The sequence below is a fragment of the Natronorubrum tibetense GA33 genome (genome assembly GCF_000383975.1).
GTDB lineage: Archaea > Halobacteriota > Halobacteria > Halobacteriales > Natrialbaceae > Natronorubrum > Natronorubrum tibetense.
Map to the genome: position 1 here is coordinate 2,710,907 of NZ_KB913017.1, position 52,969 is coordinate 2,763,875.

Here is a 52,969-nt window from a genome sequence, read left to right on the forward strand (position 1 = left end):
GATCGCTCCCAGCCGAGTTCGTCCTCGACCGTCCAGATCACTTCGCGCCAGTAGCGATCGAAGAAGTCGGCGTGTTTGGCCTCCTCGTAGAGTTGGGTCGTCAGGAACAGCTGGTCGTCGATGTCCTCGAGCACTGTCGCCAGCGGCGCGAGATCCTCGGTGACGGCGTCTTCGCCCGCACCGAACTTGGCGATGCCGTTCAGCGTTCGGTCCCACGCCCGGGCGTCGTAGTCCTCGGTGCCCTCGATGTACTCGAGGAGGTTCTCGATGTCCTGCTCGAGGTCGATTTCGCCGGGATCCCAGTGCCGTTCGACCGCATTCCGGTAGTATCGGTTCGATCGTGACTCCCGGTCCATCATCGCCGATGGTGTGTACTCTGTTGTCATACCCCAACTAACTCGTCAGTGCTATTAACGTTATCCCGTCACCTCCGCCCGCAGTGGCGAGGTCACGTCGCCCCCTTCGGACCGTCACTCCCTCGTATCGTCGACCCGCTCGTGTGCGTCGAGCGTCGTCATGGTCCGGTAGACGGTGAGCCGGTCGGCCTTTCCGAGCCGATACCGGTAGTAGCCGTAGGCGACGATAAACCAGCCGATGAGCACGACGCCGACAACGGGCTGCTGGAGGAGCGTAACGAGCCAGAACGCGCCGGTCACGACCCCGCCGCCGAGCACCGCGAGCAAGAGTCCGCGGTACCGACGGAGGCGGAACGGCGCGTTCTCGTAGTGCTCGGGGAACTCCCGCGGGAGGTTCCAGAGCCCGATCGCACAAAAGAAGTACGCGGTGAGGCTGGCGAGCCCGATGAACGTCGACAGCCCGACGATCTCGCCCGCGAGCGGGACGAGCGCGAACGGCGGCACCCCGAGGAGGGCCACCGCGTAGTGAGGCGTGTCGAACCGCGGGTGGACTCGAGCGAGGAGCGCGGGGAAGACGCCGTCCCGACTCGCTCGCATGAGCGTTCGCGAAAAGACCAGCAGCGTCGTGTTCACCGTCGTCACGACCGCAAAGATCGCGCCGCTGGCGATGACGTACTCACCCCACCAGGGGAGAAACGCCGACGCGGCGAGCGCGAGGTCGGCCTCGCTGCCGAGGTCAGTGTAGGGGACGACGCCGACCAGGACCGCGATCAGCGCCACGTAGAACAGGGCGACGATGCCGATTCCGAAGCCGAGGACGAGCGGAATCGTCCGTCCGGGGTCCTCGATTTCTTCCCCGAGTTCGATCAGCAACCCAAAGCCAAGAAACGGGTAGAATAGCGCGACGACCGCGAGCGCGAACGCGCCGTAGTCGGGGAAAAACGGCGTGTAGTTGGCCGCCTCGACCGCGCCGGCTCCGGGAACGATGAAGACGAGCAGGGTCGCGACGAGGCCGACGAAGAAGAGTATCTGCACCTGAGCGACCATCCTGAGTCCGATCAGATTGATCAGAAGCACGAACGCGAGCAGCGCGTAGATCAGCAGCAACGACGGCACGTCGAAGAAGATTCGCGTGTACTCGGCGAACCCCGTCGCCGTGATCAGCAGCGACGCCCACGCGACGAGTGGAATGGTAAACGGGACGAGAAACCCCCAGTAGGGCGCGGTCAGTCGCGAAATGTAGACGTACAGTCCGCCGGCGACGGGCATCGCGGAGCCGAGCAGCGCGTTGTACAGTACGACGAAACTCGCCGGGATCGCCGCCAGGAGGATGGCCAACACGAGCGACGGTCCCGATGCACCGGCCAGCGGACCCGGTAACACGAAGATCGGGACGGCGATCGCGTTCCCAACTAGAAGCGCGAGAACGCCCAGGAGACCGATGCTCGAGGAGAGCGTCGTCGGTTCGGCGTCACCGGGGCTGCTCATCTCTGGCGTGGCCGTCGGCCCGACGGCAACGTATCTTGTAGTCTCGAAGCCGACGTCCGAGCGCGAACCCGAGCACGCCGCCGAGAAGCGGGATCACCAACAGGAGTATCTCGGCGAGGAGCAACGGGAGTAAGATACCGACACCGAGACCGACGACCAGTCCGCCTTCCGGGTACTGCGCTGCGGCGACCTCGCGCTCGATCTCTTCCATCTCGTCTGGAACATCGCGGTACTGTCCGATTGCCATATGTTGGCCCACCACACACCGGCTCAAATATCTTTGGGAAGAGTTGACACGAACAGATCGCTTTCCGTTCGCGTCAAATGGATCGATGAGGGGAAGCAACCGGATTCGAGGTCACCGCGTTCGGTAATTCCGCCGGAGTCAGGCTTGCTGCGGTGCCGATCCGATCTCGAAAATCTCCGTGTAGAGGCTCTCGGCGAGCGCGTCGATATTTTCCTCCGCCTCGCTGGCGGCCATCGTGTCACCGACGCCCTGCCACTTGACGGAAAGCTGGGCCACCGGAACCAGTGCAATCCCGCCGGCGGTGATCTCGCCGTCCGGCGTGTGAACCGTCCACTCCGTTCGCATGCCGTCCGACGAACGGGTGACGTCGTCGATCTGGCCGCCCGCGGCGACCCACCGCTCGACGAGCCCGTCGGTGATCCGCCGCAGCTTTCGCTCGCCGAGGATGTGGACGGCGATGCCGCCAGCCACGAGCGCGACGAACGCGGCGATCGCTACCGGCAGCCCGCCGTAGGGAACGTTCACCGACGCCGCGAGTCCCGCAGTGACGACGACGAGTCCGAGGACCCGCGCGTCGACCGCGCTGGGGATCGTGCCGCTCCAGCCGGCTGTCTGTGATTGTCTCTGAGTCGGCTGCTCGAGTTGCATCTCGTCTACGTCTGTCGAGGACGCCCGGGAAGTCGTTGGGCTGTCCCAGTGCTCGCTTTATACGAGAACTGTCAAACTCATTCGTAATCGAGTAATTCTTCGTCGCCGTGACGTTCGCGCAGCGCCTCGAGGTCGTCCCGTTGTTCCTCGAGTCGCGGCGTCGGCTCCGCGTACGCGTACTCGAACATCTCTCGGGGATCGACGTCGCTATCGGCGTCTTCGGCGCGATCGATCAGGGTCTCGAGGGTCGCGTCGATTTCGGACTCGATCGACTCGATCCGCTCGTCGTCGAGCAGGTCGCGGCTGCGCAGGTAGGCGTCAAATCGGTCGATCGGGTCCCGGTCGCGCCAGCGCTCGACTTCCTCGTCGTCCCGGTAGACCGACGGATCGTCGGCCGTCGTGTGCGCGCCGTAGCGGTACTGGACGGCCTCGATCAGCGTCGGCCGTACTCGGTCGCCGTCGCCCTCGAGCGCCTTCTCTCGCGCGGCTTTCGTGACCACGTAGCTCGCCAGCGGGTCCATTCCATCGACCTGCACTCCCTCGAAGCCGTAGGCGTCGGCCTTCTGTGCCAGGGTGGCGCTGGCCGTCTGGCGCTCTCGCGGGACCGAAATCGCCCACTGGTTGTTGTTACAGAAGAAGACCGTCGGCGTATCGAAGACGCCGGCGAAGTTCATCGCCTCGTGGAAGTCGCCTTCCGACGTCGACCCGTCGCCGAAGTGGACGAGGCTCACGCGCTCGTCGTCGTTCAGTTTCGCGGCCCACGACCAGCCGACCGCCTGGGGGAGGTGGGCGCCGATCGAGATGTTCAGCGGAAAAACGTTGATCTCGTCGATCGCTGCGTTACCGTCCTCGTGGCCCATCCAGTACAGCAGGTATTCCCAGGGCAACTCCCGGGAGACGAGCGCGCCGTGTTCCCGATACTGGTAGGAAATCATGTCGTCGTCCGCGAGCGCGTACGTCGACCCGATCTGTGACCCTTCCTGGCCGGCCAGCGAAGAGTACGTTCCCATCCGCCCCTGTCGCTGGAGGCTGATCATTCGCTCGTCGAACCGCCGGGAAAAGCGCATATCGCGGTACATCCCGAGCAGCGTCTCGTCCTCGAGATCCGGCTCGAGGTCCGGTGCGACGACGGCCCCGTCGCTATCGAGCACCCGAATCCGATCGTCCGGCGCTCGCTCGAGAACGGCGTGCTCGAGGGTGTCTTCTGACATGCCTGGACCGTGGGCTGCGGACTACATAACCGTACTCGTGCCGGAACTGCAGTCGGAAACCGACGGGAACGGTCCACCGTCGAGACCGTGGCGAAAAACGCTATGTGCTGGCCCCAGTATGCCAGCGTATGACCTGGACGGTGATGCCGACGTTCGAGGATTACACGCAGGCGCGAGCGGCGTTCGAGTGGGACCTCCCCGACGCGTTCAACCCCGCCGTCGATTTCCTCCGGAAACACGACGACACGAGTCGGACGGCGCTCCGATACGAGGACCCCGACAGCGGCCTCGAGACCTACTCCTTCGACGACCTCGACGACCGATCGGACCGGCTCGCGGCCGCACTCGCCGACCTCGGCGTCGAAGCGGGCGACCGCATCGGTGTCGTCGTTCCACAGAAACCCCAGAATCCGATCACCCATCTGGCGAACTGGAAGCTCGGTGCCGTCTCCGTCCCGCTCACGGTGCTCTTCGGACGCGACGCGCTGCAGTATCGACTCGCCGACAGCGAGGCTACCGCCGTCGTCGTCGATCCGAGCGTCCGCGAGACCGTCGACGAGATTCGCGGGGAGTGTCCCGACCTCGAGCACGTGATCGAACTCGGCACCGGGGGATCGGTTTCGGGGAACGCCCACCCGTTCGACGACCTGCTTGAGGCTCACGAGCCCGGGGTCGAGGTTTACGACGCGACGCCGGAAACACCGACGGCGATCATGTACACGAGCGGCTCGACGGGGCCGCCGAAGGGCGTCCGCCACAGCCACGCCCTCTGGCTCGGCCGGGCCGCGGCGGCGTACAACTACTTCGATCAGGGGCTCGAGCCGGGTGAGACCACGCTCTGGACGCCCGCCGACTGGGCCTGGGGGGCCGCGCTTGGCGGCACGCTCTTCGCGGCGTGGCACCACGGCTGTACGATCGTGGGCTGGCCGCGCGACGGGTTCGATCCCGAAGCGGCCTACGACCTCATGGCGCGCCACGACGTGGACAAGGCGTTCATGCCACCGACTGCGCTCCGGATGCTGATGTCGGTTGACGACCCCGAGGACCGGTTCGATCTCTCCCTCGAGACGTTCGCTTCGGCGGGCGAACCCCTCACGTCCGAGGTCGTCGACTGGGTCAACGAGACGTTTGCGAACGTCGCGATCAACGACTTCTACGGGCAGACCGAACTCAACCTCGTCGTCGGCAACTCGGACGACTGGTTCGACACCCGGCCCGGGAGTATGGGGAAGCCGTTCCCCGGCTACGAGGTGTGCGTGCTCGACCCCGACGGAAACGAGGAGTGCGAGACCGGCGAGGTGGGCGAACTCGCGGTGAAGCCGGGGGATCGACGCGTCTTCTTCGACGAGTACTGGAAGCTACCGGAGAAGACGGCCGAAAAACGAACGGAGGAGGGATGGTTCCGCACCGGCGACCTGGTGAAACGCGACGACGAGGACTATCTCTGGTTCGTCTCCCGGACCGACGACGTGATCCTCACGAGCGGCTACCGCGTCGGCCCGATGGAAGTCGAGGAGGCGATTCTCCACCATTCCGACGCCGAACAGGCGGGCGTCGTCGGCGTCCCGGACGACACTCGCGGCGAGGCGATCAAAGCGTACGTCCAGCCCGCGACGACCGACTACGACCCGGCCCAACTGCGCGAGGAGATTCGCGACCTCGTCCGAGAGCGCCTTGCCGAGTACGAGTACCCACAGCACATCGAGTTCGTCGACGAACTCCCGACGACGACGACCGGCAAGATCCAGCGTCGCTCGCTCCGAGATCACGAGGAACCATCGAACGCGACCGACGACTGAACCGTTCGGAGGTCATCACCACTCGGTCTCACCGACTCGAGTCTCCCCCGGAACGCCCCGACGAGCGCCGATTCCAACGAATCGACAGTCAAAGTCGGTTTTATGAGTCCACTGTGTGAACATCCACCTATGCACCGCGTGCTACTTCCCGTCGACACGAACGAGAGTCGAGCGATCAAACAGGCGACGTACGTCGCCTCGCTGCCGGACGCAGCGCAATCGGTCGAAGCGTACATCCTGTTCATCTTCAACGAGGAGAGTGCGGACCTGCCAAAGGAGTTCGAACAGTTCAAGTCGGCCGCGAGAATCGGGTCCGTTCGCCGCGCGAAGGAGCGACTCGAGGAGTCGTCGGTCGACGTCACCGTCCTCGACAAAAGCGGCGAGGCCGAGGGTGGGAACATCCTCGAGACGGCCGACGAGTACGATGTCGACTCGATTGTACTCGGCGGTCGGAAGCGCTCGCCGGTCGGCAAGGCGGTGTTCGGCAGCGTCACGCAGTCGGTCATCCTCGAGACCGATCGGCCGGTCGTCGTGACGGGCGGCGGAGAGGACTGAGTCCGGTTTTTCGACCGTTTCGGCCGTTTTCGTGAATTTCCGACCGTTCTCCCCGATCGATCGCCTCGAGTTCGGGCGCGGATTCGACTCGTGTTCAGCCGCTGCCGTCGTCACATTCTTCGCGTACTTATAAACCTACAAATGAAACTAGGAAATTCACGAGCTAGTGACTCCAAATCCAACGCGAAAATCGGATTTGACGGAATTGACAACTATAAATAATCAGAAATATATCACTTGTCCGAAAATCCGCAAAAAACGACAGAGCAGCCGCTACCAACCTGGTGGACCCAGAGTGAGAAATTCGTTACCCGAACTCACGCAGGTAGTCGCCCAACGCTCGCACGAACGTCTTCGCCGTGATCACTGGCGGTGACCGGATCGGCTCGTCGAGCGCGACCTTGATCAGGTAGTCCGTTAGCCGCCACAGATTGTAGATCAGCGTCGACAGCGCGAAGTTGCACAGTCGAAGCCGGTAGCCCGTCGACGACGTCTTTGGCATGAAATCCTTGAGCGACTTGTACTGGTTCTCGATGTCCCACCGTCGACTGCATCCGTTCACGACACTCGAGATTTCTTCGGGTTCAACGCGGTCCTCGTTCGTCACGAACACCGCGTACTTGCCGTCGGCATCGTTGCTCGTACTCGGCGCGTAGAGGAACTCCGCCTCGTGATGGACCTCACCATCGATTCCGAACGGGACATCGTTTTTAACAGCTTCATCCGCCGTTGAATGCTCCTGAATATCCTGGATCGCCGCTAAATCATCCTCGTACGTCGGAACCGGTGAGAGATACGTGAGCCCGCGATCGTCAACGTCTGCGTACATTCGGTTGACGTAGAATCCGCGATCGAACATCACCAGATCCAGATCGACGAACTACTCAGCACGGTCAAACAATCGACTCACTAAATCGGCTTTCGAGTACGATGGAGAACAGTCGGGCTCCCACGCGGAATTCTCTTTGACCGGCTCAATACCGAGAACGATCGGTGCGTGGTCGCCAACCAGCGTGATAGTAGCGTACTTATACCCGCGCTTGTACTCGCCGTCTTTCTTGTACCCGCTCACCATTTTCGGGCAGTCTGGCTTCGCGATCCCCGCCTCCTTGTCCTCCCACGGCCAGACGTGAAACTGCTCGTGGGTTATGTCGATTGCCGAAACGGTCTGACGAGAGTCGAAGGAATCGTCACCACGGATCGAGTTGATGATGTTTTCCGTGGCAGCGTTGAATGCCGTCATAATCGCGTCCCGAACCTGGTCGATCTCGGCCATCGAATCATCGTCCTCGAAATCCTCGAATGTGAGCTGGCCATCCGAACCCTTGGACGTGGCGATCTTCTTGATTGCACGAATGAACGTCGAATCGTCACAGATGAGGTTATCGTCGGTGGGCCAGCCGTACTCGGCTTCTGAGTGGGCACTGCTGGAGATCTGCAAGATGGTGATCGACGTAGACCCACTAGAGAACGTGAACGTAGAGCCGCCTGAGAGTACATCTGTCGTACAGAGAGAACCATCAGAGGAAGCGCTTCGTAAGCTCATTTCGAACGGATGGAAGAATCCCTTGAGCCAATCACAGACGACCAATCCGAAGAGAATTGTGAGTGAAGAGACTCTGTCGGAACCGTATTTTTTAGATATGAAATCGTATGAAATAGCCGGTTGCTGAAGACTGCTTATTGAGCAAAAGCACTTACCTTCATTTGGCATAACAAAATGCATGGGTAAGGCAAAGCAGCTATATTATTGGGTGGATGACTTGGCACGGAATCTATATTGTGCAAAAATGCTGCTCTGGCTGGTCTCGTATCCGCTCTGTCTGTATTCGTGGTTCGTCACTTGCTGTCTGAACCAATGATTTTACAGCCAGTCATAATGGGGGCTACAACGGCTGTAGTATTCTACGCGATGAACCCGAACCAGCAGAAGTAAAAATGCTGTACTATCCTCTCATCTCTTCCACTGTGAGACCAATCTCCATTATAATTGCATGCGCTCGCTGTAGCAAAGAGACACTACACCGACCGATGTGTTAGTTCCCCGTATAGACCGGACTCGGATCAGATTTTATCACCTGATGAGGATTTCAACAGAACCATTCAAATCCTCTTCACGTATGGGTATTTGCCGTGACCACTCTTTGAACGAGTCAGCCAAAAACCGATAGAATCCCTGTCAGAGTAACATCTGCTCACCAATAGCAATATCACCACACATTCAAGAGTGTTAATGTATCTTGGAAAATTACCACTTTTTGAAAGTTTGTTCTTCAATTAAGCATATATGTCTGAGAAAAATATCTGAAGATAGAAAGTCAGGGAATATAGAACATCACTGGATACCGATCAGTGGAATAGAATGACAACAACAAGCAAATCAAGCAGATAACATGGACCAGAAGAAACCGCGATCAACGAAAGGAGCCTCAAGAAGAACCGTTATGAAGACTCTTGGAGTCGCCACTCTCACAGGAATTGGTGCATCAGGTGTTGCTGGTGCCGCCACTGATGGTGAAGTTGCTTCTGACGACCTCCACAGCGATGACAAGCATGTCTTTGACGCCGAGAAGCTGGAATCTGACGATGCCATGTCGGAGGTCTATAGGGAATCTCCACTGTACCTCATAGAGGAGGTGAGTAATGGGTTCCTAGTGTACTACGATGTTGAAGAAGTCGAAGAGGAGTTCGAGACCGTCTCATACGAAAAGGACGGCCCCTCGATTACAGAACAATTGCAGTCGGACCCCAAAACAAAGAAAGCCAAGGAAGAAAGCAGTAATACTATTGACGAGATCAAAGAAGAGGGACGATCGAGCATTCGACCTCAGTCAAGCCACAACTTCACAGTCTACCTTGGTAGTGATCGATCCCGGTCGTTTGTCGACGATGGTGACGCAGATACCTACACAATCTGGGGGAACAAAAACGCGGAATACTCTGTTTCTGACAGAGAAACCCGAACCGATATCAGCGTTTCTCCCACAGCGTTATCTGACCCAGGTGCATACGCTGAACTCAGTTCGGTCTTCCAGGTTTCGGGTAGCGGCACAGAGTCCGCCACTATAACGGTCGAAACGGAACACCAAGGTACTCTGTGGGCAGCAGCAGGTGCGACCTCGGAGATCGACATTGAGTTCTCTGTTGAGAATCTGAGTGGGACCGGATCGTGGAGCAGTTCGATTCTCAACGAGGAAGTGTCTGGCATTGTCAACGACGAGGATTTCCAAGGCACTGAGGAAACCTCAGTCACGGTCAACCTTCAGGGAGGAAACAGCTACCGTCTAGCTATCGAACAAACGTCGACATGCTATGTTGGCGGTTACAATGGTGCCACTAACCGCTTCGGCGGTTACTTGTCGGGCGGTAATTTCGACGACGAGTATCTCCAACACCAGAATTGGAGCATCGAATTCTAACTTCTCTAAAATATAATTTCACTTCCTGGATCTCCTGCGAACCCGACAAATATTTAGATTAATTAACTAACGGTTCTATTCCGATTCGACTATGGAGCAATAGAGGGTATACACAGCAGCGAATGCGATAAAGACGACAATCATACCGATCGCTACACCGACCCATCCTCCATATGGGAATCCATAGGCAAGGAGAAGTAATCCGAGCTGTTCACCCACGTATGCCATCATTAGGATTACACCCAACCCTACAAAAAATCGGACAATGAAATTTCGCTCAATGATATTCTGCTCCATATGTACCCCGTCCCCACCGATCCACATAAATTTTATCTCTGTGATCTCCGGAAATCGGTGGGGGACCCACCTTCTGATGAATGATTCGAGTGATGAACAGAAGGTATTAGTGGTGAATGCCATTTCGTGGTGACAAGTGGCGGCCACTGGTTGTCACTCGCCGACTCAAGAGACTAGCAGAATGTGAGCAGTCGAATTGCGTCTCACAGAGGGTTCATTTCAAGTGGGTCGCGATGCTTCTAAACGGTAGCATCGCAGCGAGCCTCTTACCATAGATGATCACCCGGAATGTTCAATATTTACCGTTCACGTACTTACATTTATTATGGTTAGTCAAACAACGTGTAATATGGCTAACGAGGATAGCGCAGAACTTCGGTCAACGCTCCACAAACGACACAACGTACTCGCCGCCCTCGCAACCGAACCCCGGACGAAACCAGATCTCGTCGACGCCATCGCCCCGTCCCGCTCGACAATTGATCGCGCCATTAGCGCCCTCAAAGACGCAGGCTGTATTGAGCGACGTGACAGCACCTACTACCTTACCCAACTCGGCCGTGTATCTCTCGCTGAACATAACCGACACACGAAGACTATTGACGGTATCGCTCGCGCCAGTGATGTCCTTGACTCCGTCTCCACAGATGTCCACATCGATCCCGTCTTCTTCAGCGGAGTATCCGTCCAGATCGCCGATCCGCATGCCCCAGAATCTGCCCTCAAAGATAGTATCGAGGCGCTCAAGGCAACCGACCGACTAGTTGGTCTCGTTCCCGTCATCCTCTCGGTGTATATTGAAGCACTTACCGACCTCGTCCGAGAACACGACGTCAAAGCCGAACTCCTCCTCCACGAAAACGCATTTGATTCCCTCCTTGAATCCTATCAGGATCGATTCGGCAACATTGACACCACTGCTCATGTTGACTTCTACGTGACCGACCAAGACCTTCCTTATGCTCTCTGGATCACGGAACATGACGAGCGCTCGCGAGTTGATATCACCGCCCATGAGAACGGTGGCGTGCGTGGCGTCCTAATGAATGATTCCCCGACTGCTCTGCAGTGGGCTCGCAACGAGTTCGCTGAGTATCTCGAAACTGCAGATCCGGTTACAGTTGATCTGATATGATGACCTCGCACGCCAATCCTGGATGAATCTGAGGACCCGTTGGCGGTATGTCCGCCGCCTAGTCCAGTCGGCTCACTTATCGGTGAGAATATTATCCAAAGCGGCGGCCAAGTTCTTTGATGACTACAACCCCAGTCATCAATATGCCAAGAAACAATAGTGGTAACCATGAACCATCTGGTGGTGCCTGCCCAACAATACACAATTGGATAGTAATAGCATTAGTGTACCGCCTTTTCTAAAGTGCTAATTAGCTCGACACCGACGATAAGTGTTGTTGAGTTGGTGGTTTGTAGGAATCCAAACGCAGAATCTGTGGTCGTACAGGCTACCGATTTGCTATCGCGCTCACTAGTTTATCAACCGGTCGCCGTTCACCGTTCGACGAGACGGCGATGGTGTCCCGACGGCGTCTCGGTTCGGTTTGCGCCGAATCGTCGTCCCTCCTGCCCGTTTGCTGACTCTTATCTGTCCGACGCTCAATGTGCACGCATGGCACTCGAGAAACCGGATCTCTCCGGCCAGACGGCGTTCATCACGGGGACGACCCGCGGCATCGGCAAGTCGATCGCACTCGCCCTCGCGGAGCAGGGCTGCAACATCGTCTCGACGGGCAAGACGAGCGAGGACGACGACGATTACGAGGACCGCGACCTCGAAGGATCAATCGAACAGACGGCCCGCGAAGCGGAAGAACACGGAGTCGAGGCGCTTGCGATCAAACTCGACGTCCGCGACGAGGCGGCCGTCGAGGCGGCGGCCGACCGCGCGATCGACGAGTTCGGCGAGGTCAACATCGTCATCAACAACGCGAGCGCGATCCAGCTCGCGGCCGTCGAGGATCTGCCGCCCAAGCGGTTCGACCTCATGACCGATGTCAACGTTCGGGGAACGTACCTGACCTCGAGGGTCTTCGCGGACCATCTCCGCGAGGTGGATAACGCGTGGCTACTCACGAATTCGCCACCGGTCGGCATCGACCGCTCCCCCGGGTCGGGTCCGTACGCGTGGTCGAAACTCGGGATGAGCTTCATCACGCTCTCGCTTGCGAGCGAACTCGGCGGCGACGATGTCGGCTGTAACACCTTCTGGCCCGTTACGGCGATCGACACGCGCGCGACGCGATACTTCGGGATGGGCACCGAAGAGGACTGGCGAACCCCCGAGATCGTCAGCGACACCGTTCTCGAGATACTCACTCGCGACCCTGCGGAGTTCACCGGGAATGCGGTCTACGACGAGGATGTGCTTCGAGAAGCCGGCGTGGACGATTTCTCGCGGTACAACCTGACGGAAGGCGATCCGGCGCCCGGATCGGCGCAGCTGTTCGATCCCGAGTATTCTCGGCCCGAGTGAGTTTCGGCTATCGCTCGTACGACGAGGACGACCGACCGTTCGACCCGGTTGCCAGGGGCGTAGAACCGTCGGAACGACTATTTTTGGCCACGTTGAAGTGCTAGATGAGATCATGTACGATCACATACTCGTGCCCACCGACGGGAGTAACCCGGCAACGGCCGCAGTCGAAGAGGGAATCGAACTTGCCCGGCAAAACGACGCCGCGATCCACGCGCTGTACGTAGTCGAACCGATTCCGCTCGGTCAATTCTCCGCCGGTCCCGGCCCGGCCTCCTCGGAGTGGGGCGATGTCGTAGAGGAACAGCGAAACGAAGGTGATGCGGCCACGTCCGACGTTGCCGACCGTGCGAGCGAGTACGACCTCGAGGTCGTCGAGGCGATCGAGCACGGCAAGCCACACGTCCAGATCATCGAGTACGCCAACGAACACGATATCGATGCGATCGTCATGGGCACCCACGGTCGTTCCGGGGCGAATCGACTCGTTCTCGGAAGCGTCACCGAAAACGTCGTGCGAAAGAGCGAGGTTCCAGTCCTTACCGTCCGAGAGTGACGCGGCGATCCAGCACTAGTAGTCACTGAAAATCGCTGCACACCCGATCGCACGAGGGCGTTTCGATCGGTGTCTCAATCGTTTCAGTTGTTACTATACTCGTGTGACCGTCACGCTACCGGCGCGAGTGCGGCCGGCGGCTCACTCGAGGGACTCCCGCCCGTCTCCTCGATCACGTATCGCTGTCCGAGCATCGGATCGAGTAAGCTGTCGACCTCGCCGCGGTCGTCCCGGAGGACCGGTGCGTCGGGGTCCGGATCGCCCAGGTGGTTGTCGATCTGGTCCGCGAGGTCGACGCTCAGTTCGCGGTCCTCGTTGCGCTCTTGGAGGTCGGCCTCGGCGAACCCGTTCTCCTCGTTCGTCGCCACGATCTGGATGTTCTGGATGGCACTCGAGTCGGAGGTCCGGAAGGCGTACGTGTCGGGGAAGACCTCGTCCATCGTCCCCTGCTGGGCGTGATAGAACTCCGCGGCCGGCCCGTTCGGCGCGGCGATAACGTTAGCGTGGAAGATGCCGTCGTCGGTCAGCCGCTCGCTCACGAGGTCCATGAACTCCACGGTGGTCAGGTGGAAGGGGACCTGATCCTGTTTGTAGGCGTCGAGGACGATCAGGTCGTAGGTTTCGTCGGTGTTCTGGAGGAACTGCCGACCGTCGTAGACGTGTGAGGTCATGTTCTCGTCGTGCTCGAGGCCGAAGTAGTCCTCGGCGGCGTCGGTGACCTCGGGATCGATTTCGACCACGTCGATGTCGACGTCGTACTGTTCCTCGAAGTCCTGCGGGCCGGTGTAGCCACCGCCGCCGATGAACAGGACGTTATCGACGTCTTCGACGTCGTCGGTCATGAGCATCGGCAGGTGAAAATAGGTCGTGTACTCGAAGACGTGTCGGTCGGGGTCCTCGAGGTCCACCGCGCTATGTCGCGCGCCGTCTAAGTACATCGTCCGCTCGTTGCCGTCGTCGACGATCTCGAGTTCCTGATGGGCCGTCTGGGTCTGGTAGACGACGTCGCCGCGGTGGTCGATGGCGACCGGCCCGGCACCGGTCGCGGCGACCAGCAGGAGGAGGACGACGACGCTCGTGAGGACGGGTTTCCGCGGGAGCGTGGGGAGGTTGAGTACGACCGCCGTGCCGACGAGGATGAGTCCGAACAGGAGCCCGATCCCGTCGATACTCAGCCCCGGAATAAGGACGAACGTGGTCGCTCCCGAGCCGAGGATGCTGCCGATCGTCCCCAGCGCGTAGACGTGTCCCGACGCCTCGCCGGTTCCGCGCTTCTGTGAGAGTTCCGCGGCGTAGGGGCTGATGAAGCCGAGCAGGTACGTCGGCGGCCCGAAGAGGATGATCGCTGCCGGGAGCGCGGCGTACCGCGGGGGCAACGCGAGCGTCGCCGTATACCGCAGGAGAAAGTCGCTCGCGTAGATCACAACCGCGACGTACACCGCCGTTCCGAGCAACAGCCACGACATCTCCCGGTTCGTCGCGGTGCTGGCTCGCTTCCCGCCCTGCCAGTAGCCGAGGCTCAACGCGGCGAGGACGACCGTCAGAATCCCGCCGACGGTGTAGATGTGGCTGCCGAACTGCGGGGCGATGAGTCGGACGGCCAGAATCTCGAGACCCATGCTGGTGACCCCCGAGACGAAGACGGCGAGTTCGGGTTTCGTGGGTCGATAGTTCGCGGCGGTCCGCACGTCCATTACCCGATCGGAATGGGTCCCGCCGTGAGTACTTGTCGTCTCGGTAGCGGTCCGGGACGCTTTGCGGGGTCCATTACGGCCGCGTGATAACGTGCGTGAGCACGAACACCGCAATCGCGACGACGGCGACGGTCACGACGCCGAACTCGAGGGCCCCGACGAGATCCGCACCCCAGACGAACATGGCGGCGAACAGCGCCGACAGCACCGCGTTCAGCAGGACCAGTACACGCGGGTCACCCTCCGAAGACTCGAGTCCCTCTTTCAACCCGTCCGGGTCGGCGTCAGGGTCTGCCATGGCTGAATACGCGAACGTCGCCCACTTATCCGTTTCCCTGTCGGAGTCGGCCATCGCACACTCGGCGACACGGGCATTTATATCGGTTCCCACGAAGGTGGCCGATATGCGCGAGGTGACGGTCTCTCGAGTCCTCGATGCCTCACCGGTCGTGGTGGCCCGGTGGCTCGATCCGCCGACCATCGTCGAAGCCGAGGGAAGTTTCACCGTCGAGACGATCGACGAGCAAGGGAACGCGACGGTCGTCGTCGCCAGCGGTCCCGGCATGCAACTGCCGCTGCGGTTCGAGGAGCGCGACGAATCGATCTATTACACCCAGGAGGGCGAACAGGGACCGTTCTCCCACATGGAGACGTGGATCGACCTCGAGGACGTGCCCTCGGGCACGCGGGTCACGATTCGGTCGTCGGTCTCGCTCGCCGCACCGATTCCTTTCGGGGATCGATTGGCCGCCTGGAAACGGAAGGGCGAACTGAAACGAGCGCTCGACGCGCTCGTCGAGGAGTTCGGCGACGTCGAATAAATCGCGGCCGCGAAATCGATTCGGGGCTCTTGTAGCACCACCGAAACCGGTCAGGGTTCTCGGAGGACGACACCGTCGCCGTCGTCCGCCTCGCTCGGGAACGGGTTCTCGAGAACGTTTTCCTCGCCCCACTCTTCGTCCGTGACGAGACAGTCTTCGAGCGACGCCTCGAGACGATCCTCGTCGGTGTCGGTGCCGATGAAGACCAGTTCCGTCCGTCGGTCGCCGTGCTCGTCGTGCCACTCGAGGGTCGGTCGGTTGGAGCGGTAGAGATCCTGTTGCACCTCCGGGAGGGCGGCGATCCACGGACCGCTGGTGGTCGCGCGGACGGACGGTCCCGCGTGGGAAACGTCTATTTTGACGTCTCGCCCGGCGATCCAGACGACTCCCTTCGAGCGGACGATCCCGTCGGAAAGCTCCCGGAGGAACGACGCGAACCGTTCGGGGTGGAACGGCCGTCGGGCGCGGAAGACGACGGAGTCGACGCCGTAGACCTCGTCGGGGTGGCGGTGACCGTGGTCGTGGCCGTGGCCGTGTTCCTCGTGCGTATGGTCGTGGCCGTCTGCTCCGTGGTCGTGGGCGCTGTCTCCATCCTCACTCTCGTCCGCCAGCGCGCGCTGCCAGCCGGCAATCTCCCCCATTCGATCCGGATCGAAGAGGTCGACGCCGAGCACCCGGTCGGGATCGACGGCGCTGAACTCCGTGCGGACGATCTCGGCGTCCGGCTGGAGCGCTCGGACCAGCGCTTCGGCCTCCTCGAGTTCCGCGGCCGAACAGAGGTCGGTCTTGTTGCACAAGACGAGGTTCGCGACCTCGAGTTGCTCGATCATGAGGTCCGAGAGCGGTCGCGTCGCCTCGTCGTCTTCGTCGCCCGCGACCGACCCCTGCCGTTCGGGCACCTCGTCGCCGGCGAAGCAGTCGAGAAAGCGCCGAGTGTCGAGGACGGTCACGAGCGCGTCGATATCGTAGCTGGCGGCCACTCGCGAGGTGGTCGTAAACAGCCGCGCGACCGGTTCGGGCTCCGAGATTCCCGAGGACTCGACGAGCAGGTGATTGAAGTCGCGCTCGCGGGCGAGTCGAACCACCGCGGTCTCGAGGTCGTCCTGCAGTTCACAGCAGATACAGCCGTTCGAGAGTTCGGCGACGCCGTCCTCGAGATCGAGGTCGGAGCCCTCGGCGACCAGTTCGGCGTCGACGTTGACCTCGCCCATATCGTTGACCAGGACGGCGAGGTCGCGTTCGCCCGCGTTCTTCAGCAGGTGGTTGAGGAGCGTCGTTTTCCCCGCGCCGAGGTTCCCCGAGAGTACGGTGACGGGAATGCCGCCGGATTCGGATGACATACCCGAGAGGTTGTGACTCGAGGGTCAAGAAGCGTCGTGTTGTGGCCGATACGCCTCGCAGAGGAGGGGACCGACGCGACAGCTTTTTGCCTTCGGGCCCGAGCATGACCGACGATGACACTCGCCGATCGGATCGCGTCGTTCCGGGAGACACTCGAGGAGTGGCTTCGCGGACTCTTCCACGGGATGTTCACGCACCCGGCCTACGAGAAGATCGAGGCCGAAGCCGAAGACACGGAGGACGCGTTCATGTTGGCGTGTTTCCCCGACGCCTTCGGCATTCCGAGTCCCGTCTCCTACTACACGGCCGAACTGCTGCCCTACCTCGAGGACGAGTATCAGGCCTGGGAACGGCGCATGTGGGACCGCCAATCCGTAATCGAGCGCAAGGGCCACCAGTACCACTTCTGATCGATGGCAACGTTCACCTTCTTCGGCGGCAAGGGCGGCGTCGGCAAGACGACCGTCTCGAGTGCCTACGCACTCGAGTGCGTCGAGGCCGGACTCGAGACGCTCGTCGTCTCGACGGACCCGGCCCACAGCACGGCCGACGTCTTCGATCAGGAGTTCAGCGACGAGCCACAGCCCGTCGAGGGTTACGACGGGCTCTCGGCGATGGAGATCGATCCGGAACAGGAGGTCCAGGACCACCTGATGGACCTGCGCCGACAGTTGAACTCGCAACTGTCGGCGGCGATGGTCAACGAGGTCGACATCCAACTCGAGATGGCTCACCAGACGCCGGGGGCCTACGAGGCTGCCCTCTTCGACCGGTTCGTCGAGGTCATGCGGAACGCCGATCCCTACGACCGGGTGGTGTTCGACACCTCGCCGACCGGGTCGACGCTCCGCCTGCTCGCCCTGCCGGAGCTCCTCGAGCGCTGGATCGACCGGCTGATGGACAAACGCCGGCGCAGCATCGATCTCTTCGAGAAGGCCGCGATCGGCAATCAGGAGCCCCGGCGCGTGATGGAGGGCGACCCGATCCTCGCGCGCCTGCAGGGGCGCAAAGAACGCTTCGAGTTCGCCGGCGAGGTGCTGCGCGAGGACGCCTCCTTTTACCTCGTCCTCAATCCTGACGAGCTCTCGATCCGGGAAACCGCCCGGTCGCTCGAAACGCTCGGCGAGGCCGAGTTGCCCGTGCGCGGGCTCGTCGTCAACCGATTGACGCCCGAACCGGAGCCCCACGAGGAGGGCCGCGGTGCGACCTACCTCCGCGATCGGGTCGAGACCGAACGCGAGCGTCTGGAGTACATCGAACGGGAGTTCGACACGCCAGTGGTTGCGACCATCGAGACGCGCGTCGCGGAAGTTCGAGGGAGTATCCTCGAGGACGTCGCCGGCGAACTCGAGATTTCGGTCGGTGATGACCAACCGCGGACGACCTGATCGGGCTGTTCGAACGCACGATCGTCCGGCTCTTTCGAACGAGAGTGTCCAGTCGTTTTACAGAAATCGGCGTTTTCGGCGGTAACTGGTCATATGATCAGGGCTAGAGCAAACCACAATAAATTATATTTATAATGCTCCCGTTCAACAGACGGTTAGGGAGACAATACCATGGCAGGTGTAATCTGGATCGTGGCACTGGTGCTGACGACGTTTACCGTCGCGTACATCGGGTACGGTCGGTACCTCTCGCAGTTCGTGGGGTTAGACGACAGTCGGGAGACGCCAGCACACAAGTACCAAGACGGACAGGAGTACGTCCCGGCGAAGAAGCCGGTACTACTGGGGCATCACTATTCGAGTATTGCGGGCGGCGCACCCGTCGTCGGGCCGATCACGGCCGCACTGGTCTGGGGCTGGATCCCGGCCGTGCTGTGGGTCGCGATCGGGAACCCGCTGATGGGCGCGGTTCACGACTTCATCTCGCTGTCGAGCAGCCTTCGACACGAGGGGAAGTCGATCGGCTACATCATCGGCGAGTACGTCGGTGAACGGGGCAAAAACATGCTCCTGTGGTTCGCGTTCTTACTGACGATCCTCGTCGTGGCGGTGTTCGCACTCGTCATCGGGGTCGTGCTGAACGCGTACCCGTCGGCAGCGACCGCGAGCCTGCTGTACATTACGCTCGCGTTCATCTTCGGGATCTGGCTGTACCAGATGGGGCTGCCGTTCTCGGTCGGGACGGTCGTCTTCGTTGCGGGCGTCTTCGCGTCGGTCTGGGTCGGCATCCAGTACCCGCTCGCGATCGTCCCTGGCGAGTATCCCGAGGGCACGATTGTTCTGCTCGAGTCGGCGCTGTTCTTCCCGGAACTGCTCGACAGCGCGAACATCGGTGCGTGGGTGCTGATAATACTCGTATACGGGGCCGCTGCGAGCGTCCTACCGGTATGGATGCTGTTGCAGCCGCGTGACTACCTTTCGTCGTTTCTCCTGTACACAGGGGTCGGCGGGAGCCTGCTGGCGGTCATCGTCGGCACGTTCATCACCGGGATGGGCAGTGACGCGGTTCACCCCGATACCGGGAATCAGCTGAGCTTCGATATCGCAACCGGAGCTTGGTACGGCTTCACCGGACAGGGCGGGCCGCTCGCCGAGATGCTGCCGCTCATGCCGTTGTTCCCACTCTTGTTCCTCACCATCGCGTGTGGGACCATCAGCGGCTTCCACTCGCTGGTGTCCTCGGGGACGACCTCGAAACAACTGAACAAGGAAACCGACGCCAAACTGATCGGCTACGGCGGGATGCTCGCGGAGGGACTGCTCGCGGCAGTCGCCCTCTGTGCGGTGACGATCGTCGCGATTCCCGCTGCTGACGGCGGGATCGGTCTCGCGTTGCCGAACTTCGCGACCGGCGGTGGGGCGATCCTCACCGCGCTCGGCATTCCGTTCGAGTACGCCGCGCCGTTCATGGCGCTCGTGCTCGCGAGTTTCCTGTTGACGAGCATGGACACGGCCGTTCGACTGGGCCGGTACATGTTAGAGGAGATCGTCGGCACGCCGGAAACGCCGGTCGAAGAGTACGCATCTAACCGCTACATCAACACGACGTTCATCGCGATCGCGGCGTTCCTCCTGCTCGGTAGCGGTCGATGGGAGGACCTCTGGACGCTGTTCGGCGGCGCGAACCAGCTGCTGGCGTCGCTGGCGCTGCTCTCTGGCACCGTCTGGCTGGCCAACTGGAGCAAATCCAAGCAGCTGATCTCGACCGGCGGTCCGATGGTGTTGATGGGCTTCATCACGGTGATCGGTCTCAGCTGGGTCGGGATCTATCAGATCCTGGCCGGCCGGCTGCTCGGTATCACTGCCGAGGCGGAGACGGGACTGGTCGGGCAGCTGTCGGCGGTCGCCCAGATCATCATCATCGCGATCCTGCTCTACCTCGCGCTCTCGCTGTTCAAGATCGGCTACGACAACATGCAGACGGCTCGAGAGACCGGTGACGGCGTTGCAGCCGACGTGAGTACGGACGACGACTGATCGCGACTCGACGTCGCGATTTCGACTGCGATTTTGCTTTTTTGACTCGAGTAAGAGCGACTGTAACAGCTCGTCGCGCGGATTCGAAGCGAAAAAGACGACCGTCGCGTGGTGGTCGCGACTACAGCTGTAACCGTCGGGAGATCAGGTCGAGAATGCCCGGCTCCTCGCGTTCGATCGAGTCCCAAAGGCGAAAGGCGGTCGCGACGTCGGCGTTCTCGCTCGCGACGAGAGCCTCGCTCTCGGGGGAGACGACGGCCAGATTGATCTCGTAGTGGCCGTGGTAGCCGTACTTCAGCAGCGTTCTCCCGTCGAATCCCGAGACGCGGTCGCGGACTTCGTCGGGGATCGAGGGTGCGACCGCGACGAACGTAAAGTCCGTCGAGAAGTGTTCCTCGTCGGGATCGATCCACTCGTCGGCCAGCCGCTCGCCGAGGTCGACGAACCGGTCGAGCGTCCGGTCGTCGACCCGGTCGACCCGTCTGACGAACAGGTGTTCGGTCGACTCGTGTTCAGCCAGCGACAGCGCGGGATGGAGGAAGTGTTTCTTGCTCGAGAGCGCCATCTGGCCGTACAGCGTGAACGTCTCACCCTCGACCGAGTAGTCCTTCTCGAGGTCGTAGTTGTGCATGAGTCGGTCGCTCACCCGATCGACGTACTCGTCGTCCCAGTCGGGAACGCCCTCGAGCGTCTCGCTCGGGGGCGTTTCGGCGTCCGAACTCGACGGTGCGGTCTTGAGCGGCTCTCCGGCGGTCTCGCCGTCGTCGGGGTCGCGTGTGCGGTCACTCATATCGGTCACCGGTTCGATCGTTCAGAGCGTGCCAGCCGAGGGGTGGCGACTCGGCGCGTGGCCGGTCCATGTGGGCTGATGGCACGACGACTCCAAAAGTCCGTCGGCACCGCTCCGCGGATGGATGCCTCCGTGATAGCACTTAAGCCTCCGTATCGCCAATATGGGACCACTATGGCCAAAGACCGCGAAGCGTGCGGCCGCTGTTCGATGTCGGTCGCCACCGAGGTCGCGAACGCAGACCGGTCCGCCGAGGAGCGGGCCGATCGAGATCCGTACGGCGAGCACCGGATCGAGGTCGACGAAGACCAATTGCGAACGTTCTCGCCGGGCGCGTGGCTCTCGGGCGTCTCGAGCCGTCTCGACGACGCCGCTCAGCGCGTGATCTGGGGACGGTAGTCCGAACCGACGAGACGCGACGGTGACTCGAGCGGCTAGCACTTGTTCAGGCGGCCGACACTCGTGGCGTTTCCACGAGCGGAGAATACGCTTTTCGTCGTCGGTACGGATTACTCTCGAGAGCCTCAGTTCGTCGTGATGACTTCGATCACGTCCCGCGACTCGACCTCGTAGTCCTTGCCGAGTTGCCGGTTCGATCGGCAGTCAATGGCGTGGAGGAAGCCGTCGCCGATATCGGAGTGGAGGCTGTACGCGAAGTCCTCTGCGGTCGAGTTCGGCGGGATCAGATAGCAGTCGGGGAGCACCTCGCCGCGTTCGTTGCCGAGGCCGTTCGCGCCGCCGGGGAATACCGGCGTTACTTCGAGGACGTCGAACAGCGCGGTCTCGATGGCCGCCTGCACGCCGCTCGCGCCGTACTCGGAGAGGAAGTCGCGGATCTGCTCTAACCCCTGTTCTTGCTCGTCCGAGATGTCGCCGACGATCTCGAAGTCCTCGTCGCCGGGTCGGTAGTCGACGACGCCCGCCTGATCCGCCGATTTGAGCGCCTTCTCGGCGTGGGCGCTGCAGGGGACGATCGTCAGGTGCTCGTACTCCGGATCGTTCGTGATCTCCTCGTAGTTGTCCTGGGCTTCGGGCGTGTCCATCTTGTTCGCCGCGATGACCATCGGCTTGGTCTCCTTGCGGATCTCGCGGGCCAACTCGAGTTTGTCCGCGTCCTCCCACCCCTCGGGGTCGAAGCCGACATCCGTGCGCCGAATGAGTCGCTTGATCTCGTCCTCGTTGGTCTTGAACGCGCTCATCTGGACGGCGAGTTCCTCCTCGATGGCGTCGTCTTCGGTCGTGTAGCCGGAGGCGTAGCGGTCGATCCCTTTCTCGAGGACGCCGAGATACCACTGGTCGAGTTCTTCCTCTAAGAAGGCGATGTCCTTGCGCGGATCGTGGCCCTCGGTGGGTTCGCCTTCGAGGTCGGTCTCACCGGAGAAGTCGACGACGTGGACGAGCACGTCGGTCTCGTTTAAGTCCGAGAGGAACTGGTTCCCGAGACCGTTACCCTCGTGAGCGCCGGGGATCAGCCCGGCGACGTCGACGAGTTTCGTCGGGACGAAGCGGGTACCGTGGTCGCAGTAGCCGACGTTCGGGGTACACTCCTCGTCGAACTCGGGGGCGGCGCAGTCGACGCGCACGTAGGCCTCGCCCACGCTGGGGTCGATGGTCGTGAAGGGGTAGGCGCCTTCGGGAACGTCGTTCATCGTCGCTGCATTGAAGAAGGAGGACTTGCCGACGGAGGGTTTGCCGACGAGTCCGATCCGATAGCTCGTACTCATTATCTGTCCCTCGAGCGGCCCGGCTAAACGGGTTTCCTTCCGTTTCGAGAATGCTACGTGTGACCCTGCCATACAGTTATTCGAACCGCCGGCCGCTCGGCGACCGTCGCACTAAACGGGTACGACGCAGGCGCTCTCGGGCACGTCGTTCATCGTCGCCGTCGCAGAATCGCACAGCGATTCTGCGGCCCGTCAGCGCGAAGCGCTGACGACGGCATTGAAGAAGGAGGACTTGCTGACGGAGGGTTTGCCGACGAGTCCGATTCGGTAACTCGTACTCATTGTCCGTCCCACGAGCGGGGCCACTAAACGGGTTTCCTTCCGCTCTCGCAGTGTGATGCGTGTACGTGGCACAGGAATCGGTCGGCTGCACATGGCTCGAGACCATCGTTCGTCGGCGCCGTCGTCGCACTGTTTCGTACTCTCGCACTGTCCCGTCTCCGGCAGTCGGTTAGAGCCGTTCGCTCTCGTCTGCATCTCGGATGCGCCACCAGTGGACCAACAGCCCGACGCCGGCCACGAAGAGTCCGAGACTGAGGAGGTCGATAATCGTGGCCACACCGCCACTGAAGGCGGTGACGACCTGGAGGAGACTCCACGCCAGCCACATGAGCGCGCCACCGCCAGCCAGAGACAGTTCTCGTCGGGTGATCCGCTCGCGGTCGTATCGGTACAGTGCGACGCCAATCGCAACGATCCAGGCTACAACGAAGACAGCACCGAGCGCCGCACTCGAGAGTCCGAGTGTCTCGGGAATGCTCATTAGTCTCGGTTCGAGAACGTATCGACACGTGTTAAAGATGTTGGTGACGATGAACGACGGAGTCGGTGTCGTTCCCGCGAACTCCCTGTGGGGCCTTCCCAATCGTGATACCACGACCCTCGCAACCCTTATCTGGGGGCCATCCATACGTTTGGTTGTAATGGCAAACGGTAAGGTTGATTTCTTCAACGACACAGGCGGCTACGGTTTCATTGAGACGGACGATGCGGACGATGACGTTTTCTTCCACATGGAAGACGTTGGCGGTCCGGACCTCGAGGAAGGCACAGAGATCGAATTCGATATCGAACAGGCCCCCAAGGGTCCGCGCGCGACCAACGTCGAGCGTCTATAATATCGGTTTCACGTCGCCTTCGGGCGACGCTGACTACTAATTCATTTTTCGCACCGCTACACTCCAGCCACTGGTGACTCCGTCGCTCGAGCCGTGCTCCGGTGGTCAGCGCCGGCTGTGAGAGACGGACGAGCGACGGTCGCTCTCGGCTCCGAAATCAGTATCCCTATCACGAATCGGTACTGACGGGAGTCCATGAAGGTCGGCGCACACGTCTCAATCTCCGGCTCGCGCGTCTCGTCCGACGACGAAACACCGCCGTACGACGACATGCGGAACGCGATTCACCGACAACTCGCCTTCGGCGGCAACTGCGGCCAGGTCTTTACGACTTCGCCGCAGGTCTGGGCCCAGCCCGAACTCAGCGACGAGGCCGCCGAGGGCTTTCGGGAAGAAACCGACGAACAACTCGAGGGGCCGTGGGTGATCCACTCGTCTTACTTGGTCAACCTCTGTACCCCTAAAGACGACCTCCGCCGGAAGTCCAAGGAGAGCATGCAGGCTGAGCTCGATGCAGCCGAGCGCCTCGACATTCCGTACGTCAACGTCCACCTCGGCGCGCACACGGGAGCCGGCGTCGAGGGTGGCCTCGACAACGCGGCGAGTCTGATCGACGAACTCGAGGTTCCCGATGGCGTCGAGATTCTCATCGAGTCCGACGCGGGCAGCGGCACAAAACTCGGCGGCGAGTTCGCCCACCTCGCGGGGATCATCGAACGAACCGAGACCGAGATCGGCATTTGTATCGACACCGCCCACACGCTGGTCGCGGGCAACGACCTGACGACGCCCGAAGCGGTCGACGAGACCGTGGGACGATTCGACGACGAAGTGGGCCTCGAGTACCTCAAATACATCCACCTCAACGACTCGAAACACGACGTCGGCACCCACAAGGACGAACACGCCCACGTCGGCGAGGGCTACATCGGCGAGGACGGCATGAAGGCAATCGTGAACCACCCGGATCTGCGTGAACTGCCGTTCGCGCTCGAGACGCCCACCGAGGACGGCCGCGGCTTCGCGTGGAACATCGAGAAGGTGAAAGAGCTGCGCGACTCGGAGTGAGCGGAGCGAACGAGAGTCGCGAGATTGGGAGCGGTGCGGCCAGCGAGCCGCGTAAGCGTCTCGAGATTCGAACGCGTCTTTTTCCACCGAATTACGGTACTTCCGACGGGAGCGTAGCGAGATACGTGCCCGCGAATACGACACCGAGAAACGGCGGCAGGATCGTTCCGACGAGGATCGGCACCGAGATCTCGATCCCGCCGTAAAGATCCACTACCGTAATCGCGGTCAGTACCGGTGCGACGAGCGCGGCGAACACGAGTAACACGCCGGCGAACACGTACCCCCACCGCCGCTCCCGCCAGAGCCAGCGGGCGCTGATGGCGAGGGCGGGGACGAGAACGCCGAGATCGACGACGTAGGTGTACGCGGCTTCGTCGCCGAGTTGATCGATCGCCGACGGAAGCGTCCCCGCACTGAGAGCGGGAAGGATGTCCGACAGCCACATGGCCGCGAGTCCGACCGCGGCGACCGCGAGGAATCCCGCGTAGACGCGTACCGGCAGCGCACCGCGTGCTGCGTCGCCGATTGCGGTCGCGTCCGTTCTGGCGGAGCCGCTGATCAGCGTAAACGTCGAGAGGGCGAAGAGCGCGACGTAGCCGAGGAAGAACTCGTTGTACGCGACGACGAACGCGTAATGCGTCCACATGTACGTCATGAACGCGAGCGAGCCGAGCCACGCGATGCGACCGCGTACCGACCCGCGCGTCGCGTACAGTAGGCTGATCGCGAGCACGGGAACGCCGATTACGAGGACGACGGCGTCCTGTGCGTGTATTCGCAGCAGTTCCCCAGCGGGCTCGGCGTAGTGACCGTCCCGGAACAAACCGAGAAGGCACGACGTACTCGCGAGCGCGAGGATCGCCACCGAGGATGCAACCTCCCAACGGTTCGGCGAGGCATTCATGCGAGATCACTCTCGAGCGAAATACGCGCCGAAGAGCAGCGGTGCGGCGAGCAGCGTTATCGGGACGACGATCCAAACCTGCCCCCCGAGCACGTCGTACTGTGCGATAGTCTCGCTGACGGGAACTCCCTCGAGGTAGCCGATCAGGAACTCGAAGCCGACCGTCAACACGACCCAGATCATTCCGACGAGTAGTCGTTCCGTTCGAGTGTAGTCGATCGACGTATATGCGAAATAGCCGGCCGAAACGGCGAGAATCGCGACGACCAGGAGGGCCGTACTGAGTAGATGGCCGGGATACGTTCCGATCCGCGGAATGAGCATCGTCTCCCTGAAGATCCCGTTGATGACGGCGAGGACGGCCATCACTACCCAGAGGCCGAGCGGGTAGACGATGGCCGTCGGCTGTACGGAGTGGCGCTGTGCGGCCGGCGTCTGGCTCGGCGAACCCATGTTCCCACGGTTACGCCGAGGTGCCTGAAAAATCGACGGGGTCCGCCGTCGACCGACGTATCGGATCGAACTACGCCACTCGAGCGAGTGAAACGAACGAGCGCAGTGTCGCTGCGGGCGGCGAGCGGCGCGATCCGTAGCCCATCGTGCATCGGTCGGTATCGCGTTTGCGACTGTCAGAGGAAGGTATAGGATTCGCCGCTGCTAACGGTCAGATATGAGCGACCCTAACAGGACGCCAGCACTCGGGATCGGACTCGGAATCGCCCTCGTCGCCGTGGGTATCGGTGCCTATGTGCTCTCCGACTTCGCGAGCGTCACGGCGCTCATTCCGGCCGTCTTCGGCGTCGCCATCGCGGTGCTCGGCGTTGTCGGTTGGCAAACGGATCGCCAACGGCTCGCGATCTACGGAATCGGCGCACTCGCGTTGCTCGGCGTGTTGGGGTCCGCTCGCGGGATTCCGGACGTCGTCGCGCTGCTGACGCGGGGGGCGGTCGAGTCGACCGTCGCCGCCGTTGCACAGGGATCGATGATCCTCATCGGGCTCGTCCTGCTCGTCGCCGTGGGACGAGACCTGCGGAACAATTCTCGATAAGGTGATCTTCGGCCACGCCGGCCAGAACCGCGAATCGACCCGTTTTTACTCGACCCATTCGTACCCCGTCCCGTGCGCGAGTTCTCCGAATCCTACCTCGAGCGGACCCGCGAGGGTATGTGGGACGACTCCCGCGAGGCCCTCGAGCCGCTCGCTCTCGAGACCAGGTCCCGAATCCTCGATGTCGGTTGTGGCACCGGCGAACTGAGCCGCGTCCTGCGCGAAGAGGCGGCAGACGACGCCACGGTGGTCGGCTGTGATGTCGACCTCGATCTGCTCGCGGCCGCAGCCGATCGCGATTCGGCTGGCAACTCGATCCCGCTTGTCGCCGGCGACGCCCTCCGATTACCGTTTCCCGACGATACCTTCGACCTCGTGGTCTGTCAGGCACTGTTGATCAACCTCCCCGATCCCTCCGCCGCGCTCTGCGAGTTCGCGCGCGTCTCGACCGACCTCGTCGCGGCCGTCGAACCCGACAACGCCGCCGTCGAGATCGATTCGAGCGTCGAGCGCGAAGGTCGACTCGAGCGCCGGGCCCGACGAGCCTACCTCGCGGGCGTCTCAACCGATGTCGCGCTCGGCGCCGACGCTCGCGAGGCGTTCGAGCGAGCGGGCCTCGAGGTGTGCGAGACCCAGCGGTACGACCACGTTCGGACGGTCGCCCCACCCTACAGCGAGGGGGCGCTGCTCGCGGCCCGGCGGAAGGCGACCGGGGCGGGGCTGGCCGACGATCGGGAGACGATGCTCTCGGGGGCGTTGAGCGAGTCCGGGTACGACGACCTCCGAAGCGCGTGGCGGGAGATGGGTCGAGACGTGATCGAACAGATGGAGTCGCGGGAGTATCGCCGCGAGGAAGCGGTTCCGTTTTTCGTCGTCGTCGGCCGCGTCTAGCTCGACGGATCCACCCCGTATCAGTCGTGCCCGGCGTCGCCTTCGGAACGGTAACCGACGAGAGAGACGAGGACGCCGGTGAACCCGATCGTGACGAGCAGCATGCCGGTGACGATGTCGATGACCGAAAGCAGGGCGAGCACCGACCCCGTCATCACGAGAGCGAGATTGGCGATCATCGCAGTACGCGGCGAACGGATCCGGTCGGCGAGTGACGGCGCGCTCATACCGCCGACACTGGACCCGACGGATATAGCCGTTCTCCTCGAGGCTCGGCCTGGGAGAGATGTCGGGCCGTCGGTCGGATCGAGCCGACCGATTTCCGCGGACAGTGTCGTCGGGTTACATGTACTTCGGCGACTAACAACTCGGTATGGCCGCAATCGAACTCGAGGGACTCACGAAGGATTACGGGGAGGTGCTCGCCAACGACGACGTGACGTTTTCCGTCGAGCGCGGCGAAATATTCGGCTATCTCGGCCCGAACGGAGCCGGGAAGACGACGACGATTCGGACGCTGCTCGGCCTCCTCTCGCCGACCGATGGCTCGGCCCGACTGCTCGGTCACGACATCGCCGACGAGGGCGAACTCATCGAGGCCAAACGCCGCCTCGGCTACCTCCCCGACAGTCCCGCGTTCGACGAGACCGCGACGGGCCGGGAGGTCCTCGAGTTACACGCCTCGATCAAGGGCGACGAGCGCAGCGACGAATTGCTCGAGCTGTTCGACCCGCCGCTCGATCGCCTGGTCCGGGACTACTCCCGCGGCAACGTCCGAAAGCTCGGGCTCGTGACGACGTTCATGCACGAACCGGAGCTGGTGATCCTCGACGAGCCGACGGGCGGGCTCGACCCGCTGATGCAACACCGGTTCGCCGAGTTCCTTCGCGACGAGCGAGAACGGGGCGTAACTGTCTTCTTTTCCTCGCACATTCTCGGCGAGGTGCGCCGGCTCTGCGATCGAGTGGGAATAATCCGCAACGGCCGACTCGTCACGGTCGAACCCGTCGAATCCCTGCTCGACCGCAGCGGAAAGGTGGTCCGGCTGCGCGCCGCCGATCCGATCCCGCGCGACACCCTCGAGATCGACGGCGTCCACGACCTCGAGGCGACGCTGGATCGCGGCGCGGACTCGAGTAGGGAATCCGCTCGTGACGACTCGAAATCGACGTTTACGGAGTGTACGTTTACGTTCACCGGCGACGTTAATGCGTTGCTCGAGCGCCTACGGGAGTATCCCTTGCTCGACCTCTCGATCGAGGAAGCGCCGCTCGAGGACGTGTTTATGCGATTTTACGGCGGCGAGGTGGACGGGGAAGAGAGCACCGCGGCCGGTCGTCAGGGGACCCCCACGGAGGTGACCGACGATGTTTGAACTCACCCGCTACGACGGTCGCCACCGTCTGAAGGGCAGCGTCTACCTCTCGATTGCGATGTCGCTGCTGGCGGTCGTCGTGATCTGGATCTACCCCTCGTTCAGCGGCTCCTTCGAGAACGTCGACGAGGAGTTCCTGCAGGCCTATCCCGACCAGATCATCCAGATGTTCAACATTCAGACGATGGCTTCCCTCGAGGGCTTTCTCGCGTTCGAGCTCTACGTCTTCGGGTGGATCATCCTGCTCGGGCTCTATCTGGCGTACCTCGCGGCTGGAGCGATCGCCGGCGACGTCGAGTGCGGTCGGATGGACATCCTGCTCTCGATGCCCATTTCGCGGGCCCGAACTGTCGGCGAGAAGTTCGCCTCGCTCGCCGTTCCCATCGTCGTCGTCAACCTCATCACGCCGTTCGTCGTTTACGTGGCGGCGGTTCTGGTCGGCGAGCCGCTTTCGGCCGCGGATCTGGCGGCCGTCCACCTCCTCTCGATTCCGTACCTGTTCGCCTGCGCCGGCATCGGGCTGATCGCCTCCGTCGCTGTCGACCGGACGAGCATCGCCCAGCGAATCGCCCTCGGCGTCACGTTCGGGCTGTTCATGCTCGAGTCGCTGCTTTCGGGGACTGACTACGAGGTGATCGGGGCGGTCGCACCGATGCGGTACTTCGATCCGAACGAGATCCTGCTCGAGAGCACCTACGACCTCACCGGCGCCGGCGTTCTGATCGTGATGACCGTCGCGTGCGTCGTCGCTAGCCAGCTTTGGTTCAGGCGGCGAGACATCCAGTAGCGGATTCCAGTTTTCATCGCCCGGGACGGCACGTCCCGGTACGCGAGCTACGGGTCGTCGCGACGGTGTTCGTCGTCGAGTTCTCCGAGTCGATCGAGTTCGCGCTCCGCCTCCGGAGAGCGTCGGTGCTGGGGCGACGTGATCGCCTCGCCGGAGCCTTCGATACGCTCCTCGGCGTCTTCGACGGCGATCCACTCGCGGAGTCGGGCGATAACCCCTCGAACCATACTGACACTTCGTGTGGGGGCGATGAAAAGTATCAGGTTCGTACGAGTGCTCGCCCATGCCGACCCCCGTACCGATCAGACCACGTCGCCGCGCACCGTCACGCCCTCTTGCTCCTCGCGCCAGGCGTGCAGTTCCCCGGCCGCGTCCGCGGCAGCTTCTGCGTCCATCCCGAGCATCTCGAGTGCGCTCGAGAGCGCCGGGAGCGCCAGTTCGCTCTCGCGAAGCTTTCGGAACGCCTCGTCGCTGCGGGTTCCCTCGGCCCAGAGACAGACCCCGCGGGGGTCGAGCAACTGGGTGTAATCCTCGCGCATCGTCGCGCCGCGCAGGCGCTGGGTGACGTTATCCTCGAAGGGGGCGTTGCAAACCTCGAGATGGATCGGCTCCTCCTGACCGGAATCGCCCAGCAGGTGGGCGGCGAGACACTTCTCGGGGGCGGCATGTCCGTTCGCGTTTGCCCGGAGGTACTCCGGGTGGTCGGCGGCCCAGTCGGCCCGGACGGACTTGCCGACGCCGTCGACGCCGAACGTTGCGTCCGGATCGCCGCCGTTGGCGCTGTCGTCACGCATCAGAATGTCCTTCGTCAGGTAGATGTCGAGCCGTTCGACGGGATCGAGCCCGAGCGCGACGTCGCCGAAGGCCCAGACCTCTCGCACCGGAACGGGCATTCGTTCCTCCTCGACGGTGTCGACGAGTCGCTCGAGCCGGTCGACCGCGTGACTGCGCGCAAAACCACTCATTACCGGACATGGGGTCTCGAGTAGCAAAACGGTTTGTCACGCCGTCTTCGATTCGTCGGTCGAGATGTGGATCGTCTTCCGGACGGTCGCGTGGACGGTTCCTGCTGCGTCGACGAGATCGACAGTGTAGTGACGATCGATTGACTCCGTTCCATCGGTCGAGAGTTCGGCACGGATCGCCTCGAGTTCTTCGTCGGTCAGACGGAATCGTGCGTATAACGTCTCGGTACCGGGCTTTTTGAAGCGAATATCGGCTTCTTTGTCCCAGACGACGTACCCGTCACCGAGCGTTTTCAGTAGCATCATCATGTAGAACGGGTCGATTGCGCCGTAGAGGCTGCCGCCGAAGGTCGTCCCGACGTAGTTGCGTGTCCGCCAGTTGTGTGGGACTTTTATACGAATTTCTTGCCAGTCGGGGGCGATGTAGGTGACCCGACCGCCGGTTCCGCGGTAGGCCGGAAACAGATTGAACCCCAGTTTGTAGAGCCGTGAACGGAGCGTCGCGAACATAACTGCAGTCGTGGGTGGCTCCCGAAAGCTATTCGGAAACGACTGGGCCGTCACTGGCCGTTGTCGTCGGATCGCCCGGAGAGTGAGGGTTGTCCCCCGCTATCGAGCCCCCGAACCATGATACACACTCACGTGTCAAGAGAGCACCTTTTTTATTGGTTCCCGGCGAACGAATCCCTATGAGACACCGAATCTTCAACGAGGACGGCGACGAAGAGCTCGTCTTCGTCATGGGCTGGGGCAACCGCTGGACCCACGAGAACGTCAGCTGGCTCATCGGCAAGCTGACCGAGGCCGACTACCGGGTGCATGCGTTCGAACTTCCCACCAACATCGACGATTTCAAAGCCGACTGGCTCGAGCCGATCGCCGAGTACGTCGTCGAGTTCGACGAGCAGTACCAGCTGCTGGGCCACAGCGCGGGCGCGCTCGTCGGACAGGCTCTCGACGGCGCGGAGAACCACGTCTACCTGAGCCCGTGGTGGGGGTACGGCGCGGACTACGCGGAGCCGCTGCTCGATCTCGCCTCGAAACTGCCGACGACGCTCCCCTGTCTCCCGGCCGGCGAGATGGGCCGCGAGGCCCTCGGCGAACTGGCGACCGACCACCAGATCGCGACGACGCCGGACTGGGTGTCGCCCGCGTTCGTCCGGGAGACCCGTCGGGCACAAGACGAGTTGCTGACGATCGACCACGACGCGGTCGTCTTCTGCTCGCTGCGCGATCCTGTGGTCAGCCTCCGCCCGATCGGCGAGCGCGTCCCCGCCGAACACGTCGTCCTCTACGACGGCGGCCACGAACTGTTCTCCTCTGCGAGCCGCGATCGCCACATCGAGACGTTGCTCGCCGCGCTCGAGGATGGCGCCGACGCCGTCGAAGACGACGAGGACGAAGCGGACGAAGAAGAGCCGGTTCCGGCCTGAGATGCCTGGTTCGGCGCTGTACGTATCGTGATTCGCCGCGCTCAGAGCGCATCAATAGGGAACCCATGACATCGAAACCAACGGACGAGACCACAACGAGCAGTGCCGTCGAATCGGTCACCGACCTCGAGCGCCTTCGCGACCGTCCCGACGTTCAGTTTCACGACGAGACGGAATGCGTCGACAGCGAACTATTCGAAACGCTCGAGGGCCTGGACGATATGGCCGTCGTCGGCGTTACGAACGGCGATGGCGACGTCTTGCTGATGCGCGTCACCGAGGAGTGTGCGCGGAAACTTCCGACGCCGGAGGTCGGCCCCGGTGAGGACTACGCTGCAGCCGCACGGAACTGGGTCGAATCGCAAGCGGGCCTCGCGATCACGCTCGATTCGCTGGAGGGCGTGTGGTGCCACGAGGCGCGACTCGAGGGCACCGAACGAACGACGACGCGGGCCTTCGTCGTCTTCGGTGCCACGCCGGGAGTCGACGAGGACGGTGTCGTCGAGACGACGGCCGAACACCCCGAGGCACACGCTGTCGGCTGGTTCGCGGAACTTCCGGACGATGCAGCCGTGGCTCCGGGGACCCGTCTCTTCTTCGAGTGACGGCGATCCCTCGCGCAGACGAAACCGTGATGCGTACAGCCCGTCAACGGACCCCTAATGGACTGTAACCGGTGTGACGAGGAGGCAATCATGCACGCCGCCTACTCCGGGGCACACCTCTGTACCGATCACTTTCGGGAGTCGGTCGAAAAGCGGGTTCGCCGACGGGTCCGACGGGACGACCTCGTTCCCCACGGTGTCACACCCGAGGACCCCCTGACGTGGGTAATCGGCCTCTCCGGGGGGAAAGACAGCGTTGTCCTCACCGAAATCCTCCACGAGACGTTCGCGGAGGACCCCCGAATCGAACTCGTCGGGCTGACGATCCACGAGGGGATCGAGGGTTACCGAGACAAGAGCCTCGAGGCCTGCGTCGAACTGACCGACGAGCTCGGCATCCACCACGAGGTCGTCAGCTACGAGGAGGAGTTCGGGGTTCGGATGGACGACGTCGTCGAGGACGACCCCGAGAACATGGCCGCCTGCGCCTACTGTGGCGTCTTTCGTCGAGACCTGCTGTCGAACTACGCCGACGAACTCGAGGCAGACCTCCTGCTGACGGGCCACAACTTAGACGACGAGGCCCAGACGGCGATGATGAACTTCCTCGAGGGCGACGTCGAACAGATGGCGAAACACTTCGACGCCAGCCTCGGCCCCCTCTCCGAACGCGACGAGCAGGACGAGTTCGTCCCGCGGGCGAAGCCCCTGCGAGACGTCCCGGAAAAGGAAGTCGCCCTTTACGCACACGTCAACGACCTTCCGGCCCACATCACGGAGTGTCCCCACTCGAGCGAGGCCTATCGCGGCGAGATCCAGCAGTTGCTCTACGGGTTAGAGGAGAACCATCCCGGCACCCGCCACTCGATTCTCTCGGGCTACGAGGAGCTGGCCAACATCATGTCCGACGAGTTCAGCGGCGACGATGGGGCCAACCTGCAGGACTGTGCTGAGTGTGGCTCGACGACGACCCGCGAGGTCTGTCGGAAGTGCTCGCTGCTCGAGTCGCTCGTCTGATCGGAGCTGCAACCCGGCGGCTGTCACAACGCAGCGTCGCAGTGTGTACACGTCGTTCGATCCGGATCGTTCGGTGCGCCGCAGTCGGCGCAGTTCTTCGGCCGGCCGGCAGTCCCGTCGGCCGTGTCGGCCTCGCGGTCGGATTCCGTCGCGGACTCGAGCGGCGCACCACAGTTCGAACAGTGTCGAACCTTCCACTGGTCGTCCTCATGCTCGCCGCCGAAGGCGTCCGTATCGATCGCTTCGCCACAGTGCCGACAGTAGTTCGGGCCCTCGGAGCCGGAGTCAGAGCCGTCCCGCTGGGTCCGATTTCGGTACACCTGCACAGCACCGATCGCGAGCAACGGTCCGAAACCGAACAGCCCGATCGGCCCCATCGCGAGGAGCACCACGATCAGGAGGTAGCCAGCGGCGAGGAGTCCGACGACCTGGAGGGCGGTACGGAGGGACATACTGTATGGTGTTTATTGAATATCATTAAACAGTTTCGACCGAACAGATTCCCGGCCATCGACTCCGCAACCGGCCGGTCGATGGCGCTGGCGGTCGCTACCCCGTCGAACCGTCCGCACCGAGATACTTCCGCGCCTGCTTGAGGTCCGCCGGCGTGTTGACGTTCAGGTGCCAGCCCTCGAAGTCGACGCCGACGTACCGGTTGCCGTCGGCGATCAGGTCCTCGAGTGCGTCCGCGAGTTCGTACTCTCCGGTGTCGCTCCGCTCGACCGTGTGACACGCCTCGAACAACGTCCGGGCGTCGTGGGTCTGGACGCCACCGGCAATATACCCTGATTCGGGTTCGCTGGTCGAGGACTCGAGCGACCGAACCGTTCCGTCGTCGTCGAGCACGCAGCGGGCCGTCGTCTCGGCCTCGTTTCTTGCGACGCGATCGAGCAAGAGCGTTCCGTCGACGTCGGGTTCGTGATGGCGGTCGACGAGCCGGGAGAGATCGCAGTCGTCGTCGAAGACGTTGTCGCCGTTGACGGTCAGTACGTCGGTGGGGAGGGCTCCGTCCTCGTCCTCTTCAATGGTATCCGGATCAAAGACGCCGTAGCCCTCCTCGAACGCCGTACAAACCGCGTGGGCGAGTCCCTCCCGATCGTCTTGCACGGCATACCTGATCGGAACGCCATCGATCACGCTGCCGACGGTGTCGATCACGTCGCCGGCCCGATAGCCGACGACGATGACGATTCCGTCGACCCCGGCGTCGACAACCGAGCGCAGCGTCCGAACGAGCAGCGGTTCGCCCGCGATCTCGAGGAGCGGTTTCGGCGTCCGGTCCGTATACGGGCGTAAACGGGTTCCTCGGCCGGCGGCGAAGACGAGTGCGTGCATCGGATGGTCGGCGGGATAGTACACGACACGGGGTGTTGTGACTATCGGACTCGAGTTCTCGTAGGATCCGTCGCGAACGGCAAAAACGGCGGTCGAACGGCACGCAGGTGGTGTGTCGAGTGGTGTGTCGCGTACCGCTCGTCTGCCGTGACTGCAGTGGTGTGTCAGTCGCGCCGATTACCGGATGACGTCGACGCCGTTCTGTTTGTCGAGTTCCTCGCGGCCGCCGTCGCTGTGGGCGTTGAACTCGTTGTCGACGTTCTTGCTCGCGTCGAAGTCGGTGTTTTTGACGCCTTCGATGCTCTGTCGCGACTTGTCGGCCTGCTTCTGGGTCGTCGGACCGAGCACCTGTGCGCTCTGGACGCCGGTCATGATCGCCATGACGCGGACCTTGCCCTTGTAGTTCTCCTGGATCCGGGCGCCCCAGATCACGTTCGCCGAGGCCTCGAGGCGCTCGGTGATGTTGTCTGCGATTCCTTCGGCCTCTTTGAGGGTGAGGTCAGGACCGCCGGTGATGTGGACGAGGCCACCCGACGCGCCGCGGTAGTCGACGTCCAGCAGCGGGTGGTTCATCGCGTCCTTGACGACCTCGTCGGTCTTGTTCTTGTCCTGGGTCTCACCGACCAGCATGACAGCGACGCCGCCCTGGTTCATGATGGTGGACATGTCCGCGTAGTCCAGGTTGATCAACGAGGGTTGGGTGATGGTCTCCGAGATCCCTTTGACGGTTTCGGCGATGATCTGGTCCATCACCGAGAACGCCTTGCCGATTGGGAGGTTCGGGACGTAATCGAGCAGTCGGTTGTTGTCGAGGACGATGATCGAGTCGGCCTGGTCTCGCAGCTTCTCGAGACCCTCTTCGGCCTTGACCGTCCGGGCACGCTCGACGTTGAACGGCGTCGAGACCATCCCGACGACGATCGCACCCTGCTCTTTGGCGATTTCGGAGACGACGGGGGCGGCACCGGTACCGGTTCCGCCACCCATGCCTGCGGTCACGAACACGAGGTCTGCATCCCCGAGGACCTCTTTGACCGTGCCCTGGGCCATCTCGGTCGCGCGTTCGCCCATCGAGGGATCGCCGCCAGCGCCGAGCCCGTTCGTGAGCGACTTGCCGACGAGGATCTTCGTGTCGGCCTCGATCATCTTGAGGTGCTGTTTGTCCGTGTTGATCGCGACGGTGTCAGCCCCGTCGACGCCGATGTTGTACAGCCGGTTGATGGTGTTGTTACCGGCACCGCCACAGCCGACGATGACGATCCGCGGATCGCCGAACTCGTCGTCGTCCATGTCTTCCATCTCCCGGGACTCCTGTTCGGCGTTTTCGAGGGCGTCTTGTACGATGTCCTGCATCGTTACACCTTGGCCCAGTTTCGTTTGCCGGTCTGTTCGCTCGGTGCGTCCTGTTGTTCGTTGATCATCTCTCGGACGGCCGACCGGATCGCCTCGCTCCGGTTCGGGAACTCGCCCGAGTCGACCAACTGCTCTACCTCGTCGATCTGCTGCTTCGGAATTCGCAGTGTCACACGCTCCATAGTTGTATTCCCTTTGGGGTAAGACGGCGCGCGCCCCTGTCAGACGCGGCGTGTCTTACACGGAGTTGCCCGACATCGGGCGTTTTTCGGCGTTTGCCGACCGTTGTAAGACGACCGTCTTACGCGAATAAGTGAAATACTGGCATAGACAATAAAGCTTTCGTCGGACACGACTTTCTGTGTCTTACACGGGTCGTTATGTATGACTGTCTTGGCCGAGGACGTCTGCGGCCGGCGTTCGACGCCCACAGCCCGGACAGAACGCCCAGTCCGACCGAATTTCGTCGCCGCAGTCACAGAACAGTCGTCGCGAGGTCTTCTCGCCGCAGTTCGGACAGTAAACGTGGTCGTCGTCGACGTGTTCTCCACACTGGTCGCAGTGACTAGTCGGATCGTCCTCGAGCGACTGCGGCTCGTCGGCGTCCTCACGAGCGGGCCGTTTGGCCCCGTCGCCGTGAACGGCGTGGCCGTCTCCGCGCGCGTGTGCATCAGTCTGGACCCGCTGGTCGTCTCGAGCCGACCGCTCCGGAATCGGGCGGTCGTCCTCGAGTGAGACACTGATCGTGACGTCGCCCGTATTTCGTCCGCGCGTACGGGACTCCCGCAGTCGGCTCTCGTCGAGTCCGTACTCGTGGAGCCGATCCGCGAGCAGTTCGTCGACACGCGTTCGGATCAGGTCGTCGATGGCACCGGTTGACTCCGGCTCACCAATCGACGCACGCCCCGCACCTCGGTCGGCCCCCGTGGAGCCGTCGAGGTACGCTCGCAGCGCCTCACGCATCGCTTCGCTCTTCGATACGTCGAGGCGCTCGAGTTGCTCGACGAGGTCATCGTCGGCGCGGAACGTGATCTTGCTCATGTCCGAGATATACGTGGTATTGTAACTCTATCCATATCAATCATTCTACCGTATGCCAGCCGTCACACGCCTCCCGTCGCCGAGAATAACAACCCTTATGTTATCCAGAGCGGCTACGTTGAAATGCGACCGCCCTTAGCTCAGACTGGTAGAGCAGTCGACTGTAGATCGACTTGCCCCCCGTTCAAATCGGGGAGGGCGGATTTCTCCTGCGAACGACGTGAGCAGTGAGAAACCTATCCTGAGCCGATTTGAACACGGAAGTCGCAGCCGCCGAGCGAAGCGAGGCGGATCGTCTTCCAACTGTTCAAATCGGGGAGAAACAGCGTTCGAGCGGCCGTTCAAACGAAAGAGTTCTCGAGCCCCACTGCTGTGAGACACTCGTCTTACAGACCGATCTGCCGACTCGCCCGCCGGATCACTCGTCAGTTACGTCGTCCTTGAGGCCGAGAGCCGAGACCGACTTGTCGACGGGCGTAAACTCCAGGCTCCCGCACTGACAGCCGTCGCGTCTGCCGATGGGGCGGAAATCGTCCTCGGCGATCTCGAGAGCGGCATAGAGGGCACCGCATTCCTTACACATGGCGATACTCCGTCGGTTCTCGTCGCCGTCTGCCATAGCGTGGTGTCGAGTATCGAGAGATCACTCAAGAGTGTACTCGGAGGATGCAGGCGACAACACTCCTGTTACGAGTAGTGTGACAACACCCCGATGATGTCTCACGTGGGTGTGTTCGAACACAGGCGATCGCTGGCCGGCCGCTTTTCCGTCGGCCGCAGATACCACCGGTATGAGCAACGAGGGTCCGAGCCGCGACCGCGCACAGGATCGCGCCGAACAGCGCAAGTCCGAGCGGGCCGACGAGACCGAGTCGATCCTCGACGATGTCGAACGCCACCTCGGCGACCTCGAGTATCCCACCACGAGCGAGGAGATCGCCGCGGAGTACGGAAACGAACCGATCGACATGCCCAACGAGACGGAGTCGCTGGGGAGCGTCTTCGATCGGCTGGCGGGCGAGCAGTACGACACTCCCGAGGAACTCCGGGAGGCAGTCTACGGCGAGATCACCGGCCAGGCGGGGAGTCCGAACGAGGCCAACACCGAGCGAGATCTCACCGGTCTGGACGAGGAGAGTACGGGATCGATCGGCGAGAGCGGCGGCGACTCGCTCTGAGCCGGTGAGCTATAGTAGCCACTGCAAGTCATTGCATACCTGATCGCCAGACGGTTCGGCGATCAGTATGTAAATCGTTGCAGTTGTTACTATACAGGGTCTCGAGCGACGCCACGCCCGCCCCCGATCGTGATAGCAGAACCGATTTACGTCAGCGTCGTCTGTTCTCGAGTATGGATTACGAAGCGAGTCTCGACCGAGCGATGGACGATGTTCCGGACATCGGCGGCGACGAGGAACGACTGCAGATTCCGGACGCCGAGGCCCAGAAAGACGGCGCATTTACGCGCTTTACGAACCTCGGAGAGATCGCCGACGTGCTCTCGCGCGAGGACGAACACCTGCACCGATTCATCCAGCGAGAGATGGGGACCAGCGGTAAGTTCGAGGAGGGCCGCGGCCGGTACAACGGGACGTTCTCCGAGCAGGACTTCGATGTCGCCGTCGAGGCCTACATCGACGAGTACGTGCTCTGTTCGGAGTGTGGCCTGCCGGACACCCGTCTCGTCCGCGAGGATCGGACGCCGATGTTGCGCTGTGACGCCTGTGGTGCGTTCCGTCCCGTCACCAAGCGCTCGACGAGCAGCCAACAACAGCAGCAGGCCGACGCCGTCGAGGAGGGCAAGACCTACACCGTCGAGATCACCGGCACCGGCCGCAAGGGCGACGGTGTCGCCGAGAAAGGCAAGTACACCATCTTCGTCCCCGGCGCCGAGGAGGGCGACGTCGTCGAAATCTACATCAAGAACATCTCCGGCAACCTCGCGTTCTCTCGTCTCGCCTGATCGATCGGACGAGTCGGTTTCGATCGGTTACGCCGACGGATTTTCTGGGGTTCGCTCGTTTCCTGAGCGGCGGCTTCCGTCTGGAGGAGCTGTACGACTTTTTCATGCCCGATTCGGTATCGCTCGATTACGTCGCGTTCCCCGAGCTCCGAAAGGAGTCGGCTGGTCGTCCTCGACGATCAGCCGTACTCGTCGGTGAACCGGCACTGTTTGACCCGGCCACCGTGTTCGGTTACCACCGCGCGAACGCACGCTGCAGGCAAGAGGCGGTACTCGAGGATCTCACCGCGGCTCGTGGGTCCCGTCTCGGGATCGATGACGCTGCCCGATGTCGATCGATCCGTCGCTCGGTGACGTGTGCCGGGCGTCGATTCGCCGTCAACGGTCCGTTCGGTGTGCGCTCCGCTCTCGGTTGCGGGGTCCAACGATCCGATCGCCTCGAGTCCGCGCCGAACGAGATGACGGAGTCTGTCGACCAGGATGAAGGGTGGTCGTCGATGGCCCACGGTGGCTGAACGAGGCCATTGAGGATTGACAGAGATATTCACAGCACCATCCAATAGCGATGGCAGGCGGCACACGGTGGATCGCGAAATTAAAGAGAGCTTGTGCTAGTCACACGTACGTGGGAGTATCGTTCGACCTCTTCGGGACGCTCGTGACCGCCGACAGACCGACCGACCCGGCCGCAGCCGTCGCGACCGAACTCGAGAAGCGAGATGTCGATGTGCCGGACGACTGGGCTGACGCCTACGCCGAGCCACACGTCGACGCGCCCGAGGGTGCGGAGGTGCCGTTGCCCGCTCACGTCTCGCACGCGCTCGCGAGCCGCGGGGTCAGCTACGAGCACAACGCGGTTCGACGGGCGATCGTTGCCGCGTTCGATCCCGACGTCGAGACCAGAACCGGTGCCAGAGGGGCCGTCGACGCCGCCAGCGAGCGAGGTCCCGTCGCGATCTGCTCGAACTGCAGCGTCCCGGAACTGGTCGGTCGGACGCTCGTCCGATCCGCGTTTGACCGCGACGAGTTCGACGCCATCGTGACGAGCGTCGGCTGTGGCTGGCGCAAACCCGCCGCCGAAATCTTCGAACTCACCGCCGCCGAGCTCGATGTCGACCCCGACCAACTCGTCCACGTCGGCGACGATTCTCGGACCGACGGCGGAATCGAGGCAGTCGGCGGGACCGCGCTGTTGCTCGAGGAACATCCACTCGAGACGATCCCCTCGAAGCTGGCGGTGCCCTCGGAGTCAGAGGAGTCATGACCGCGCGACTGGACGGGGACGGTGTGAGCGGAGCGCGCCACCTCGCCGAGCCCCGGGAGGGACGACCGTGATACTGACGACGATCGCGCTGTTCGGACTGGCGTTCAGCCTGGACCTGTTGATCGGCGAGCCCCCGAACGCGCTCCATCCGGTGGCATGGTTCGGCCGTCTGGTCGACACGCTCGACAGGGAGTGGGCCGATACCGACGGTGGCCAGCGACTGGCTGGTGTCGGGATCGCCCTTTTTGCACCGTTGATTCCGGCCGTTGTCGCGGGTGGATCCGTCGTCCTGGCGAGTGCAGCGTCTCCGCTCGCGGGTGCGATCGTCGCCGGCCTCGTGCTCTTTCTGACCACGAGCCTGCGCTCGCTGCTCGAGTTGACGCAGACGGTCGTGGCCGCAACCGACGTCGGTGACGAGTTCCGTACCGGTGGGAGCGACGTGGCCGGCACCGACGGACGGGCTGCCGACACTGACGAACGGACTGCTGACACTGACGGACGGGCTGCCGACACCGACGGAACGACTGACGTTACCGACGACGGCCTCGAGACGGCCCGCGATCGGGTCCGCGGCCTCGTCGGTCGTGATACCTCGACGCTCTCGCCTGCTGAAATCCGCAGTGCAGCCGTCGAGAGTGTCGGCGAGAATCTTGCAGACGGCCTGGTCGCAACGTTGCTTCCGTTCGCTCTGCTTGCCCCGGTTTCGCTGCCGGCGGCCGCGGCGGCCGCGGCGTGGGTCAAGGGCGTCAACACGTTGGACTCGATGCTCGGCTACCCCTCGAAACCCCACGGCACCGCCAGCGCGCGACTCGACGATCTCGTGATGTGGCTCCCCGCCCGAATCACCGCGATCGCGATCGCCGTCGCCGGAGCCGACCCGTTCGCGGTGCTTCGCGCACGCGAGTGGGCGCGTGATCCGCCGTCGCCCAACTCGGGATGGCCAATGGCGACCCTCGCCTGCGCGCTCTCAGTTCGACTTACCAAGCCGGGCGTCTACGATCTGAACACCGCCGCCGACCTGCCGACCGTCGACGACGGCGACCGAGCCGTCTCCGTGGTCGGACTGGCCGCCGTTCTGTCGGTGCTCCTCGCTATCGCTCTCGCCGCGGGGGTGGCGATCGCCGTGACGACGCTCGAGGGAACGCAGGTTGAACCGGCGGTCGTCGGCACGCTCCTCGAGCCGACTGCAGACACTGCTATCGAGACGGTTACGCGGCTCCTCCGGGAGGTGAGCCGATGAGCCGGCTCGCCGCCGTCCGCGGTGCGCTCGGCTTCCTGACGCGGCTGCCAGTCGGCCATCACGACGGCGATTGGGAGGCGTTTCGCACGCGGCCGGCGGCGTTCCCCGTCGTCGGGTTCGTCGCTGGCGCGATCGCGGCGATTCCGTTGCTGGCGACCGAGACGCTAGCCGCGCCGACCGTCGCGTTCGGTTATTTGCTCGCGGTGTACGCCGTAATGGGAATCCATCATCTCGACGGCGTGGCAGATCTGGGCGATGCGCTCGTCGTCCACGGCGACGCTGACCGCCGCCGCGAGGTTCTGAAGGACACGACGACGGGCGTCGGCGCGGTGCTCGCGGTGGCAGTCACCGTCGCGGGGCTCGCACTGGCCGGTCTCGGACTCGCCGGACTCCCCGTCTTCGTCGCGGTTGCCGTTGCGATCGCCGCCGAAGTCGGGACGAAACTCGGGATGGCGGCGATGGCGTGTTTCGGTCACGCGAGCCACGACGGTATGGGACGGCAGTTTACGACCGCGGCCGTCCCAACATCGTTCGTCGCACCCGCCGGCGTCGCGCTCCCGGCAGCCCTCCTCTCCTGGCCCCACCCGGTCGCTGCGGTCGCGCTCTCGGGAGCCGTCGCCGGCGTTGCCCTCCCCTGGTACTGGGCGAACCGCCACCTCGGCGGTATCAACGGCGATGTCTTCGGTGCGGCCAACGAGATCGGCCGCGTCGCCGGCGTCCATCTGGGGGTGATCGCGTGGACGCTATCGTAATGTGCGGCGGGAAGGGCACCCGACTCGAGAGCGCCCACGAGAAGCCGCTCCACCCGATCGACGGCGTCGCGATGGTCGATCGGGTGCTGGCGGCGCTCGAGTCAAGCCGCGCGGAGACGGTCTACGCCGCCGTCTCGCCGGACGCCCCGAAAAGCCGCGCTCACCTCGAGTGTGGCGACGGCGAAACCCCAAGCGTGACGATCCTCGAGACGGCCGGCGACGGCTACGTGGCTGATCTGATGACTCTCCTCGATCGACCCGCCATCTCGCCGCCAGTGCTGACCGTCGCCGCGGATCTCCCGTTGCTCGAGGCACCCGTTATCGACCGCATCCTCGCTACTCACGGCGAGTGCGACGTCTCGCGGACTGTCTGCGTCCCCGTCGCGCTCAAACGCCGGCTCGGCGCGAGCGTCGACTCGACGCTCGAGCCCGAAACTCACCTCGCGCCGACCGGAGTCAACGTCGTCGGCGACGCATCCGATTCCCAGACTATGACAGACGTACACTACGACCCACGACTCGCAATCAACGTGAACCGACCCGAAGACGCTCGTCTCGCGGCGAACGAACTACAGCGTCCCGGCGCGGAGGAGCGATAAGATGCGCGTGATCCTCCCCGCCGGCACGACCGAGACCGCGCTGATCGACGGTATCAGCGCCGCCGGAGCGTCACCGGACCTGATGGAACACACGCCCTCTGCGGATGTCGAGATCCTCGCGTACGGCAAGCCGACGATGGCTCCCGTCACGCCGGTGAGTCCGAACGGCTGTCCGACGCCGGCCGCGGTGACGCGAGCCGTCCGCGAGGTGATCGACTTCGACGTGTCGGTCGTCGACGCGGGTCTCGCACAGCCGACGGGCGCACCGACTGTCGGTCTCGGCGTCGAGCCGGGAGCAGATATCCGCAATACCGTCGCCGTCCCCGACGCACAGGCGATTTTCGACCGCGCCCACGCCTACGGCGCGAGCCTGCCGGACGACGAACTTCTGGTCGGCGAGACGGTCCCCGGCGGCACGACGACCGCACTCGGCGTCCTCACCGCACTCGGCGAGCCGGCCGGCGTCTCCTCGTCGCTGCCGAAAAACCCCATCGAGCGCAAACGGCAGGTCGTCGACGAGGCCCTCACCGCGAGCGGCGGTTCGGCCGGGAGCTTCGACGGCCGCCCGATCGAGGCGATCCACGCCGTCGGCGACCCCGTGCAGGCGACCGTCGCAGGGATCGCCGCCGGCGCGCTCGAGTCGGGTATCGACGTCACCCTTGCCGGCGGCACCCAGATGGTGGCCGTCGCAACCGTCTTACGCCACGCCGGCGTCGACGCGCCGCTGTCGATCGCGACCACCTCGTTCGTCGATCGCGAGCAGGGCGACCGGCTCGGCGAGGCCTGCTACCGGCTGAACTGCGCGTTGACCGTTACTGATCCCGGCTTCGACGCGCGCGAGCACGTCTCCATGGCGCGTTACTGCGCGGGCGTGGCCAAGGAGGGCGTCGCGATGGGCGGCGCGCTCTCGCTCGTACCCGACGACCGAATGGAGGCGGTGCTGGATCGATTCGAGGCGGTTTGCGGACGTCTCGGCATCGAAGACGAGGACGACGGGAACGGGAGCGGAAACGGAAACGCAGACGACCCCGCGAACTCGAGCCCGGAGGATGATCGTGCACCCTGACTCGATACGAACCGGGGACCGCGTCCCCCACGGCGGCGAGACCGACCGGACCGTCCTTGACTTCTCGGCTAACACGAATCCGTACACGCCCGACGGCGTCGAAGCGGTGTACGAAGGTGCGCTCGAGGCGTCCCGCAGGTACCCCGACGACGACTATCCCGACTTCCGTGCCGCCGCGGCAACGTTCGTCGACTGCGAGCCGGAACGCGTGATCCCAACACCCGGCGGACTGGCCGCGATTCGACTGGCGATGGAGTGCACCCTCGAGCCCGGCGACGAGGCCCTGATTCCGTACCCGAGTTTTGGCGAGTACGCTCGCGAGGTGCGGCTTCAGGGTGCATCGCCCCGATTCGTCTCGCACGACGAGCTACTGGCGGTGGGCGACGGGCTGCTTGAGGAGTGTCGGCTCGCGGTGGTCTGTACGCCGAACAACCCCACCGGGGAGGCGGCCGACCCGGACGCGCTAGCGGCGTTCGCGGCCCGCTGTGGAGAGGCGGGAACGACGTTGTTAGTCGACGAGGCGTTTCTCGGCTTCACGGACCTCCCGTCGGCGGCCCGACTCGAGGCCGAGCACGTGATCGTCGCCCGTTCGTTGACCAAGCTGTTCGGCCTGCCGGGTCTACGAGCGGGATTTGCGGTCACGACCGGCGAGCAGCGCGATGCGCTCGAGACGGCCCGTCGAGCGTGGTCGCTCGGCACGCCGGCCGCGTGCGTCGGTGCGCACTGTTTGCGCCAGGACGCGTTCGTCCGCGAAACCCGGAAACGCGTCGAACGCGAGCGCGAGCGGATGCGCCAGGCGCTCGAGGGACGGTTCGATGTCGTGCCGTCTGATGCGCCGTACCTGTTGTGTGACGTCGGCGACCGAAGTGTCGACGACGTAATCGCGTCCGCCCGCGAGGACGGTGTCGCCATCCGCGACGCGAGGACCTTCCGGAGCCTCGAGTCGCACGTCCGCGTCGCCGTCAAGGACCGAGAGCGAAACGACCGGCTGCTCGCGGCGCTCGGGGTGCTCGAGGACGGCGCACGTCGTGTCGACGCGGGCGACGACACCGACGAGGGGACGACATCCGAATGATGGATTCCGATCCAGCGTACGGTTCAGTTCGTCGGGACGGCGTCCTCCGGGTACACCGGCCCGAAACCGAATGGCTCTCTACTGGGTGGAACGGCGGCCGCCGAACGGCCGACTGCGCGTACAACGTCTCGGTACCCGAGGGATGGGACCGGACGGATCTCGGGGCGTACGTCGACGAGCGCCTCGAGGCGGCGGGATTCGATCGCGGCAGCGACCGCCCGGTCTTGCTTACCGGCGTCGAACAGTCCGACGCCCGCGGGGCCCAGTACGGTCCCGTCACGGCCTACGCGACAGCCGGCATCTCGAATCCGGCCGCGTTGCCGATGGACCCCGACGAACAGTCGGTGGTCGACGACTCGGCTTCGGACTCGCGCTCCCACTCGGGACCCGGAACGGTCAACGTGATCGTCGGGACGACGCGGGCGCTCGCACCCGGCGCGCTGGCGAACCTGATCGCCGTCGCCGCGGAGGCGAAGGCCGCGACGCTGCTCGCCGAGACCGGGTTTCCCGGCACGACGACGGACGCAATCGTCGTCGGCCACGATCCGTCGGGCGAGCGCGTCGAGTTCTCCGGAAGCGGCACCGATGTCGGCGCGGCAACCCGCGCCTGCGTTCGGGAGGCCGTCTCCGCCTCGCTTCGGGCCCACTACGAGGATCGCGACGAGACCCTTCCCGACTCGTTCGCGGACGCGACGTACGGCGTCTCGACCGACGTTCGGGCGACAGTGTTCCGACCGACGCGGTGAGCGCGCTGTCACGTTCCGCCTCGAAACGTTAACCCGTCTCGAGGCGAACATCCCGACAATGGCCGGGGACGAAGCCGACGATCCGACGGCGATCCGTTCGCTCGCGCTCTCGCCGGCGGACGCCGCCGACGCCTACGCGTATACCCAGGAGAATCCGGGCGAGGCCGTGCTCCGGGTGACGCCGCCGTTTCACGGCCGGATGCGGGCACGCATCCACGTGTACCACCTCGACGACACCGAACTGACCGGTGCCGTTCACGTCGCCCCGGCGGCCGTCATCGCCGACGACGTCGTCGCCGACTATCCTACGCTCGAGACCGAACTCGAGGATGTCGATCCGAGCGAAACGGATCGCGTTCGAAAGCGACACGGCGAGGCGGTCGCGGCGTGGCAGGAACGCGCGCGGGAGGCGATCGTCGACGAGATCACGCTCGAGACCGACGGCGGACCCCATTCGGTCGAGATCAAACGGGTCGGGTAGCGCGACCTGAACTGAGATCCGTTCTCGGCGCGCCTCTCGATTATCCGCGGCATACGCACGCTGTCCTGCACTTTCACTTTCACTCTGGGTGGATCGGATTAACGTACTATCCGTCTTATTGACTGGTATGGCACTGATCGTCGACCGGAGTGAGGACCGAACCGAGCAGACCGAAAGCACCGACACGGCAACCACACTCGAGCCGGAGCCTGAACGACGCCGTATCGACGTCACCGACCTACACGCCGCCGGAATCGAGGAGTTCGTCGAGTCGAACGTCGACACCGAGTTCGTCTCACTCGAGCACCGTGGTACGCGGACCTATCTCGTCCTCGAGGACTGAGCGAAAACCACGCCGCGAATCGGTCGGACGCACGACTGGTACCCCCACCGTTTTCACCGGGACCGTGGGAGGTGGGCGCATGACCGACACTCGAGATCGAGAGGGTGGACGCTCGCGCGGTCCGACGACGCGGCGACGCGTCCTCGGGAGCGGCGCCGGCCTCGTCGGTATCACTGGTGTCGCCGGAGTCGACCACTCGTCGGCATCACTGGTGTCGCCGGAGTCGACCACTCGTCGGCAGGTGGGACGGGCCGCGGGACCGAGTCGGGCGGCGACGAGACGCCCCCTCGAGTCGACACGACGCAGGACGACTCCGCTGCAGACCTGCCACTGATCGACGCGCACACGCACCTGATACCCGAGCAAACGCTTGATCGGGATCCGTTGAGCGCCAACGAACTGGTGGCGTGGATGGACGCCCACGGCATCGATTACGCGGTTGTTCAGGCGCTCGATTCGCCCGAGAGCTATCCCGTCCAGGCGCCGAGCTGGTGGGTCCTCGAGCAGGTCGAGGCGTATCCCGATCGGCTGCTCGCCTTCTGTACGGTCGATCCCCGAACGCTGGTCTACGAGGAGGATTTCGGGGCCGTAACGGAGCTTCTCGAGCGATACGTTGAGCGCGGCGCGCGCGGCTTCGGCGAGCTCAAAGCCGGACTGGCGATCGATGATCCGCGGCTCGAGCGTCTCTACGAGCTGTGTGCCGACCACGAGCTCCCGATCCTCTTTCACACCGACGAGAAGGCGATGATGGACGAGGTCGGACTGCCGCGACTCGAGGACGTGCTAGCCTCGTTCCCGTCGGTCGACTTCGTCGCCCACGCCCACGCATGGTGGGCCCACATCTCCGCGGATGTAAGTTGGGAGGACCGGGGCGACTACCCGTCGGGGCCGATCGAACCCGGCGGGCGCGTCCCCGAACTGCTGTCCGAGTACGAGAACATCTACGGCGACGTCTCGGCCGGTTCGGGCTGGAACGCGCTCACACGCGACGAGGAGTACGCTCAGGGGTTTCTCGAGGACCACCACGAGCAGTTGGTGTTCGGGACGGACTTCCTCGCTCCGGACCAGGAGGTGCCACAGCTCGAGCTGTTCGACCGGTTCGAGCTGTCGACGGAGGCGTGGGCGAACGTCCGGTATCGAAATATCGAGGAACTCCTCCGGTGATATCCGGGGCGAAGCCGGATCAGAAGCGTTGGAGTCGGATTTCGTCCGCCGTTACCTCGTCGACGTATTCCTCGTCGAGCTGGTAGTTCTCTATCCCGTCGGCGGCCTCTCGATCCCGCCGGAGTCACGATTTGATCGAGTCGGTCATCTCGGCTCCGGGCTCGACGTAGGCGACGCCCGCGTCGACGTCCTGGACGACGCCGATTTCCTTTCCGTTCGTGTTGACGACCGGCTTTCCCTCGTCGTCGACCGTGAAGGTGGCGCACATACTTCCCCGTTATCGAGCGAGGAGGATGTCATATGTGCCTGTGTTCGTCAGTCGACGTGATCGACGGCGAGATGGAACGATGGGCCGATCCGTCTCGAGTCGAGACCGATTCGACCGGAGCGGGACCGAACCGATATCACTACTGTTCTGGACTCGAGACCGCCGATAATGAAACTCGCGCGGATCGCGACGGACGACGGACCAGTCAGTGGCCAGTATGAGGACGGCGTCGTTCACGGGGACGACGGCGTGTACGAAGTCGGCGTCGACGGAACCTTCCTGCCGCCCTGTGACCCCTCGGCGCTGTACTGCGTCGGTCGGAACTACGCGGCGACGCTCGATCAGATGGAGTACGAACGGCCCGACGAACCCGACTTCTTCATCAAGCCGCCGGCCTCGGTGCTGGGCCACCGGGACCCCATTCCCTACCCCGATTTCACTGGCGAACTCACCTACGCCGGCGAACTCGCGGCGGTCATCGACGAACCCTGCCGAAACCTCTCGGCAGACGAGGTGTCGGACGTCGTGCGCGGCTATACGATCATGAACGATATGGACGCGCTCGATCAGCAGGGTCGAACCGCCCGCAAGGCGTTCGACGGCTCCGGCCCGCTCGGACCGTGGATCGAAACCGCGGTCGACCCCACGGGAATCGACATGTGGACCGACGTGGCGGGCGAACGTCGACAGGAAGCCAACACCGAACTGATGCTGTTCGGTCCCCACGAGATCATCTCGTATCTCTCGCGACGATTTACCTTCCGACCCGGCGACGTAATCGCGTTCGGGAGTCCCGCCAACCCCGGACTGGTCGAACCCGGTGACACCGTCGAGATCACCTACGACGGTGTCGGGACGCTTCGAAACACGATCGTGGACGCTGCGTCCGTCGACGATTAGGAGGGGGCCACCGACGCAGAAACCCCGGTTTCTTGACGCGTGTCTTATACGCCTGTGACCCGTTGTCCCAGTCGATGACCGAGACCATCTACGTCAGTCGGAAGGACCTCACTTCGCGGGAGATTCTGCGGGAACTCGGAAACGGGAACCGCGTGATCATCGAGGTCGAAATCCTCGGCAAGACGTTGCGGATGGCACTTCGTCGTCAGGGAGAAACCTACTACTGCGACACGCCGATGAAACTGCTCACGTTCGAAAGCGAGGAGGAGATGCGTCAGTGTCTCGAGCGGTATCGACTCGCCAGAGCGGACTCCGCCGACGAATCCGACGAACGCGAAGAAACGCCGCCCTCCGTCGGCGAGTGAGGTGCCGTCCGCGGTCTCGATCGCGGCGCGGGGATTCCCAACGTATAGGTCGTTCCCTGCCGTCCCTTTACTATCCGATGACCGATCCCGATCAGGGCATGGAAGCGCTGATGCTCGTCGACAGCCCGGAGTTCGAGCGGATAATGGAGTGTGTCTTCGGGATTCAGCCCCACGAAACGCGCACGTATTTTCGGCTCCTCGAGTTGCCGGGAAGTACGGTCTCCGAACTCGCGGACGCCCTCGAGCGCGACAGGAGTAACGTAAACCGCTCGCTTTCCACCTTGTGTGAGACAGGGCTGGTGGAGCGAGAGCGCCGACTCCTCGAGGGCGGCGGCTACGTCTATCAGTACTTCGCCGTACCCGTACCCGAGGCACAGGAGTCGATGCACGAGGCGGTCGACGAGTGGGCGGAGACCGTACACGGACGCATTGACGAGTTCGGTCCGTGAGCGGGACGACCGCGAGTTGGCTCGGGCGGGGAGCCGCTCAGAGCGTCCAGCATCTCAGCCACCGATCGGCAACCGCCGAACGCTGGATCGACAGAGTGGGCACCGATCCTGTTACGGTTGCATCCACGAACTGACTCCCGGTAATTCTGCTGATCGTAACCAGCTACTGACTGTCGTATTCCAGACACTGGCTTTTCTCACGACGATACCGCCGTGCTGTCAATTTTTCCGGCGACGTACACCTGACTCACGAGCAGCAGGCCGATTCCCACCGGTAACAACCAAGCGAACATGGTCAACATGAGACCACTCGCCTGGATTCCAAGGGCGATCAGCACGACAGGACCACAACAGATCGTTCCGGACAGCAGCGCCGGAAACGAGGCCAGAAGCCCCGATCCAGCGCCAATGCCACAGGCGGCCGGCTGTACGACCGCGAGATACGTCAGGCCGAGATTGACGCCGACGAGGCCGGCAAGGAGGAGTCCGATGGCTACGTTCACCGGCGACACCAGAATCCGAACGACACCAGTATCGACCATTGCGACGGCCTCGAACGATGCCGGACCGGTTCGGTCGAACATCCGGCCCAGCGGATCGTCGACCACGATCAGATCGGCCGCCACGTCAGGTCGAACTGCGAGGTCGCCGACGGCCCAGAGGAACGCGACGAGGTAGCCGATCATCACGACGGTTGCGACCGCCAGCGAGTCGTATCGACGGACGACGAGCAGCGTTGCGGCTTTCGTCTCTCGGATCCGTGACCGTGGGCGCAGCCGCTTGGTAAGTCGGCCGATGGCGCTCATTCGTGGACCACCGTAGACGGGTAGTAGCCGTACCAGGCGAACCACATCGCGTCGAAACCGATCTCTCGCTCGAGGGGAAGTGAGTCGGGTTCGTGTGGTTCGCCGTCGACGCCAACTCCTCCGCCGTCCGCCTCGACCGATCTTTCGTCCGGGTTTCGATACACGTATCCCGTGTCGAGGGACCCGTCGTAGACCGTCACGTACGACGTTTCACTCATCGTCCCGTTGACGACCAGCCGCTCACGCAAGGTCTCCTTGGGGACGGCCATCGCGCCATCGGCAGTCCGGACTCCGATGACGACCGCTTTCATTGGGAACCGATCGTCGGTCTCCAGCGGGCTGAACAGCGTATTTTCGTTCTCGTAGTACCCGCTCCGCGGATTGTATTCCCCGTAAGGGTCGTCGCCGTAGTTGCGGATGTGGCCGGTGTCTTCTGTGAGGACGACTGTCTCCGGATACTGCTCGCGCCAGCGATCCCACGTCGTCCAGATCACCTGAAACTCCTCTAGGTACTCGCCTTCGTGTGGACCGCGGATACCCAACGCGAGTATCTGGGGCCACCACGTCTCCGTCCCGCGGTCGAACATGACGAGGTTGCTGTTGATCAACCGGCCGGAGACGCCGAGTTCGCTCTCGCCACGGTAGAATCCCTGTGCCGTCCCGGTCAACGGGCAGTAGGTCACCGAAACCGACTCTCCGCCAACGGTGTCGTTGACGATCTCGTGCCACACGAGGTTGTATTGCGGGTAGGCCTTCGCGTCCCCGTTCAGTTCGACGCCGAAGACCGGATCGCCTCCGTCGAGGTTTGCTGGTGGAGTGTCGGACGAAGCGAACTGCGGATCGTCGACCGAGGGGATTCCGTCCTGGCCCGGTCCACCGGATAGATTCGCTTCGTTCAGTTCTTCGATCGTGTACTCCTGGGGAAGCAACCGGTCAACCGTCGGTGGACCGGTGGTCACAGCGTTTTCGTCGTCCGTCACACGACCGAGGATGCCGGAATTACCGAGACAGCCTGCGACGGCAGCCAGACCGACAGCCGCCGCGGAACCGAGAACGTACCGTCTAGAACTGCCGTTCGTTGTGGGACTGTCTCGCATACGCATCGGTAGGCTCGGCTTCGAAATAACCCGATGGCGGCTGTGTACCCGGCACACACACCCGCTGTCGACCCGTACGACGAGCACTCATTGCGGCAATCGCTATCGGGAAACCGTCAATGAGATCGATCTTGATGGGTGGCCCGATGACGGCAGTTTCAAATCCTATTCTCGACGGGTTTGACGTCGTGTAGCGTATGGCAACGAGTATGAGTGTTGATCGACCCGGACACGGAAACCGATTCAGAGAAACTGCACGTCTGGACAGGAACGGCCGGCTAGTTACGAGAATCACATCGGTAACGGGCACGCGCTCGAGTCGACTGTTCGGCTGTCAGTCGCTCAGTAACTGCCCCTATATAACTGATATGGGCTGTGCGCGGCGCATACATCACCGCCATAGGGACATTATCCGATGGCCCGTTCGTTCGCTTGTATGTCACGCAATACCACTCGAGCGATCGACCGGCGACGTGTAATTCAGGCGCTTGGTGCAGGCGGCGCGATCGCACTTGCAGGCTGTCTCGGCGGTGACGATGAAACGGCGGATGACGCAAATGGTGATGACGAGGAGGTGAACGATGAC

Annotated in this window: 64 protein-coding genes, 1 tRNA gene and 1 pseudogene (2 of these 66 cut by a window edge); 37 read left to right on the plus strand and 29 right to left on the minus strand. The window is 63.0% G+C overall.

The window, feature by feature from the left end; genetic code table 11:
• The 5 genes from NATTI_RS0114055 to pdhA all read right to left on the minus strand — a co-directional run.
• On the minus strand, positions 1 to 386 hold the 5' end (the start) of the coding sequence (locus tag NATTI_RS0114055) for a ferritin family protein (protein ID WP_006090101.1). Its footprint begins 550 nt before the window's first position; only the first 386 of its 936 coding nucleotides appear in the window; it begins with the start codon at positions 384 to 386; the stop codon falls past the left edge of the window.
• Positions 387 to 470: 84 nt separating this feature from the next.
• Entirely contained in the window at positions 471 to 1,844 is a 1,374-nt protein-coding gene (locus tag NATTI_RS0114060; protein WP_006090102.1) for an APC family permease, read from the minus strand.
• Complete coding sequence (locus NATTI_RS0114065) at positions 1,828 to 2,091, minus strand: hypothetical protein (RefSeq protein WP_006090103.1); 264 nt, start codon at positions 2,089 to 2,091, stop codon at positions 1,828 to 1,830. Before NATTI_RS0114065 ends, NATTI_RS0114060 begins: the two co-directional genes overlap by 17 nt.
• Before the next feature lie 138 nt (positions 2,092 to 2,229).
• Complete coding sequence (locus tag NATTI_RS0114070) at positions 2,230 to 2,739, minus strand: hypothetical protein (RefSeq protein WP_006090104.1); 510 nt, start codon at positions 2,737 to 2,739, stop codon at positions 2,230 to 2,232.
• A 77-nt stretch (positions 2,740 to 2,816) separates the two neighbouring features.
• Positions 2,817 to 3,950 carry a pyruvate dehydrogenase (acetyl-transferring) E1 component subunit alpha gene (gene pdhA, locus NATTI_RS0114075; RefSeq protein WP_006090105.1) on the minus strand — a complete coding sequence of 378 codons (1,134 nt, stop codon included), beginning with the start codon at positions 3,948 to 3,950 and terminating at the stop codon, positions 2,817 to 2,819.
• A 128-nt stretch (positions 3,951 to 4,078) separates the two neighbouring features.
• Here pdhA and NATTI_RS0114080 point away from each other — a divergent pair, with 128 nt between their 5' ends.
• Complete coding sequence (locus NATTI_RS0114080) at positions 4,079 to 5,749, plus strand: acyl-CoA synthetase (RefSeq protein WP_006090106.1); 1,671 nt, start codon at positions 4,079 to 4,081, stop codon at positions 5,747 to 5,749.
• Positions 5,750 to 5,878: 129 nt separating this feature from the next.
• Positions 5,879 to 6,304: a universal stress protein gene (locus NATTI_RS0114085; protein ID WP_006090107.1), complete on the plus strand. Its 426-nt coding sequence runs from the start codon at positions 5,879 to 5,881 to the stop codon at positions 6,302 to 6,304.
• Positions 6,305 to 6,611: 307 nt separating this feature from the next.
• On the opposite strand, the pseudogene NATTI_RS0114095 reads toward NATTI_RS0114085, so the two are convergent.
• A pseudogene (locus NATTI_RS0114095) lies at positions 6,612 to 7,730 on the minus strand (transposase); the annotation flags it as partial.
• 967 nt (positions 7,731 to 8,697) lie between these two features.
• Between NATTI_RS0114095 and NATTI_RS0114100 the strand changes: the two are divergent.
• Positions 8,698 to 9,723 carry a hypothetical protein gene (locus NATTI_RS0114100; RefSeq protein ID WP_241434325.1) on the plus strand — a complete coding sequence of 342 codons (1,026 nt, stop codon included), beginning with the start codon at positions 8,698 to 8,700 and terminating at the stop codon, positions 9,721 to 9,723.
• Between the two features lie 75 nt (positions 9,724 to 9,798).
• Here the strand turns inward: NATTI_RS0114100 and NATTI_RS0114105 are convergent, their stop codons facing one another.
• Positions 9,799 to 10,020: a hypothetical protein gene (locus NATTI_RS0114105; protein WP_027119170.1), complete on the minus strand. Its 222-nt coding sequence runs from the start codon at positions 10,018 to 10,020 to the stop codon at positions 9,799 to 9,801.
• 349 nt (positions 10,021 to 10,369) lie between these two features.
• On the opposite strand from NATTI_RS0114105, the gene NATTI_RS25425 reads away from it, so the two are divergent.
• The 3 genes from NATTI_RS25425 (at position 10,370) to NATTI_RS0114125 (ending at position 13,067) form a co-directional block, all read left to right on the plus strand.
• On the plus strand, positions 10,370 to 11,155 hold the full coding sequence (locus NATTI_RS25425) for a helix-turn-helix transcriptional regulator (protein ID WP_006090110.1): 786 nt from the start codon (positions 10,370 to 10,372) through the stop codon (positions 11,153 to 11,155).
• Between the two features lie 492 nt (positions 11,156 to 11,647).
• Positions 11,648 to 12,511 (plus strand): SDR family oxidoreductase, encoded by an 864-nt coding sequence (locus tag NATTI_RS0114120; protein ID WP_006090111.1) that lies wholly within the window; start codon positions 11,648 to 11,650, stop codon positions 12,509 to 12,511.
• A gap of 112 nt (positions 12,512 to 12,623) precedes the next feature.
• A complete protein-coding gene (locus NATTI_RS0114125) occupies positions 12,624 to 13,067 on the plus strand; it encodes a universal stress protein (protein WP_019991899.1) in 444 nt (147 codons plus the stop codon).
• Between the two features lie 110 nt (positions 13,068 to 13,177).
• Here NATTI_RS0114125 and NATTI_RS0114130 read toward each other — a convergent pair whose 3' ends face one another.
• The gene (locus NATTI_RS0114130; RefSeq protein WP_006090113.1) at positions 13,178 to 14,761 is read right to left on the minus strand and encodes a spermidine synthase; all 1,584 of its coding nucleotides are present in this window, start codon (positions 14,759 to 14,761) and stop codon (positions 13,178 to 13,180) included.
• Between the two features lie 73 nt (positions 14,762 to 14,834).
• The gene (locus NATTI_RS0114135) at positions 14,835 to 15,059 is read right to left on the minus strand and encodes a hypothetical protein (RefSeq protein WP_027119171.1); all 225 of its coding nucleotides are present in this window, start codon (positions 15,057 to 15,059) and stop codon (positions 14,835 to 14,837) included.
• A gap of 106 nt (positions 15,060 to 15,165) precedes the next feature.
• On the opposite strand from NATTI_RS0114135, the gene NATTI_RS0114140 reads away from it, so the two are divergent.
• Entirely contained in the window at positions 15,166 to 15,582 is a 417-nt protein-coding gene (locus tag NATTI_RS0114140) for an SRPBCC family protein (RefSeq protein ID WP_006090115.1), read from the plus strand.
• 50 nt (positions 15,583 to 15,632) lie between these two features.
• On the opposite strand, the gene NATTI_RS0114145 is transcribed toward NATTI_RS0114140, so the two are convergent.
• Entirely contained in the window at positions 15,633 to 16,922 is a 1,290-nt protein-coding gene (locus tag NATTI_RS0114145; RefSeq protein ID WP_006090116.1) for a CobW family GTP-binding protein, read from the minus strand.
• A 114-nt stretch (positions 16,923 to 17,036) separates the two neighbouring features.
• Here NATTI_RS0114145 and NATTI_RS0114150 point away from each other — a divergent pair, with 114 nt between their 5' ends.
• The 3 genes from NATTI_RS0114150 to NATTI_RS0114160 all read left to right on the plus strand — a co-directional run bounded on the left by NATTI_RS0114150 (position 17,037) and on the right by NATTI_RS0114160 (position 20,348).
• A complete protein-coding gene (locus tag NATTI_RS0114150; protein WP_006090117.1) occupies positions 17,037 to 17,333 on the plus strand; it encodes a hypothetical protein in 297 nt (98 codons plus the stop codon).
• A 3-nt stretch (positions 17,334 to 17,336) separates the two neighbouring features.
• The gene (locus tag NATTI_RS0114155; RefSeq protein WP_006090118.1) at positions 17,337 to 18,311 is read left to right on the plus strand and encodes an ArsA family ATPase; all 975 of its coding nucleotides are present in this window, start codon (positions 17,337 to 17,339) and stop codon (positions 18,309 to 18,311) included.
• A gap of 171 nt (positions 18,312 to 18,482) precedes the next feature.
• On the plus strand, positions 18,483 to 20,348 hold the full coding sequence (locus NATTI_RS0114160; RefSeq protein WP_006090119.1) for a carbon starvation CstA family protein: 1,866 nt from the start codon (positions 18,483 to 18,485) through the stop codon (positions 20,346 to 20,348).
• Between the two features lie 121 nt (positions 20,349 to 20,469).
• On the opposite strand, the gene NATTI_RS0114165 is transcribed toward NATTI_RS0114160, so the two are convergent.
• Positions 20,470 to 21,138, minus strand: a complete 669-nt coding sequence (locus NATTI_RS0114165) for a hypothetical protein (RefSeq protein ID WP_006090120.1) — start codon at positions 21,136 to 21,138, stop codon at positions 20,470 to 20,472.
• 174 nt (positions 21,139 to 21,312) lie between these two features.
• Here NATTI_RS0114165 and NATTI_RS0114170 point away from each other — a divergent pair, with 174 nt between their 5' ends.
• Positions 21,313 to 21,537: a hypothetical protein gene (locus NATTI_RS0114170; protein WP_006090121.1), complete on the plus strand. Its 225-nt coding sequence runs from the start codon at positions 21,313 to 21,315 to the stop codon at positions 21,535 to 21,537.
• A 125-nt stretch (positions 21,538 to 21,662) separates the two neighbouring features.
• Here NATTI_RS0114170 and NATTI_RS0114175 read toward each other — a convergent pair whose 3' ends face one another.
• Together NATTI_RS0114175 and NATTI_RS0114180 are read right to left on the minus strand one after the other, a co-directional pair.
• Positions 21,663 to 22,862, minus strand: coding sequence for a redox-regulated ATPase YchF (locus NATTI_RS0114175; protein ID WP_006090122.1), 1,200 nt, complete (start codon positions 22,860 to 22,862; stop codon positions 21,663 to 21,665).
• Between the two features lie 451 nt (positions 22,863 to 23,313).
• Positions 23,314 to 23,625, minus strand: a complete 312-nt coding sequence (locus NATTI_RS0114180; RefSeq protein WP_006090123.1) for a hypothetical protein — start codon at positions 23,623 to 23,625, stop codon at positions 23,314 to 23,316.
• A gap of 160 nt (positions 23,626 to 23,785) precedes the next feature.
• Here NATTI_RS0114180 and NATTI_RS0114185 point away from each other — a divergent pair, with 160 nt between their 5' ends.
• Together NATTI_RS0114185 and NATTI_RS0114190 are read left to right on the plus strand one after the other, a co-directional pair.
• A complete protein-coding gene (locus tag NATTI_RS0114185; protein ID WP_006090124.1) occupies positions 23,786 to 23,980 on the plus strand; it encodes a cold-shock protein in 195 nt (64 codons plus the stop codon).
• A gap of 195 nt (positions 23,981 to 24,175) precedes the next feature.
• On the plus strand, positions 24,176 to 25,048 hold the full coding sequence (locus NATTI_RS0114190) for a deoxyribonuclease IV (protein WP_006090125.1): 873 nt from the start codon (positions 24,176 to 24,178) through the stop codon (positions 25,046 to 25,048).
• Between the two features lie 91 nt (positions 25,049 to 25,139).
• Here NATTI_RS0114190 and NATTI_RS0114195 read toward each other — a convergent pair whose 3' ends face one another.
• Together NATTI_RS0114195 and NATTI_RS0114200 are read right to left on the minus strand one after the other, a co-directional pair.
• Positions 25,140 to 25,955, minus strand: coding sequence for a hypothetical protein (locus NATTI_RS0114195; protein ID WP_006090126.1), 816 nt, complete (start codon positions 25,953 to 25,955; stop codon positions 25,140 to 25,142).
• 6 nt (positions 25,956 to 25,961) lie between these two features.
• Entirely contained in the window at positions 25,962 to 26,408 is a 447-nt protein-coding gene (locus tag NATTI_RS0114200; protein ID WP_006090127.1) for a hypothetical protein, read from the minus strand.
• Positions 26,409 to 26,625: 217 nt separating this feature from the next.
• On the opposite strand from NATTI_RS0114200, the gene NATTI_RS0114210 reads away from it, so the two are divergent.
• Positions 26,626 to 27,003, plus strand: coding sequence for a hypothetical protein (locus NATTI_RS0114210; RefSeq protein ID WP_006090128.1), 378 nt, complete (start codon positions 26,626 to 26,628; stop codon positions 27,001 to 27,003).
• Between the two features lie 72 nt (positions 27,004 to 27,075).
• Complete coding sequence (locus NATTI_RS0114215) at positions 27,076 to 27,894, plus strand: class I SAM-dependent methyltransferase (RefSeq protein ID WP_006090129.1); 819 nt, start codon at positions 27,076 to 27,078, stop codon at positions 27,892 to 27,894.
• A gap of 20 nt (positions 27,895 to 27,914) precedes the next feature.
• Here NATTI_RS0114215 and NATTI_RS0114220 read toward each other — a convergent pair whose 3' ends face one another.
• A complete protein-coding gene (locus NATTI_RS0114220) occupies positions 27,915 to 28,121 on the minus strand; it encodes a hypothetical protein (protein ID WP_006090130.1) in 207 nt (68 codons plus the stop codon).
• Between the two features lie 146 nt (positions 28,122 to 28,267).
• On the opposite strand from NATTI_RS0114220, the gene NATTI_RS0114225 reads away from it, so the two are divergent.
• Together NATTI_RS0114225 and NATTI_RS0114230 are read left to right on the plus strand one after the other, a co-directional pair.
• A complete protein-coding gene (locus tag NATTI_RS0114225; protein ID WP_006090131.1) occupies positions 28,268 to 29,269 on the plus strand; it encodes an ABC transporter ATP-binding protein in 1,002 nt (333 codons plus the stop codon).
• Positions 29,262 to 30,056: an ABC transporter permease subunit gene (locus NATTI_RS0114230; RefSeq protein WP_006090132.1), complete on the plus strand. Its 795-nt coding sequence runs from the start codon at positions 29,262 to 29,264 to the stop codon at positions 30,054 to 30,056. Before NATTI_RS0114225 ends, NATTI_RS0114230 begins: the two co-directional genes overlap by 8 nt.
• A gap of 47 nt (positions 30,057 to 30,103) precedes the next feature.
• Here NATTI_RS0114230 and NATTI_RS0114235 read toward each other — a convergent pair whose 3' ends face one another.
• The 3 genes from NATTI_RS0114235 to NATTI_RS0114245 form a co-directional block, all read right to left on the minus strand.
• Positions 30,104 to 30,283, minus strand: a complete 180-nt coding sequence (locus NATTI_RS0114235; RefSeq protein ID WP_006090133.1) for a hypothetical protein — start codon at positions 30,281 to 30,283, stop codon at positions 30,104 to 30,106.
• Between the two features lie 75 nt (positions 30,284 to 30,358).
• Positions 30,359 to 31,021: a DUF7095 family protein gene (locus NATTI_RS0114240; protein WP_006090134.1), complete on the minus strand. Its 663-nt coding sequence runs from the start codon at positions 31,019 to 31,021 to the stop codon at positions 30,359 to 30,361.
• A 36-nt stretch (positions 31,022 to 31,057) separates the two neighbouring features.
• A complete protein-coding gene (locus NATTI_RS0114245; RefSeq protein ID WP_006090135.1) occupies positions 31,058 to 31,531 on the minus strand; it encodes a DUF4442 domain-containing protein in 474 nt (157 codons plus the stop codon).
• A gap of 179 nt (positions 31,532 to 31,710) precedes the next feature.
• On the opposite strand from NATTI_RS0114245, the gene NATTI_RS0114250 reads away from it, so the two are divergent.
• The 3 genes from NATTI_RS0114250 (at position 31,711) to ncsA (ending at position 34,076) form a co-directional block, all read left to right on the plus strand.
• The gene (locus tag NATTI_RS0114250; protein WP_006090136.1) at positions 31,711 to 32,454 is read left to right on the plus strand and encodes an alpha/beta fold hydrolase; all 744 of its coding nucleotides are present in this window, start codon (positions 31,711 to 31,713) and stop codon (positions 32,452 to 32,454) included.
• 65 nt (positions 32,455 to 32,519) lie between these two features.
• Positions 32,520 to 33,059 (plus strand): NUDIX domain-containing protein, encoded by a 540-nt coding sequence (locus NATTI_RS0114255; RefSeq protein WP_006090137.1) that lies wholly within the window; start codon positions 32,520 to 32,522, stop codon positions 33,057 to 33,059.
• 57 nt (positions 33,060 to 33,116) lie between these two features.
• A complete protein-coding gene (gene ncsA / locus NATTI_RS0114260; protein WP_006090138.1) occupies positions 33,117 to 34,076 on the plus strand; it encodes a tRNA 2-thiolation protein NcsA in 960 nt (319 codons plus the stop codon).
• Between the two features lie 23 nt (positions 34,077 to 34,099).
• Here ncsA and NATTI_RS0114265 read toward each other — a convergent pair whose 3' ends face one another.
• From NATTI_RS0114265 to NATTI_RS0114285, 5 genes are all read right to left on the minus strand, one after another.
• On the minus strand, positions 34,100 to 34,528 hold the full coding sequence (locus NATTI_RS0114265) for a zinc ribbon domain-containing protein (protein ID WP_006090139.1): 429 nt from the start codon (positions 34,526 to 34,528) through the stop codon (positions 34,100 to 34,102).
• 97 nt (positions 34,529 to 34,625) lie between these two features.
• Positions 34,626 to 35,411 (minus strand): sugar phosphate nucleotidyltransferase, encoded by a 786-nt coding sequence (locus tag NATTI_RS0114270; protein ID WP_027119172.1) that lies wholly within the window; start codon positions 35,409 to 35,411, stop codon positions 34,626 to 34,628.
• Between the two features lie 177 nt (positions 35,412 to 35,588).
• On the minus strand, positions 35,589 to 36,764 hold the full coding sequence (gene ftsZ, locus NATTI_RS0114275; RefSeq protein ID WP_006090141.1) for a cell division protein FtsZ: 1,176 nt from the start codon (positions 36,762 to 36,764) through the stop codon (positions 35,589 to 35,591).
• A gap of 2 nt (positions 36,765 to 36,766) precedes the next feature.
• Positions 36,767 to 36,946: a ribbon-helix-helix domain-containing protein gene (locus tag NATTI_RS0114280; RefSeq protein WP_006090142.1), complete on the minus strand. Its 180-nt coding sequence runs from the start codon at positions 36,944 to 36,946 to the stop codon at positions 36,767 to 36,769.
• 196 nt (positions 36,947 to 37,142) lie between these two features.
• Entirely contained in the window at positions 37,143 to 37,805 is a 663-nt protein-coding gene (locus tag NATTI_RS0114285; RefSeq protein ID WP_006090143.1) for a double zinc ribbon domain-containing protein, read from the minus strand.
• A 129-nt stretch (positions 37,806 to 37,934) separates the two neighbouring features.
• Between NATTI_RS0114285 and NATTI_RS0114290 the strand changes: the two genes are divergently transcribed.
• Positions 37,935 to 38,008 (plus strand) — tRNA-Tyr (locus NATTI_RS0114290).
• A 215-nt stretch (positions 38,009 to 38,223) separates the two neighbouring features.
• On the opposite strand, the gene NATTI_RS0114295 is transcribed toward NATTI_RS0114290, so the two are convergent.
• Entirely contained in the window at positions 38,224 to 38,424 is a 201-nt protein-coding gene (locus tag NATTI_RS0114295; RefSeq protein ID WP_006090144.1) for a hypothetical protein, read from the minus strand.
• Between the two features lie 172 nt (positions 38,425 to 38,596).
• Here NATTI_RS0114295 and NATTI_RS0114300 point away from each other — a divergent pair, with 172 nt between their 5' ends.
• Positions 38,597 to 38,983: a DUF5789 family protein gene (locus tag NATTI_RS0114300; protein ID WP_006090145.1), complete on the plus strand. Its 387-nt coding sequence runs from the start codon at positions 38,597 to 38,599 to the stop codon at positions 38,981 to 38,983.
• A 173-nt stretch (positions 38,984 to 39,156) separates the two neighbouring features.
• Positions 39,157 to 39,768, plus strand: a complete 612-nt coding sequence (locus NATTI_RS0114305; RefSeq protein ID WP_006090146.1) for a translation initiation factor IF-2 subunit beta — start codon at positions 39,157 to 39,159, stop codon at positions 39,766 to 39,768.
• A 179-nt stretch (positions 39,769 to 39,947) separates the two neighbouring features.
• Here the strand turns inward: NATTI_RS0114305 and NATTI_RS0114310 are convergent, their stop codons facing one another.
• A complete protein-coding gene (locus NATTI_RS0114310) occupies positions 39,948 to 40,193 on the minus strand; it encodes a hypothetical protein (protein WP_241434326.1) in 246 nt (81 codons plus the stop codon).
• Positions 40,194 to 40,393: 200 nt separating this feature from the next.
• Between NATTI_RS0114310 and NATTI_RS0114315 the strand changes: the two genes are divergently transcribed.
• From NATTI_RS0114315 to NATTI_RS0114365, 10 genes are all read left to right on the plus strand, one after another.
• Positions 40,394 to 41,032: an HAD family hydrolase gene (locus NATTI_RS0114315; protein WP_006090148.1), complete on the plus strand. Its 639-nt coding sequence runs from the start codon at positions 40,394 to 40,396 to the stop codon at positions 41,030 to 41,032.
• A 67-nt stretch (positions 41,033 to 41,099) separates the two neighbouring features.
• Entirely contained in the window at positions 41,100 to 42,272 is a 1,173-nt protein-coding gene (locus NATTI_RS0114320; protein ID WP_006090149.1) for a CobD/CbiB family cobalamin biosynthesis protein, read from the plus strand.
• The gene (gene cobS, locus NATTI_RS0114325) at positions 42,269 to 43,024 is read left to right on the plus strand and encodes an adenosylcobinamide-GDP ribazoletransferase (RefSeq protein WP_019991903.1); all 756 of its coding nucleotides are present in this window, start codon (positions 42,269 to 42,271) and stop codon (positions 43,022 to 43,024) included. The genes NATTI_RS0114320 and cobS overlap by 4 nt, the downstream gene beginning before the upstream one ends.
• On the plus strand, positions 43,024 to 43,623 hold the full coding sequence (locus tag NATTI_RS0114330; protein WP_006090151.1) for a GTP--adenosylcobinamide-phosphate guanylyl transferase: 600 nt from the start codon (positions 43,024 to 43,026) through the stop codon (positions 43,621 to 43,623). The genes cobS and NATTI_RS0114330 overlap by 1 nt, the downstream gene beginning before the upstream one ends.
• Position 43,624: 1 nt before the next feature.
• A complete protein-coding gene (locus NATTI_RS0114335; RefSeq protein WP_006090152.1) occupies positions 43,625 to 44,689 on the plus strand; it encodes a nicotinate-nucleotide--dimethylbenzimidazole phosphoribosyltransferase in 1,065 nt (354 codons plus the stop codon).
• A complete protein-coding gene (locus tag NATTI_RS0114340; protein WP_006090153.1) occupies positions 44,673 to 45,764 on the plus strand; it encodes an aminotransferase class I/II-fold pyridoxal phosphate-dependent enzyme in 1,092 nt (363 codons plus the stop codon). The genes NATTI_RS0114335 and NATTI_RS0114340 overlap by 17 nt, the downstream gene beginning before the upstream one ends.
• Complete coding sequence (locus tag NATTI_RS0114345; protein WP_027119173.1) at positions 45,761 to 46,510, plus strand: adenosylcobinamide amidohydrolase; 750 nt, start codon at positions 45,761 to 45,763, stop codon at positions 46,508 to 46,510. Before NATTI_RS0114340 ends, NATTI_RS0114345 begins: the two co-directional genes overlap by 4 nt.
• 58 nt (positions 46,511 to 46,568) lie before the next feature.
• On the plus strand, positions 46,569 to 46,991 hold the full coding sequence (locus tag NATTI_RS0114350; protein WP_006090155.1) for a hypothetical protein: 423 nt from the start codon (positions 46,569 to 46,571) through the stop codon (positions 46,989 to 46,991).
• Between the two features lie 127 nt (positions 46,992 to 47,118).
• A complete protein-coding gene (locus NATTI_RS0114355) occupies positions 47,119 to 47,334 on the plus strand; it encodes a hypothetical protein (RefSeq protein WP_006090157.1) in 216 nt (71 codons plus the stop codon).
• Between the two features lie 204 nt (positions 47,335 to 47,538).
• On the plus strand, positions 47,539 to 48,498 hold the full coding sequence (locus NATTI_RS0114365) for an amidohydrolase family protein (RefSeq protein ID WP_162832108.1): 960 nt from the start codon (positions 47,539 to 47,541) through the stop codon (positions 48,496 to 48,498).
• A gap of 124 nt (positions 48,499 to 48,622) precedes the next feature.
• Here NATTI_RS0114365 and NATTI_RS27020 read toward each other — a convergent pair whose 3' ends face one another.
• Positions 48,623 to 48,766 carry a PRC-barrel domain-containing protein gene (locus NATTI_RS27020; protein ID WP_006090162.1) on the minus strand — a complete coding sequence of 48 codons (144 nt, stop codon included), beginning with the start codon at positions 48,764 to 48,766 and terminating at the stop codon, positions 48,623 to 48,625.
• Between the two features lie 168 nt (positions 48,767 to 48,934).
• On the opposite strand from NATTI_RS27020, the gene NATTI_RS0114380 reads away from it, so the two are divergent.
• From NATTI_RS0114380 to NATTI_RS0114390, 3 genes are all read left to right on the plus strand, one after another.
• Entirely contained in the window at positions 48,935 to 49,666 is a 732-nt protein-coding gene (locus tag NATTI_RS0114380) for a fumarylacetoacetate hydrolase family protein (RefSeq protein WP_006090163.1), read from the plus strand.
• A 74-nt stretch (positions 49,667 to 49,740) separates the two neighbouring features.
• Positions 49,741 to 50,031, plus strand: a complete 291-nt coding sequence (locus tag NATTI_RS0114385) for a hypothetical protein (protein ID WP_006090164.1) — start codon at positions 49,741 to 49,743, stop codon at positions 50,029 to 50,031.
• 77 nt (positions 50,032 to 50,108) lie between these two features.
• Positions 50,109 to 50,480, plus strand: coding sequence for a helix-turn-helix domain-containing protein (locus NATTI_RS0114390; protein WP_006090166.1), 372 nt, complete (start codon positions 50,109 to 50,111; stop codon positions 50,478 to 50,480).
• A gap of 197 nt (positions 50,481 to 50,677) precedes the next feature.
• On the opposite strand, the gene NATTI_RS0114395 is transcribed toward NATTI_RS0114390, so the two are convergent.
• Positions 50,678 to 51,286 (minus strand): hypothetical protein, encoded by a 609-nt coding sequence (locus NATTI_RS0114395; protein ID WP_006090168.1) that lies wholly within the window; start codon positions 51,284 to 51,286, stop codon positions 50,678 to 50,680.
• Positions 51,283 to 52,383: a DUF3179 domain-containing protein gene (locus NATTI_RS0114400; protein WP_006090170.1), complete on the minus strand. Its 1,101-nt coding sequence runs from the start codon at positions 52,381 to 52,383 to the stop codon at positions 51,283 to 51,285. Before NATTI_RS0114400 ends, NATTI_RS0114395 begins: the two co-directional genes overlap by 4 nt.
• Positions 52,384 to 52,819: 436 nt before the next feature.
• On the opposite strand from NATTI_RS0114400, the gene NATTI_RS0114405 reads away from it, so the two are divergent.
• A protein-coding gene (locus NATTI_RS0114405) for a hypothetical protein (protein ID WP_006090171.1) crosses the window boundary here: on the plus strand, positions 52,820 to 52,969 show its start. It continues 969 nt past the right edge of the window; only the first 150 of its 1,119 coding nucleotides appear in the window; it begins with the start codon at positions 52,820 to 52,822; its stop codon lies beyond the right edge, outside the window.

Bases quoted from the DNA above. Each gene is read 5' to 3' on its own strand.
- NATTI_RS0114060 (WP_006090102.1), bottom strand. From the start codon at position 1,844: ATGAGCAGCCCCGGTGACGCCGAACCGACGACGCTCTCCTCGAGCATC.
- NATTI_RS0114065 (WP_006090103.1), bottom strand. From the start codon at position 2,091: ATGGCAATCGGACAGTACCGCGATGTTCCAGACGAGATGGAAGAGATC.
- NATTI_RS0114070 (WP_006090104.1), bottom strand. From the start codon at position 2,739: ATGCAACTCGAGCAGCCGACTCAGAGACAATCACAGACAGCCGGCTGG.
- pdhA (WP_006090105.1), bottom strand. From the start codon at position 3,950: ATGTCAGAAGACACCCTCGAGCACGCCGTTCTCGAGCGAGCGCCGGAC.
- NATTI_RS0114080 (WP_006090106.1), top strand. From the start codon at position 4,079: ATGACCTGGACGGTGATGCCGACGTTCGAGGATTACACGCAGGCGCGA.
- NATTI_RS0114085 (WP_006090107.1), top strand. From the start codon at position 5,879: ATGCACCGCGTGCTACTTCCCGTCGACACGAACGAGAGTCGAGCGATC.
- NATTI_RS0114100 (WP_241434325.1), top strand. From the start codon at position 8,698: ATGGACCAGAAGAAACCGCGATCAACGAAAGGAGCCTCAAGAAGAACC.
- NATTI_RS0114105 (WP_027119170.1), bottom strand. From the start codon at position 10,020: ATGGAGCAGAATATCATTGAGCGAAATTTCATTGTCCGATTTTTTGTA.
- NATTI_RS25425 (WP_006090110.1), top strand. From the start codon at position 10,370: ATGGCTAACGAGGATAGCGCAGAACTTCGGTCAACGCTCCACAAACGA.
- NATTI_RS0114120 (WP_006090111.1), top strand. From the start codon at position 11,648: ATGGCACTCGAGAAACCGGATCTCTCCGGCCAGACGGCGTTCATCACG.
- NATTI_RS0114125 (WP_019991899.1), top strand. From the start codon at position 12,624: ATGTACGATCACATACTCGTGCCCACCGACGGGAGTAACCCGGCAACG.
- NATTI_RS0114130 (WP_006090113.1), bottom strand. From the start codon at position 14,761: ATGGACGTGCGGACCGCCGCGAACTATCGACCCACGAAACCCGAACTC.
- NATTI_RS0114135 (WP_027119171.1), bottom strand. From the start codon at position 15,059: ATGGCAGACCCTGACGCCGACCCGGACGGGTTGAAAGAGGGACTCGAG.
- NATTI_RS0114140 (WP_006090115.1), top strand. From the start codon at position 15,166: ATGCGCGAGGTGACGGTCTCTCGAGTCCTCGATGCCTCACCGGTCGTG.
- NATTI_RS0114145 (WP_006090116.1), bottom strand. From the start codon at position 16,922: ATGTCATCCGAATCCGGCGGCATTCCCGTCACCGTACTCTCGGGGAAC.
- NATTI_RS0114150 (WP_006090117.1), top strand. From the start codon at position 17,037: ATGACACTCGCCGATCGGATCGCGTCGTTCCGGGAGACACTCGAGGAG.
- NATTI_RS0114155 (WP_006090118.1), top strand. From the start codon at position 17,337: ATGGCAACGTTCACCTTCTTCGGCGGCAAGGGCGGCGTCGGCAAGACG.
- NATTI_RS0114160 (WP_006090119.1), top strand. From the start codon at position 18,483: ATGGCAGGTGTAATCTGGATCGTGGCACTGGTGCTGACGACGTTTACC.
- NATTI_RS0114165 (WP_006090120.1), bottom strand. From the start codon at position 21,138: ATGAGTGACCGCACACGCGACCCCGACGACGGCGAGACCGCCGGAGAG.
- NATTI_RS0114170 (WP_006090121.1), top strand. From the start codon at position 21,313: ATGGCCAAAGACCGCGAAGCGTGCGGCCGCTGTTCGATGTCGGTCGCC.
- NATTI_RS0114175 (WP_006090122.1), bottom strand. From the start codon at position 22,862: ATGAGTACGAGCTATCGGATCGGACTCGTCGGCAAACCCTCCGTCGGC.
- NATTI_RS0114180 (WP_006090123.1), bottom strand. From the start codon at position 23,625: ATGAGCATTCCCGAGACACTCGGACTCTCGAGTGCGGCGCTCGGTGCT.
- NATTI_RS0114185 (WP_006090124.1), top strand. From the start codon at position 23,786: ATGGCAAACGGTAAGGTTGATTTCTTCAACGACACAGGCGGCTACGGT.
- NATTI_RS0114190 (WP_006090125.1), top strand. From the start codon at position 24,176: ATGAAGGTCGGCGCACACGTCTCAATCTCCGGCTCGCGCGTCTCGTCC.
- NATTI_RS0114195 (WP_006090126.1), bottom strand. From the start codon at position 25,955: ATGAATGCCTCGCCGAACCGTTGGGAGGTTGCATCCTCGGTGGCGATC.
- NATTI_RS0114200 (WP_006090127.1), bottom strand. From the start codon at position 26,408: ATGGGTTCGCCGAGCCAGACGCCGGCCGCACAGCGCCACTCCGTACAG.
- NATTI_RS0114210 (WP_006090128.1), top strand. From the start codon at position 26,626: ATGAGCGACCCTAACAGGACGCCAGCACTCGGGATCGGACTCGGAATC.
- NATTI_RS0114220 (WP_006090130.1), bottom strand. From the start codon at position 28,121: ATGAGCGCGCCGTCACTCGCCGACCGGATCCGTTCGCCGCGTACTGCG.
- NATTI_RS0114225 (WP_006090131.1), top strand. From the start codon at position 28,268: ATGGCCGCAATCGAACTCGAGGGACTCACGAAGGATTACGGGGAGGTG.
- NATTI_RS0114230 (WP_006090132.1), top strand. From the start codon at position 29,262: ATGTTTGAACTCACCCGCTACGACGGTCGCCACCGTCTGAAGGGCAGC.
- NATTI_RS0114235 (WP_006090133.1), bottom strand. From the start codon at position 30,283: ATGGTTCGAGGGGTTATCGCCCGACTCCGCGAGTGGATCGCCGTCGAA.
- NATTI_RS0114240 (WP_006090134.1), bottom strand. From the start codon at position 31,021: ATGAGTGGTTTTGCGCGCAGTCACGCGGTCGACCGGCTCGAGCGACTC.
- NATTI_RS0114245 (WP_006090135.1), bottom strand. From the start codon at position 31,531: ATGTTCGCGACGCTCCGTTCACGGCTCTACAAACTGGGGTTCAATCTG.
- NATTI_RS0114250 (WP_006090136.1), top strand. From the start codon at position 31,711: ATGAGACACCGAATCTTCAACGAGGACGGCGACGAAGAGCTCGTCTTC.
- NATTI_RS0114255 (WP_006090137.1), top strand. From the start codon at position 32,520: ATGACATCGAAACCAACGGACGAGACCACAACGAGCAGTGCCGTCGAA.
- ncsA (WP_006090138.1), top strand. From the start codon at position 33,117: ATGGACTGTAACCGGTGTGACGAGGAGGCAATCATGCACGCCGCCTAC.
- NATTI_RS0114265 (WP_006090139.1), bottom strand. From the start codon at position 34,528: ATGTCCCTCCGTACCGCCCTCCAGGTCGTCGGACTCCTCGCCGCTGGC.
- NATTI_RS0114270 (WP_027119172.1), bottom strand. From the start codon at position 35,411: ATGCACGCACTCGTCTTCGCCGCCGGCCGAGGAACCCGTTTACGCCCG.
- ftsZ (WP_006090141.1), bottom strand. From the start codon at position 36,764: ATGCAGGACATCGTACAAGACGCCCTCGAAAACGCCGAACAGGAGTCC.
- NATTI_RS0114280 (WP_006090142.1), bottom strand. From the start codon at position 36,946: ATGGAGCGTGTGACACTGCGAATTCCGAAGCAGCAGATCGACGAGGTA.
- NATTI_RS0114285 (WP_006090143.1), bottom strand. From the start codon at position 37,805: ATGAGCAAGATCACGTTCCGCGCCGACGATGACCTCGTCGAGCAACTC.
- NATTI_RS0114295 (WP_006090144.1), bottom strand. From the start codon at position 38,424: ATGGCAGACGGCGACGAGAACCGACGGAGTATCGCCATGTGTAAGGAA.
- NATTI_RS0114300 (WP_006090145.1), top strand. From the start codon at position 38,597: ATGAGCAACGAGGGTCCGAGCCGCGACCGCGCACAGGATCGCGCCGAA.
- NATTI_RS0114305 (WP_006090146.1), top strand. From the start codon at position 39,157: ATGGATTACGAAGCGAGTCTCGACCGAGCGATGGACGATGTTCCGGAC.
- cobS (WP_019991903.1), top strand. From the start codon at position 42,269: ATGAGCCGGCTCGCCGCCGTCCGCGGTGCGCTCGGCTTCCTGACGCGG.
- NATTI_RS0114330 (WP_006090151.1), top strand. From the start codon at position 43,024: ATGTGCGGCGGGAAGGGCACCCGACTCGAGAGCGCCCACGAGAAGCCG.
- NATTI_RS0114335 (WP_006090152.1), top strand. From the start codon at position 43,625: ATGCGCGTGATCCTCCCCGCCGGCACGACCGAGACCGCGCTGATCGAC.
- NATTI_RS0114340 (WP_006090153.1), top strand. From the start codon at position 44,673: ATGATCGTGCACCCTGACTCGATACGAACCGGGGACCGCGTCCCCCAC.
- NATTI_RS0114345 (WP_027119173.1), top strand. From the start codon at position 45,761: ATGATGGATTCCGATCCAGCGTACGGTTCAGTTCGTCGGGACGGCGTC.
- NATTI_RS0114350 (WP_006090155.1), top strand. From the start codon at position 46,569: ATGGCCGGGGACGAAGCCGACGATCCGACGGCGATCCGTTCGCTCGCG.
- NATTI_RS0114355 (WP_006090157.1), top strand. From the start codon at position 47,119: ATGGCACTGATCGTCGACCGGAGTGAGGACCGAACCGAGCAGACCGAA.
- NATTI_RS27020 (WP_006090162.1), bottom strand. From the start codon at position 48,766: ATGTGCGCCACCTTCACGGTCGACGACGAGGGAAAGCCGGTCGTCAAC.
- NATTI_RS0114380 (WP_006090163.1), top strand. From the start codon at position 48,935: ATGAAACTCGCGCGGATCGCGACGGACGACGGACCAGTCAGTGGCCAG.
- NATTI_RS0114385 (WP_006090164.1), top strand. From the start codon at position 49,741: ATGACCGAGACCATCTACGTCAGTCGGAAGGACCTCACTTCGCGGGAG.
- NATTI_RS0114390 (WP_006090166.1), top strand. From the start codon at position 50,109: ATGACCGATCCCGATCAGGGCATGGAAGCGCTGATGCTCGTCGACAGC.
- NATTI_RS0114395 (WP_006090168.1), bottom strand. From the start codon at position 51,286: ATGAGCGCCATCGGCCGACTTACCAAGCGGCTGCGCCCACGGTCACGG.
- NATTI_RS0114400 (WP_006090170.1), bottom strand. From the start codon at position 52,383: ATGCGAGACAGTCCCACAACGAACGGCAGTTCTAGACGGTACGTTCTC.